At 41.0% G+C, this 57,671-nt stretch carries 46 protein-coding genes, 2 tRNA genes, 1 pseudogene and 1 other annotated feature (1 of these 50 running past the window's edge); of the genes and pseudogenes, 25 read left to right on the forward strand and 24 right to left on the reverse strand.

Features of this window, described 5'->3' with window-relative positions:
* Nucleotides 1–259: 259 nt before the first annotated feature.
* From BA1DRAFT_RS06075 to BA1DRAFT_RS06090, 4 genes are all read right to left on the reverse strand, one after another.
* On the reverse strand, nt 260–2,128 hold the full coding sequence (locus BA1DRAFT_RS06075) for a glycoside hydrolase family 18 protein (RefSeq protein WP_036777102.1): 1,869 nt from the start codon (nt 2,126–2,128) through the stop codon (nt 260–262).
* A gap of 124 nt (nt 2,129–2,252) precedes the next feature.
* Nucleotides 2,253–6,347 (reverse strand): Tc toxin subunit A-related protein, encoded by a 4,095-nt coding sequence (locus tag BA1DRAFT_RS23480; protein ID WP_036777104.1) that lies wholly within the window; start codon nt 6,345–6,347, stop codon nt 2,253–2,255.
* Nucleotides 6,340–9,879: a Tc toxin subunit A gene (locus tag BA1DRAFT_RS06085; RefSeq protein WP_036777106.1), complete on the reverse strand. Its 3,540-nt coding sequence runs from the start codon at nt 9,877–9,879 to the stop codon at nt 6,340–6,342. Before BA1DRAFT_RS06085 ends, BA1DRAFT_RS23480 begins: the two co-directional genes overlap by 8 nt.
* Nucleotides 9,880–9,976: 97 nt before the next feature.
* Complete coding sequence (locus tag BA1DRAFT_RS06090) at nt 9,977–11,617, reverse strand: glycoside hydrolase family 18 protein (protein ID WP_036777107.1); 1,641 nt, start codon at nt 11,615–11,617, stop codon at nt 9,977–9,979.
* 672 nt (nt 11,618–12,289) lie between these two features.
* Nucleotides 12,290–12,390 (forward strand) — a sequence feature (Trp leader region).
* Nucleotides 12,391–12,418: 28 nt separating this feature from the next.
* On the opposite strand from BA1DRAFT_RS06090, the gene BA1DRAFT_RS06095 reads away from it, so the two are divergent.
* From BA1DRAFT_RS06095 to trpA, 6 genes are read left to right on the forward strand one after another with little or no spacing between them, the layout of a single operon-like run.
* Entirely contained in the window at nt 12,419–13,999 is a 1,581-nt protein-coding gene (locus BA1DRAFT_RS06095; protein ID WP_036777109.1) for an anthranilate synthase component 1, read from the forward strand.
* On the forward strand, nt 13,999–14,577 hold the full coding sequence (locus BA1DRAFT_RS06100; protein WP_036777111.1) for a glutamine amidotransferase-related protein: 579 nt from the start codon (nt 13,999–14,001) through the stop codon (nt 14,575–14,577). The genes BA1DRAFT_RS06095 and BA1DRAFT_RS06100 overlap by 1 nt, the downstream gene beginning before the upstream one ends.
* 13 nt (nt 14,578–14,590) lie before the next feature.
* On the forward strand, nt 14,591–15,589 hold the full coding sequence (gene trpD / locus BA1DRAFT_RS06105; protein ID WP_036777113.1) for an anthranilate phosphoribosyltransferase: 999 nt from the start codon (nt 14,591–14,593) through the stop codon (nt 15,587–15,589).
* Nucleotides 15,590–15,591: 2 nt separating this feature from the next.
* The gene (gene trpCF / locus BA1DRAFT_RS06110; RefSeq protein WP_036777114.1) at nt 15,592–16,956 is read left to right on the forward strand and encodes a bifunctional indole-3-glycerol-phosphate synthase TrpC/phosphoribosylanthranilate isomerase TrpF; all 1,365 of its coding nucleotides are present in this window, start codon (nt 15,592–15,594) and stop codon (nt 16,954–16,956) included.
* A gap of 40 nt (nt 16,957–16,996) precedes the next feature.
* Nucleotides 16,997–18,187 (forward strand): tryptophan synthase subunit beta, encoded by a 1,191-nt coding sequence (trpB, locus tag BA1DRAFT_RS06115; protein WP_036777116.1) that lies wholly within the window; start codon nt 16,997–16,999, stop codon nt 18,185–18,187.
* Nucleotides 18,187–18,993 carry a tryptophan synthase subunit alpha gene (gene trpA, locus BA1DRAFT_RS06120; protein WP_036777118.1) on the forward strand — a complete coding sequence of 269 codons (807 nt, stop codon included), beginning with the start codon at nt 18,187–18,189 and terminating at the stop codon, nt 18,991–18,993. Before trpB ends, trpA begins: the two co-directional genes overlap by 1 nt.
* A 36-nt stretch (nt 18,994–19,029) precedes the next feature.
* Here trpA and ompW read toward each other — a convergent pair whose 3' ends face one another.
* Complete coding sequence (ompW, locus tag BA1DRAFT_RS06125; RefSeq protein ID WP_036777119.1) at nt 19,030–19,671, reverse strand: outer membrane protein OmpW; 642 nt, start codon at nt 19,669–19,671, stop codon at nt 19,030–19,032.
* Nucleotides 19,672–20,111: 440 nt separating this feature from the next.
* On the opposite strand from ompW, the gene BA1DRAFT_RS06130 reads away from it, so the two are divergent.
* Nucleotides 20,112–20,882 carry a YciC family protein gene (locus BA1DRAFT_RS06130; RefSeq protein ID WP_036777121.1) on the forward strand — a complete coding sequence of 257 codons (771 nt, stop codon included), beginning with the start codon at nt 20,112–20,114 and terminating at the stop codon, nt 20,880–20,882.
* Between the two features lie 160 nt (nt 20,883–21,042).
* On the opposite strand, the gene BA1DRAFT_RS06135 is transcribed toward BA1DRAFT_RS06130, so the two are convergent.
* The 4 genes from BA1DRAFT_RS06135 to BA1DRAFT_RS06150 all read right to left on the reverse strand — a co-directional run bounded on the left by BA1DRAFT_RS06135 (nt 21,043) and on the right by BA1DRAFT_RS06150 (nt 25,483).
* Nucleotides 21,043–21,591 carry an Ail/Lom family outer membrane beta-barrel protein gene (locus tag BA1DRAFT_RS06135; protein ID WP_036777123.1) on the reverse strand — a complete coding sequence of 183 codons (549 nt, stop codon included), beginning with the start codon at nt 21,589–21,591 and terminating at the stop codon, nt 21,043–21,045.
* A gap of 577 nt (nt 21,592–22,168) precedes the next feature.
* The gene (locus tag BA1DRAFT_RS06140) at nt 22,169–22,726 is read right to left on the reverse strand and encodes an Ail/Lom family outer membrane beta-barrel protein (RefSeq protein ID WP_036777124.1); all 558 of its coding nucleotides are present in this window, start codon (nt 22,724–22,726) and stop codon (nt 22,169–22,171) included.
* A gap of 400 nt (nt 22,727–23,126) precedes the next feature.
* Entirely contained in the window at nt 23,127–23,528 is a 402-nt protein-coding gene (locus BA1DRAFT_RS06145) for an HVO_A0114 family putative DNA-binding protein (RefSeq protein WP_036777240.1), read from the reverse strand.
* 224 nt (nt 23,529–23,752) lie between these two features.
* A complete protein-coding gene (locus BA1DRAFT_RS06150; protein ID WP_036777125.1) occupies nt 23,753–25,483 on the reverse strand; it encodes a SulP family inorganic anion transporter in 1,731 nt (576 codons plus the stop codon).
* Nucleotides 25,484–25,707: 224 nt separating this feature from the next.
* On the opposite strand from BA1DRAFT_RS06150, the gene BA1DRAFT_RS06155 reads away from it, so the two are divergent.
* The gene (locus BA1DRAFT_RS06155; RefSeq protein ID WP_036777126.1) at nt 25,708–26,244 is read left to right on the forward strand and encodes a septation protein A; all 537 of its coding nucleotides are present in this window, start codon (nt 25,708–25,710) and stop codon (nt 26,242–26,244) included.
* 77 nt (nt 26,245–26,321) lie between these two features.
* On the forward strand, nt 26,322–26,753 hold the full coding sequence (gene yciA, locus BA1DRAFT_RS06160) for an acyl-CoA thioester hydrolase YciA (RefSeq protein WP_036777127.1): 432 nt from the start codon (nt 26,322–26,324) through the stop codon (nt 26,751–26,753).
* 192 nt (nt 26,754–26,945) lie between these two features.
* On the opposite strand, the gene tonB is transcribed toward yciA, so the two are convergent.
* Nucleotides 26,946–27,626: a TonB system transport protein TonB gene (gene tonB / locus BA1DRAFT_RS06165; protein ID WP_051560681.1), complete on the reverse strand. Its 681-nt coding sequence runs from the start codon at nt 27,624–27,626 to the stop codon at nt 26,946–26,948.
* A 102-nt stretch (nt 27,627–27,728) separates the two neighbouring features.
* The gene (locus BA1DRAFT_RS06170) at nt 27,729–27,911 is read right to left on the reverse strand and encodes a YciY family protein (RefSeq protein ID WP_036777128.1); all 183 of its coding nucleotides are present in this window, start codon (nt 27,909–27,911) and stop codon (nt 27,729–27,731) included.
* A 247-nt stretch (nt 27,912–28,158) separates the two neighbouring features.
* Between BA1DRAFT_RS06170 and cls the strand changes: the two genes are divergently transcribed.
* Both cls and BA1DRAFT_RS06180 read left to right on the forward strand, forming a co-directional pair.
* On the forward strand, nt 28,159–29,619 hold the full coding sequence (gene cls / locus BA1DRAFT_RS06175; RefSeq protein ID WP_036777130.1) for a cardiolipin synthase: 1,461 nt from the start codon (nt 28,159–28,161) through the stop codon (nt 29,617–29,619).
* A 111-nt stretch (nt 29,620–29,730) separates the two neighbouring features.
* The gene (locus BA1DRAFT_RS06180; protein ID WP_036777132.1) at nt 29,731–30,060 is read left to right on the forward strand and encodes an HI1450 family dsDNA-mimic protein; all 330 of its coding nucleotides are present in this window, start codon (nt 29,731–29,733) and stop codon (nt 30,058–30,060) included.
* 197 nt (nt 30,061–30,257) lie between these two features.
* On the opposite strand, the gene oppF is transcribed toward BA1DRAFT_RS06180, so the two are convergent.
* The 7 genes from oppF to BA1DRAFT_RS06215 form a co-directional block, all read right to left on the reverse strand.
* Nucleotides 30,258–31,259, reverse strand: coding sequence for a murein tripeptide/oligopeptide ABC transporter ATP binding protein OppF (gene oppF / locus BA1DRAFT_RS06185; RefSeq protein ID WP_036777134.1), 1,002 nt, complete (start codon nt 31,257–31,259; stop codon nt 30,258–30,260).
* A complete protein-coding gene (oppD, locus tag BA1DRAFT_RS06190; protein ID WP_036777136.1) occupies nt 31,256–32,254 on the reverse strand; it encodes an ABC transporter ATP-binding protein in 999 nt (332 codons plus the stop codon). The genes oppF and oppD overlap by 4 nt, the downstream gene beginning before the upstream one ends.
* Before the next feature lie 9 nt (nt 32,255–32,263).
* Nucleotides 32,264–33,172, reverse strand: coding sequence for an oligopeptide ABC transporter permease OppC (gene oppC, locus BA1DRAFT_RS06195; protein WP_036777138.1), 909 nt, complete (start codon nt 33,170–33,172; stop codon nt 32,264–32,266).
* A gap of 14 nt (nt 33,173–33,186) precedes the next feature.
* The gene (gene oppB / locus BA1DRAFT_RS06200) at nt 33,187–34,107 is read right to left on the reverse strand and encodes an oligopeptide ABC transporter permease OppB (protein WP_036777141.1); all 921 of its coding nucleotides are present in this window, start codon (nt 34,105–34,107) and stop codon (nt 33,187–33,189) included.
* A gap of 85 nt (nt 34,108–34,192) precedes the next feature.
* Nucleotides 34,193–35,833 (reverse strand): oligopeptide ABC transporter substrate-binding protein OppA, encoded by a 1,641-nt coding sequence (gene oppA / locus BA1DRAFT_RS06205; protein ID WP_036777144.1) that lies wholly within the window; start codon nt 35,831–35,833, stop codon nt 34,193–34,195.
* Between the two features lie 131 nt (nt 35,834–35,964).
* A complete protein-coding gene (locus tag BA1DRAFT_RS06210; protein ID WP_036777145.1) occupies nt 35,965–37,608 on the reverse strand; it encodes an ABC transporter substrate-binding protein in 1,644 nt (547 codons plus the stop codon).
* 555 nt (nt 37,609–38,163) lie between these two features.
* Nucleotides 38,164–38,808 carry a YchE family NAAT transporter gene (locus BA1DRAFT_RS06215; RefSeq protein WP_036777147.1) on the reverse strand — a complete coding sequence of 215 codons (645 nt, stop codon included), beginning with the start codon at nt 38,806–38,808 and terminating at the stop codon, nt 38,164–38,166.
* A gap of 441 nt (nt 38,809–39,249) precedes the next feature.
* On the opposite strand from BA1DRAFT_RS06215, the pseudogene BA1DRAFT_RS24605 reads away from it, so the two are divergent.
* Nucleotides 39,250–39,369 (forward strand): annotated as a pseudogene (locus tag BA1DRAFT_RS24605) (aldehyde dehydrogenase family protein); the annotation flags it as partial.
* A gap of 116 nt (nt 39,370–39,485) precedes the next feature.
* On the opposite strand, the gene BA1DRAFT_RS06225 reads toward BA1DRAFT_RS24605, so the two are convergent.
* Complete coding sequence (locus BA1DRAFT_RS06225) at nt 39,486–40,085, reverse strand: thymidine kinase (protein ID WP_036777151.1); 600 nt, start codon at nt 40,083–40,085, stop codon at nt 39,486–39,488.
* Between the two features lie 644 nt (nt 40,086–40,729).
* Here BA1DRAFT_RS06225 and hns point away from each other — a divergent pair.
* Nucleotides 40,730–41,134 (forward strand): histone-like nucleoid-structuring protein H-NS, encoded by a 405-nt coding sequence (gene hns, locus BA1DRAFT_RS06230; protein ID WP_036777152.1) that lies wholly within the window; start codon nt 40,730–40,732, stop codon nt 41,132–41,134.
* A gap of 297 nt (nt 41,135–41,431) precedes the next feature.
* Here the strand turns inward: hns and BA1DRAFT_RS06235 are convergent, their stop codons facing one another.
* The 4 genes from BA1DRAFT_RS06235 to rssB all read right to left on the reverse strand — a co-directional run bounded on the left by BA1DRAFT_RS06235 (nt 41,432) and on the right by rssB (nt 46,144).
* Nucleotides 41,432–42,445: an NAD-dependent epimerase gene (locus BA1DRAFT_RS06235; RefSeq protein WP_036777153.1), complete on the reverse strand. Its 1,014-nt coding sequence runs from the start codon at nt 42,443–42,445 to the stop codon at nt 41,432–41,434.
* Between the two features lie 8 nt (nt 42,446–42,453).
* Complete coding sequence (locus BA1DRAFT_RS06240) at nt 42,454–43,797, reverse strand: UDP-glucose dehydrogenase family protein (protein ID WP_036777154.1); 1,344 nt, start codon at nt 43,795–43,797, stop codon at nt 42,454–42,456.
* A gap of 23 nt (nt 43,798–43,820) precedes the next feature.
* Complete coding sequence (gene galU / locus BA1DRAFT_RS06245; RefSeq protein WP_036777156.1) at nt 43,821–44,738, reverse strand: UTP--glucose-1-phosphate uridylyltransferase GalU; 918 nt, start codon at nt 44,736–44,738, stop codon at nt 43,821–43,823.
* Nucleotides 44,739–45,118: 380 nt separating this feature from the next.
* Nucleotides 45,119–46,144, reverse strand: a complete 1,026-nt coding sequence (gene rssB / locus BA1DRAFT_RS06250) for a two-component system response regulator RssB (RefSeq protein WP_036777158.1) — start codon at nt 46,142–46,144, stop codon at nt 45,119–45,121.
* Nucleotides 46,145–46,301: 157 nt separating this feature from the next.
* On the opposite strand from rssB, the gene BA1DRAFT_RS06255 reads away from it, so the two are divergent.
* The 11 genes from BA1DRAFT_RS06255 to BA1DRAFT_RS06305 all read left to right on the forward strand — a co-directional run bounded on the left by BA1DRAFT_RS06255 (nt 46,302) and on the right by BA1DRAFT_RS06305 (nt 55,677).
* Complete coding sequence (locus BA1DRAFT_RS06255; RefSeq protein WP_036777160.1) at nt 46,302–46,799, forward strand: YchJ family protein; 498 nt, start codon at nt 46,302–46,304, stop codon at nt 46,797–46,799.
* A 45-nt stretch (nt 46,800–46,844) separates the two neighbouring features.
* Nucleotides 46,845–47,693 carry a formyltetrahydrofolate deformylase gene (gene purU / locus BA1DRAFT_RS06260; RefSeq protein ID WP_036777162.1) on the forward strand — a complete coding sequence of 283 codons (849 nt, stop codon included), beginning with the start codon at nt 46,845–46,847 and terminating at the stop codon, nt 47,691–47,693.
* Nucleotides 47,694–47,991: 298 nt separating this feature from the next.
* A tRNA-Tyr gene (locus BA1DRAFT_RS21785) sits at nt 47,992–48,147 on the forward strand.
* A 152-nt stretch (nt 48,148–48,299) separates the two neighbouring features.
* Nucleotides 48,300–48,384, forward strand: a tRNA-Tyr gene (locus BA1DRAFT_RS06270).
* Between the two features lie 374 nt (nt 48,385–48,758).
* Complete coding sequence (ltnD, locus tag BA1DRAFT_RS06275) at nt 48,759–49,664, forward strand: L-threonate dehydrogenase (RefSeq protein ID WP_036777167.1); 906 nt, start codon at nt 48,759–48,761, stop codon at nt 49,662–49,664.
* Nucleotides 49,664–50,941 (forward strand): 3-oxo-tetronate kinase, encoded by a 1,278-nt coding sequence (otnK, locus tag BA1DRAFT_RS06280; protein WP_036777169.1) that lies wholly within the window; start codon nt 49,664–49,666, stop codon nt 50,939–50,941. The genes ltnD and otnK overlap by 1 nt, the downstream gene beginning before the upstream one ends.
* A complete protein-coding gene (gene otnC, locus BA1DRAFT_RS06285) occupies nt 50,934–51,572 on the forward strand; it encodes a 3-oxo-tetronate 4-phosphate decarboxylase (RefSeq protein ID WP_036777171.1) in 639 nt (212 codons plus the stop codon). The genes otnK and otnC overlap by 8 nt, the downstream gene beginning before the upstream one ends.
* Nucleotides 51,573–51,594: 22 nt before the next feature.
* A complete protein-coding gene (otnI, locus tag BA1DRAFT_RS06290; protein ID WP_036777173.1) occupies nt 51,595–52,371 on the forward strand; it encodes a 2-oxo-tetronate isomerase in 777 nt (258 codons plus the stop codon).
* 12 nt (nt 52,372–52,383) lie between these two features.
* Nucleotides 52,384–53,151 (forward strand): DeoR/GlpR family DNA-binding transcription regulator, encoded by a 768-nt coding sequence (locus tag BA1DRAFT_RS06295; protein WP_036777176.1) that lies wholly within the window; start codon nt 52,384–52,386, stop codon nt 53,149–53,151.
* A 172-nt stretch (nt 53,152–53,323) separates the two neighbouring features.
* Complete coding sequence (gene denD / locus BA1DRAFT_RS06300; RefSeq protein WP_036777177.1) at nt 53,324–54,289, forward strand: D-erythronate dehydrogenase; 966 nt, start codon at nt 53,324–53,326, stop codon at nt 54,287–54,289.
* Nucleotides 54,290–54,291: 2 nt separating this feature from the next.
* Nucleotides 54,292–55,677, forward strand: a complete 1,386-nt coding sequence (locus tag BA1DRAFT_RS06305; RefSeq protein WP_036777179.1) for a GntP family permease — start codon at nt 54,292–54,294, stop codon at nt 55,675–55,677.
* Between the two features lie 190 nt (nt 55,678–55,867).
* Here the strand turns inward: BA1DRAFT_RS06305 and BA1DRAFT_RS06310 are convergent, their stop codons facing one another.
* A complete protein-coding gene (locus tag BA1DRAFT_RS06310) occupies nt 55,868–56,215 on the reverse strand; it encodes a type II toxin-antitoxin system HicB family antitoxin (protein ID WP_036777181.1) in 348 nt (115 codons plus the stop codon).
* Between the two features lie 683 nt (nt 56,216–56,898).
* Between BA1DRAFT_RS06310 and BA1DRAFT_RS06320 the strand changes: the two genes are divergently transcribed.
* Nucleotides 56,899–57,671 carry the 5' portion of a S1 family peptidase gene (locus BA1DRAFT_RS06320; RefSeq protein WP_036777182.1) on the forward strand. The gene runs 64 nt beyond the window's last position, so the window shows 773 of its 837 coding nt (coding positions 1–773); its start codon is at nt 56,899–56,901; the stop codon falls past the right edge of the window.

Below are 57,671 nucleotides of genomic sequence, written 5' to 3' on the forward strand. Positions count from 1 at the left end.
CATAGCCTGTTCCTCCCCGGAGCTGTTTCGGCGTGCACCAAAACATTGCTCCTGGAACAGGCTTCATGTCAATTTCTTATCCAGAATTCGGGTTAGGTATAGCTTAGCGATAAACGGTGACATTTTACAGAATAGAGCTCTATTCAGCCCTAAAATATCGGGCTGAATATGATCATTTTAAGAGTGAAGAAATTTCCTTATGAGAAATGCAATATCCCTTGTTATTGACAGAGAAGAATTAATCAACTTTTTTCTTCATCTAGCCAATAGATTTCAAATAATAGGGCTTACCCGGATTATAGAGTGGCCCCATGTCGATGGTCTCATCATTAGATTTAGCAACATAACCCATTCCTTCTCTGGCCGCGTTCGCCAATAAACCACAATCCTGATCGCCTGACCAAGAAAATATACCGCCCAGTTTATTCTTAGCGACATACTCCGCTTTCTGTTTCACCGTGCGTGGTGTATCTAATGAGATAAAGTGTCCTGCTGTTTCACTAAACAAGAAATCGGCATCAGCATTGGTATCCGTCATTAGCACAAAGCCATTTTTCCCGGTCGCGAGGGTATGTTCGCTATCCAGATAATTATTAACAATATCAAAGAATTCAGGTGAGCCTTTTTCCATTGTTCCTAACGCATCGCCAGTTTTATTATATTCACGGGTTTCAAGCTTTGCTCCTTTGCCTGCACGACCATAGTTAGCATAACCTAAATGAATTTTCTCCAAAGGTATGCCAAGATCCTGATGTAAGTAATTGATAGCAACTTCCGCAGATAAATCAGACGCCCCTGATGGATCAGGATCTTTTGGCGAATAGAGATTAGTATGATGGCCGATATAAGGCGCCCATCCGGTACCAAAATAGTCGTAACTCATTAAATAAATATTATCCAGACCATTCTTGACTAATTCGGCAATATTGGATGTCTCTAATTTCGTTTTTACACCACTACAAGCAATGGAGATCTCTTTTCTGTCCTCTCGCCCAAATCGGCTATCCAAAGACTCACGTAATTCTTTAATTAACAGAGCGTAATGTTCCCCATCTTTCGGATCGTAAACATTGCCATCTTCACCTGGGCTTCCGGGATATTCCCAGTCAATATCGACACAACTGAACATAGGAAAGCGCTCAAAAAAATCAACAATACTGTCAACAAAAACGCCACGTTTTGTTTCATCAGCCGCCATCACAGAGAAATAACCGGACATACTCCAGCCACCAATACTAAAAGCCAGTTCAAGTTTATGACCCGCTAAACGCGCCGTTTTTTGTAATTCGCGTAATCCACCTAATAAACCAGACGCTTTCTTTTGTTGATAAAAAGGCAGAAATGTTCCTGCGTTAATTTCAGTATTAGCACTTTCCTTAGGTAATCCCACATTACGGGCAGTCCCTAAATCACCATAAGGATCAAGAGGAACAATATGGCCTTCGGTAATTTTGATTTCACTCTGGCTATTCCAACCATCAGCAACTTCTGTAATCTTCTTCCCTTTTACACCAGTATCACCATAAATACCCAAGAAGCTGAATATTAATTTATCATAGGCAGTCACATTGATAGTGCTTAAATCAAATCCTCTTCCCCGCTGATCAGCGTCTTCATCTTTACCATCTAAGCGTGCATCATATTGGCACCAATCAGTAATATAAGCAGAAAGTTTTGGTCTGGATTTATCGCTTTCATATTCATTATACATCGGGCGACAAACACGGGTCGCAGTATAAGAAAGGTTGCCCGCTGAACCATCAGGTTTAAAATTAACATCCGGCCGTTGATAGGTTTGTTCTGTAATAGCATCCGGTTGTAAAACCGGTGAAGGAATATCTTCTGTCGGATCAACGCGCCCATCGGTAGGATTTCCGTGCTCTTTTATCTCTTCTTCCGTCGCTTGACGAATATATTTCCAGGCGTTGTGCGGTGTTCCCTCTTTAGCCGCAGGATCAGGAATATGCCAGCGCTCAACCCAATAGGTATTGGTATAAACACCACTATTAAAAATAACATTATAAACTTGGCCGCCTGCCTGATTTTTCCATGCAGTTAATGGTTCACCAATAATATCACTTATGTCGGACATGGATTTCGATGAGGTATAAGTATATTTGTTTACCATTTATAAACTCCAATGCGATTTATATTTAGCCTCCACATGGATAGAAGAGGCTAATTTGAATGTTAATGATAACAAGTAAGAATTTTAAATTCAGATAACTGATTCATTTAATTCTTAATTCCCGTCATGACAAATCTGGATTTTCCTTGCTCAATAACGCTTTAACAGCCGAGCCAAATGATGCAGATCCTTCTTGTGCGGTATATCGAATATGAAGAATCACATCGTTCAAACTTTCCAAATCCTGCGATGTATTGGTAAATTGGAAATTCCAACTCGATCCTACCCCGACTCCCTCAAAGGGTAAGAAACGCTCATCATCGAAATTAAGCGTAAACAGTCCGCTGTCATTAATACCCGTAGATAAAGCGATTTGTTGATTAGGTTGTATGCTGCGGGCCGTATAAGGCGTTTCCGCACGAGTTCCTTCTTTTAACATCTTTTCAACCGTTTTCAGATCTGCTTTGGTCGTATAACTGCTAACACCCGACAAACTTAATTTGGCGCAGATATCTTCATAAGGCCCAATTAACATAGGCAGCGTCACTGAAACTGATTTAATCCGCCGATTAAATAAACCCGTATAATCTGGAACAAAATGTCTGGTTTCATCCAAATTAAATGTAATTTGGTTATGCGATTTCAAGGCTTGAAGTTTTGTATCCCACTCCTCACCCAATAAAGATTTAAGCGAAATTGTTTTGATAATTTCTAATTTACGTGAATTTTGCTCAACATAAGTGCGTTCCATACGTTGCAACGCTAATTTCAGATTTTCACCGACCAACAGCCCTTGATAGAGATCATTCCAACTCGCGCCATCAATAAAATTCTGCTCGCCTAGTCCAAGTTCATATTGTAAAGAGGCTTGTGCGGATAAACACAACGATGAAACAGCATCATAAGCCTGCAAATAGAGACTTGAGATCTGACTAATCATCCAAGTATATAAACTTTCATTAGTAAAACGGCTGGAGAAATACGCCAACAACGCCTGAGATTGTTGTTGTTGTGCTTCAACTTGCGCCAAACGCTTACGTGCGGCACTGACCTGCAACTGCTGAATATTAATTTGCTGATCAATAGACTTTACTTCCCATTCAGCCTGTTTATATTGCAGTTCCCATTCTTGCCGACGACGGCGATAAGATTCAGAAACACTGAGGCTATCAGCTTTAGTACTATCAGACTGATGTTTCAAGGTTGCTATTTCAGCAACAGCATTTAAAGCAGCTCCCCAATGTGAACCCCCAACTGCCAAACCATAAATATTGGGAACTAAATCCAGCGCCGCCGCTGCCGTTCTGGATACTTGTGAAGCTAACAAGGCAGAAGATGCCTGAGCCTGTAATTCAATAACCTGCTGTTCCGTTGACGAAATATTTTCATCATAAAGACTTTTATAGTGTTCGTACCGCTCCTGAGCAGATTGTTTACTCACCTGCAACGCATCAAGACTGGCCTGATTAATATTAATATCTTGTTGCTGGAGGTCAACAGCAAAACGGTAGAGATCATTATTCTGAACCATCTGGAATGATTCAAAACTTAAATTATCTTTCCGTTCCAATAGGCTCAACAACGTGTTACCAAATTGTATCAACGTATCGACACCCGATTTCGCCCGCGCCAACATCGGTTCAAAACGATAATTTGGTACTCTAAAATTCATTCTGCTGGCATTTCTGGCAGCAACAACCCGCTGATAACGCTGATCCATTAATCCACGAGGAGAAATTTTCGAATCATAAAGATCCATAGAAATTTCTTTACCATCCAGCGTTAAATTATGCCGTAAATTGTAAATCCGGTTTTCTATTTTATCCCACAGGGCCGTTAACTCTTCATTAATCGGTTTCATAAAGAGATCATTATCCAGCGCACGAATAGTTTTATCATGAACCACCGGGGCATAAGGCAAAGGATAACTTATCATCTCCAATGCACGTACTGCGCTACTCTTCTTATATGATGCATCCTCAAGAGTTATTGGCTGCCAGGAACTGGCTAATTGGAGATCAGGACGCGCGCCTAATAATGAACTTGCCGTTGCATAGCTCAGACGTGCCACCGTTCTGGCAGTAGGCTGTAACTTGCGATATTCCATATCACCTTGATCGATAATATTCTTAACGTAGAAGTTAAAGATAGCCTTACGATAATGAATAGGTTCACTGGCAGAAATTGCATCAGGATCAGCCGGTTCTATCAAACTACGCAATCTTTTAGGCTCGTCAATAATCGGACGACTATTCCAATAACGCGGCTTATCCTGTTCCAACGCCGGTTCGTCATTGCTTTCAAAAGGATTAAAAATAAACTTAATCCAGCGGCTGGCTTCTTCATAACGCTGTTCGACATTAAACCGCCAGGCCACCATAAATGGCATATGGAAGAATAATTCCCAGAAATAAATACCATTTGCTCCTTTAAGGTCGATAGGTTTTGAAACATTGCCGGTAATCGGCTCTTCAGGAGTATTTTGCGTTTCCCAACTGAGAACTTTATCCAGTTTTTGACTCGCCTTACTAATTAACTCTTTTGCAAACAGGGTATTTAAACGAATCGCCTTGTCAGAATACCAACTTTCTAATGGTTCCTCTGGTTGCTCTTCTTTTGGAAATTGCAAATACTGAGTTTGTTTAGTCTGCTTAATTTGGATCTTGTCACGAAGCAATTTACCTACACTGAGTTTAGTTTTAATTTTACCAGCAACATCTCCCGTTTCTGACGGCAAACTAAAACCCGTAACAACTGTTACATCATTTCTATCACAACGGTTCAATGTGACACTCAGCGTTGGATCATAATTTTCTGGGGTAAGCACTTTATAATTCAACCAACAGCGTTCACCCTTGCTATCTTCCAACCAAATACAATAAAGGATATTTTTACTTCTGCTAAAATCATATTTATACGTTGAAGTGGACGTCAGATACATATTTAATGTCCCGTCAACATAAGTCGCATCCAGTTTGAAATCGTCTATTGTACCCAGTTGACCTTCAAATGTTGGTGGTTCGGCAATCGGCCATTTCATATTATTATTAACCGGATAAAGCACCAATTGCTTATATTCGTCCGGCCCGCCATTTGAGGGCTCCCGGAAATAGAACCAAACTAAAGCAGCGCCATATGCATCCAGATCGGATAGTGTTGAAGTGGATTTAGGCAAATCCGTTGCTTCCATTAATAAGTTGTCACAAACGTAGGTGAAAACTTCATCATAATCATAAGGTCCTGTTTTATCATCTATACCTTTCAAGCGCACAAATGCGACCAAAGCTAAGCGTTCAACGTCTCCGGTACGATCGAGAACCGCAATCAATTCTTTCATGGCGTGGTCAAGTAAATCTTCACGAACGGTAGTGCCCGTACTCCAGGTACCATCAAACGCTAAATGAGCCAAATTAAGCTTGGTACGATATTTAATACTATTATCTTTATCTTGTTTTTCTTCAGAAATTTCAAACCAACTAATATATAACCGGCTATTTAGGATAATTGGACGAACAATACCGTTATACGCATTTTCTAAAGGAACATTAATCAACTTCCACTCACTCCAGGCGGTAGGATAGAGTTCGTCAGTCTGATTATTACGCTGCTTGGCATCTAAAGTTCGCCAAAAATAACGGTAAGGTTGAGTTCGTGTTTTAGCAATGAAATAGGTTTTATCATCGGCAATATCAATACCATCTTCGTAGCCGGCAATAACCTCTAAATTACTGACCTCTTCGAAGTTATTCAAATAGCCTAATATCGCTTTCTGAGCAACATCATCGGTGAGCTTACCTTGATTAAGCGCGCTTTCAAGTTGAAAGAAGAATTCTGTTTTGGTTAAACGTAGTGTGGGATCAATATAAACTTCCGGGTAAATAGCCAGTTGTTGATTTGCCGCCCAATAACCATAACGATTAGCAAACTCCTGCCAATTATCTGCTTCTTCCTGAGTCATCGATAAACCTGACTCTAAATTCAAAACAATACGGTTAATATATTGTTGTACCGATTGGGTAACATGTGCGACACGGGCGGTTTTTACTTTAGAAGAAACTTGAGTGTCTAACAATAGAAAATCATACAAGTCATCAACATTTTGAATTCTTTCACGCAAAGATTGAAAAGCAGTATCATGCGGAACAATCTGACCAAGATAATAATCAACTAATGCATCACGCAAATTTTCCTGTAATTTTGCTTCAATTAAATTAGACATTCTCATCATCTCCTTGCGCTTTTAATGCAGCCATTACCGCTTCCCCGATACTTTGGAAAGCTTCAAAATCTGAATTAACATCAAGTGCGCCAGCACCTAATAAAGGCTCAACGGACAAATTAGTTTTCACAGAAAATTGTTGCAATCGTCGTATCCAATCTATTTGGGATAAGGTCATTGCACGTTCTTTCTCTAATCCTCCTTTCTTACAAGCAAGAGAAATTTCATCAGGGTCCCAATCTAAAATCTCAGCCAGTAATTGCGCACATTTATAATTGTCATTATCTTCTTCTGTTGTCTTCGGTGAAGTTTCACTGTTAGCAAAAGTAAAATATTCTTGAATTTTATCTTCATTTTGTTTCGCATTTTCCAGTAAATCCTGATAGCGACTTAGCAGGAAAATTTCATCTAATGATAATGATATTTCCGTTGTTTCATCTATGTTTAGCCCAAGCCATTTAGGATTTGTTAAGCGCAACAACAATAGATTATTACCTATGTTCAACCCATTAATTAATTGGGTATAAACTAACAGGCTATAAGTCAAGTCCAGAAACTCTTGTTTAATATCTTCAACTTTTTCTGGCGTATTATCCAATACCAATTTCAGTACTGAATAGACACTACTGCCTAACCAACGCAATTGTAATGGCACAATATCCCTTGATACCCCATATTCGCCCGCAATAGCGCTAGATAATAGACTCTCTTGCGCGGTTTTAGCTTGCAATATGATCTGCACAACAATATTAATTTGATTATTATCTGGATTTATCCCTTTCTCCTTTACAATATCTTCAATCTCTTTCCTTAGAGATTCTTCATCTGTTTTTCCCCATACCAATGGAATATCTTTGATTAAGCCGTTATCTTTATCGAAAACGCCATTTTCATCTGACAGAACGCTCCACCAATCTATATTATTTATTTCTTGCCGATTAAAATCAGATTCTTGTAAACGTACATTATCAGTTAAACCATCAGAAATTCCCTTATAAAAGGTTAACATACCACTGGTTGGCACCACGGGAAGCTGAGTTTTACCTAATAATAAGGAAAGTTTGATCGGTGTCAGTTTTGTTTTAGTCAACCAAGAAGTCAGAACTTCCATTTGAGCAATAACACTGAGGATGTCATTTTTCTCTCCTAAAGCCGGTATATTTGCCAGATATTCATTTTTATCTGTTAAAATATCCGCCAGAATTAACCCATCTTCCGCAGAAAAACCAAATAATCGTGGAATAGTGACCAGGCGATAAAGTCTGGAGACAACATCAAGATTACGTACCAATTTGCCAGAAGAGAGTTTCAGCGCTTTCTCAACGATAGGCGCAATCACTTGAAATGTGGATAACGAAATGGCTAATCCAGCACACAATTGTTTAACTGTTTTCGCGCCTTCTCCTTGATTTTCTGCATAGTTAAACTCTTTCCCATCCAGAATTAAAGGTTGGTCGAAAAGTTTAGATTGATTAAAAACTTGATCAAAAAATGGAATATTATTACTGATAGCAAATGGCGTAATTTTATATATCCACCCAGAAAATGTTTCCGGTAATACTTTATATTTTGTCGATAAATGGCGGAATAGACCTAATGATCTTAAGGTATTATTAGAGATAGCCAAATCGCTATTATTGGGTTCAGCTTTTATTGCTGAAGTTACCAGTAAATCAAGTTGATGATAAGGCAACTCCAACCAACGCTGTAAACGAATAAAACGATTCATTCGATCATAACGAAAATCAGAAACTGCATCTATTTGGCGTCCAGAGTCCGTTCTCACAATGCTTAATGCATCTAATTGCCCGGCATTTATATAAACACCACCATAGTGATAAGGTGCTGGAAAGTGTTCCGGTGTTTGTCCACTATCGAAAATAGGGTTAGAGAATAGCACATTTGGCGAAACTAAAGGCCGGAAATCACCACTACTAAACAAATGTTCGAGATCTGTCACTTTCGATCCTGTTTGTTGACCAAAAGATAGAATTTCTTTTAATTTCACACTGTCATCTGCGGAAAGGCCATAATTATCCTGGAAGAATTGTTCGGCTTCCGGCAATAATTCTGCTTGCGTAGTGCCTTGTTTAGCAATCGCGAAGCGGTAAGTCATGGTCAGGAAGTTAATACCTTCAATATTTACCGAAATACTATTTGTGCTCTCTTTTGGTATCGCAGCATAAACTGTCATTGCACCAAAAAAAGGACCATTATCTAAATTACCAATTTCACTATTATCGCCTTCTACATAGGTTAACTTTAATTGCCGACTAAATGGAGATGAATTATTAAATGGTTCCATCCTCGCTTTTACACGATTATAAGTCAGAATATTTTCACCACGAAGTTTAACTTTGATCGTCTCTTTCGCTTTATTTTCGCAAGTAATAATAATCTCGTCATAAGCTTTATCCACATTATTACTTAACAATGTCGGACCAGTAACATTACCATCAGCAAGAATAATATAAGCATGTTTTGAAATATCACGTTCAGGCAAGATTTCGGTTGTGCTGGTGCTGAAATAACTCTTAATAAGTTGTTCACGTGATAAAAAATTTTGCGCAAATGGGCTTTTCTCTGTCAGTAAAGTCATTTGCTCCTTACTCAATTGAGTATAAGCGAGCAAAGCCTGATCACGCTTTTCAGTTAATATATGCCAGGGAAATTGCTGATCCACTTGCTGAATAATCGTGCCTAATTCCGTCTCTTCTTCGGCCAAGCCTTTATTTATCTGTTGGGAAGGTAAACTATAAGGTAGTGTAAATGGAAAACGAGTCTCTCCCAAAACCTGATTAACCGGTTTATCCGCATGGCCCGTCTGATCAATATATTCCCTGGCACTTTTCGACAAAACATCATTCACAATAGAGATTGCTGTAACCTCTTTGTAAAGATTATCACTATTAAGTAATAAATCAGGAATATCAGCACGCCTTTGCTCCAATCCCACAGCACTATTGGAACCATCCAACTCTATTTGTTGTACAAATTTATAAAGATCAAGCAGGTAATTTACCGGACTATCAAGGGCCTCAATAGCGTCTGGCTGACAGAAATCATCCCAAGGTTCAGGAAATAAGTTGCTATAATCAGGCAATTTTTCTTTTTCGTTGGTATTGTCACCACTATAAAAAGAATATCTTGCCTGATGACTCGCTTCTGTCAATGATGCGCTATCGTAATCTCTCAATTGTCTTTGCCGATAACTTTGTACCAATTGATTAGCCGCACTCACTGCTTTATCAAAAATTGCCTCGGCATGACCTGATAAAGATTCGTTATGGCGTTTAATAAAACGCTGTTTTGATACTTCAATAATATCAAAAATTGAGTGATACCCTAGGCGTTGGAGTGTATTAAGTAGCGTGACAGTAGAATGGTCTTCCTTCTGTTCTGAATTTGCCAACATATAAGGTGTAGACAATATTGGCGATGCTGATGATTTTATTTCTGCCACCGCAACTAATAATGGTGATACTTTTGTTATATCCTGTTTTTCACGATAAATGCTTTTATATTTATCCATTGTATTATTCCCAACCTAATTAATCGGAAACACCTGAATAGCACAGTTATAGAGACTATAACCACTTTAAATAATGAGATTTTTTTAACGCATAAATTCAATTTAATTTACATGCTTCACACTGTTTCTCTTTCGGTTTATCGTAAGAAGGAAGATCACCTTCAAAATAGAATGGGTCCATTTTGATAACTTCTTTAATTGCTTTACGACCCAATCCTTCATGAGCAGCATTTGTTAATAATCCATTATCTTGATCACCAGTCCAAATAAATAAGCCACCTAGCCCTTTTTCTTTAACATAGCGACCTTTTTCTCTGACTGAGCGTGGCGTATCTAATGACATAAATACTTTTAGATCTTTATTGTAAAGATAATCAGCTTTGGCAATCGGATCATGGAAAACCGTATAGCCATTACGACCTATTTGATTTTCATAATCAATATAGTTATAGATAATATCTGTCCATTCAATTACGCTGTATTCGAAACTCCCTACTGTGGATGTTCCGTCAGTATATTTCCCAACTAGCTGTTCATTATCCTGACTCTCTAACTCCGCAGTTCTGGCATTACGAGTATAACCAGAATAACCGATATAGATAAATTTCTTATTAATACCTAAAGAGATAAGATAGTTAACTGCATCATCGACTGAATATTTAGAATATTGGTCATCCTTATTGCGATAAAGATTAGTATGGTGAGAAAGTTTTCCGTCACCCAATGTAAAGAAATCATAAGTCATTAAGTTGATTTCATTAACACCAGCGGCGATCAATTCTGGAATATGTGCTGCTTTAATTTTTTCTACATCAGCAGAAGCGGCAATACTAATTCCTTGCAAATTACTGATATTTGCATTTTTTAAATCCTTAATAAGCTCAGCAAAATACTTATAATCATCTTCATCAAATTGATTACTTTCCCCCGCAGAGCCAGGATATTCCCAGTCAAGATCAATGTGGGTTAGCATGGGAAATCTGGTGTATAAATCTTTAACCCCCTCAACAAACCGTTGGCGCAGTTTCTCATCACGACAAACTTTATAAAAAGCACCACTCATTGACCAACCGCCAACACTGACAGAAATTTCCAGATCTGGATTTTCTTCTTTAAGTAAACGCAACCCTCCTAATACCCCTTGGGCTTTATCTTGCTGATATAAGTCTACAGGATTGCCTGCCCACTGAGTAAAACCACAATTAAGATAAGCTGCAACATCTGCCCAAGGATCAATTGGAATAGGTTTGCCTTCGTGATTCTCTAAAATATCTTGTTCGGCATCCCCCATTTGCCATCCATCTTTGCCCGCAGCAGCAATGATAGTTGCTCTCTTCTCTCCGGTATCACCGATAATACCTGCAAAACTAAAGATAATTCTTTTAAACGGCTTTCCTTTGTCTTTATCGCCCTTAAGGCGCATTAAATTAGCGCCTCTGCCACCATACTTTTTAAAATCATCTTCGCTTGCTGTGTCAATAAAACGTGCATCATAGATCGACCAATCAGTTAAATAACAGAAAACACCAAAATCATCTTTCTCCTCGTAAGTATTAAAAACAGTTTTAGCAAGCCTTGTCGGTGTATACGATAATAATCCATCGGTTGTCTTAGGATCAAAGCCATTTAACCGATAAGTTTTTTGCGCCGCACCCTCTTCCGAATCCTTAACCTTGTATGGATCAGTTTCATACACCAATTGGCTATCTGCTTTTGGTTCATTTTCACTTTCACTCATATCTCACTCCACTAGCGATACAATTGTTTAAACATCAGAGAGTTAAATCATGGCAACCTACGCCAGAATTAAGTAGATTCCTATAAATATTCAGATTAGAAACCATTCACCAAGAATACCTATAAAGTATTGAATACAAAGAATTACATAGCTTTAACTTATAAAGATCTAAATTCTAAATAACACGATATGTTAGAGACCTGAATACTACTTCTCACAGTAATATTAGCTAAACCTCTTTTTTTCATATACAGATATAAAAATTAACAATCTCTTTTTTCCTCCGGCCTATTGACTCAAATAAAATCCAGCCAATTCTGCCTCTTAACCAAAATCTACTTTCGCTAATATTCTTTTTTCATAAAACATGATTTATATATTTAACATTACTAAATATATATTATGACTATATTATAAAATGATAATATGCGTTATTTGTGACAATAAAATAATAGTTTTATTAAAATTAAGAATCCTATCATTATCCGGTTTCTAACTATTTTTTGTTACACCGTAATGAATGTGCGCACCAATTAACCTTTGCAAAAAATACTTGACACACCAATTTCGTTCCAGTTTACTAGTACACGAGTGAGCGAGACTGATATTACCTTGTATACCACCTATATCAATACTAAAGAGGCACTGAAAATGGCTGTATTTATGACGTCTATCCGTTGGTGGCATAACTTCCCAGTAAGGGCGGTATGGTCACGCACATAAATCAACAGTGCCAAATTACCAAAACCCGCCTGAACAGCGGGTTTTTTTATATGCGTAACTTATTAACAGGACGAGAAAATGACGGATAAACAACCAAAAATCACAGTAATCGAGCAGGAAACCGCTTATCAACCCGATCCTACTCTGCTATTCAATCAACTCTGCGGTGAGCGACCTGCAACTTTATTGCTGGAATCTGCGGAAATTAACAGCAAAAAAAATTTAAAAAGTCTGCTGATTATCGATAGTGCCTTACGTATCAGCGCCAACGGCAATCAGGTTACTTTCGACGCGTTGACCGAAAATGGCCGGAATTTATTACCCATTTTGGCCAACAAATTTTCCAGTAACATCCAATCTAAAATGACACATGATGCTCTTCAAGTTACCTTCCCGACAATCAATCACAATATAGATGAAGATAATCGTCTGAAAGCGGTATCCGTATTTGATGCATTGCGTGCCCTGCTTTCTCTGGCGGAAGAACCATCACCACACAATTCATTTCCATACAATACAGACGCAATATTTGTTGGCGGTCTTTTTTCCTACGATCTGGTGGCCGGATTTGAGCCATTACCAACCGTAAAAACCGTTCAACGCTGTCCTGATTTCTGTTTTTATCTCGCAGAAACGTTATTGGTGATCGACCATCAGAATAAAAATGCACGTTTGCAAATCTCCCTTTTCAGTGATTCTCAAGCAGAAGAGCAACGCCTTAAACAACGATTGAAAACATTAGCGGCACTTATTACCGAACCTATTGAGCCGGTAAAGCAAATCTCTCTGCCAACCATGAAAGTTTCATACAATCGGGATGATAAAGCCTATGCAGAAATGGTGGCACAATTGCAGCAATACATCCGTCAGGGAGATATTTTTCAGGTGGTGCCATCAAGACGCTTCTTTCTGCCCTGCCCGGCACCGCTTCATGCTTATCAAAAACTTAAGTACTGCAATCCCAGTCCCTACATGTTTTTCATGCAGGACAAAGATTTCTGTCTGTTCGGCGCTTCTCCTGAAAGCGCACTTAAATATGATGCATCCAATCGCCAGATTGAAATTTACCCGATCGCCGGCACCCGCCCCCGTGGGCGCAATGCTGCCGGCGAGCTGGATGCCGATCTGGACAGCCGAACCGAACTAGAGATGCGCACAGATGATAAAGAATTAGCCGAACACCTGATGCTGGTTGATTTGGCCCGTAATGACCTGGCTCGCATTTGTGAACCGGGAAGCCGCTATGTCTCTGACCTGACAAAAGTTGATCGCTACTCCTTTGTTATGCATCTGGTTTCCCGCGTAGTGGGAACATTACGCCATGATTTGGACATCTTTCATGCTTATCAAGCTTGTATGAATATGGGCACCCTTACTGGCGCGCCGAAAGTACGCGCAATGCAACTTATCGCTCACTATGAAAGTGAACGCCGGGGCAGCTATGGCGGTGCGGTCGGTTATTTCACCGGCAAAGGGGATATGGATAATTGTATCGTTATTCGCTCTGCCTATGTGGAAGATGGTATGGCGACGATTCAGGTTGGCGCCGGTATCGTGCTGGATTCCGAACCTTTAGCCGAATCCGAAGAGACTCGTAACAAAGCAAAAGCCGTCATTCGAGCAATTATTGAGGCTCATCAGGCCGAGGAGATTTTCTAATGGCAAATATTCTTCTACTCGACAACGTGGATTCATTTACCTATAACCTCGTCGATCAATTACGTAATCATGGTCATCAGGTGGTTATCTACCGCAATACTGTTGCAACTGAAATGATTATGCAGCGATTAAACATGCTCTCTTCTCCGTTATTGATGCTTTCACCGGGGCCGGGTAAACCATCTGACGCAGGTTGTATGCCTCAATTACTGCAACAAATCATCGGCAAAATCCCAGTAATCGGCATCTGCCTTGGGCATCAGGCCATTATTGAAGCCTATGGTGGGGAAATTTCCGCTGCTGATGAAATCCTACATGGCAAAGCTTCTCTGGCAGAACACGATAATCAGGCTATGTTCGCTAATTTGACAAATCCTCTACCGGTTGCCCGTTATCACTCTCTCGCAGGTAACAAAATTCCATCCGAACTAACTATTTCTGCCCGTTGTGGCGATACTGTTATGGCGGTTCGCCATAACGAACATAAGGTTTGTGGATTTCAATTCCACCCAGAATCAATTCTCACAACTCAGGGCGCTAAATTGCTTGAACAAACTCTGGTCTGGGCACTAAATTAAAGGGGAGATGAAAATGCAGACTATTTTCAATAAATTGTTTAATGCGCAGACACTGACACAGCAAGAAAGCCAGCAACTATTTGCAGCCATTATTCAAGGAGAATTAAGTGAATCACAACTCGCTGCTGTACTTATCAGCATGAAATTACGCGGTGAACAACCTCAGGAGATTGCCGGCGCAGCCCAAGCATTACTGGCAAATGCCCTGCCATTTCCACGGCCGGATTACACTTTCTGCGATATCGTCGGAACAGGCGGTGATGGCGCGAACAGCATCAATATTTCAACCGCCAGTGCCTTTGTCGCCGCGACTTGTCAGATTAAAGTCGCCAAACATGGTAATCGCAGTGTTTCCAGTCGATCAGGTTCTTCTGATTTGCTGGCAGCGTTTGGTATCACTCTTGATGTCAGCGCGGAATGTGCCCGTAGCGCACTCGATGAAATCGGCATCTGTTTCCTATTCGCACCGCAGTATCATCTTGGATTCCGTCATGCAATGCCGGTACGTCAACAACTGAAAACCCGAACGCTATTCAATATACTAGGTCCTCTAATTAACCCAGCCCGCCCGCCACTGGCTTTAATTGGCGTTTACAGCCCTGAGCTCGTTGAGCCGATTGCCCGCACTTTACAGGTTCTCGGCTATCAGCGGGCAGCGGTTGTTCACAGCGGCGGCATGGATGAAGTCGCACTACATGCACCGACGCAAGTTGCAGAACTTAATAATGGAGAAATTATCCATTATCAATTAAACGCTGAAGATTTTGGTTTACAACATCATCCAATATCCGCTTTAAAAGGAGGTTCTCCAGAAGATAATCGTGAAATGCTCAGTTTATTGTTACAAGGACGAGGCAAGAAGGCTCATGCTGATGCCGTTGCGGCTAACGTTGCCCTGTTAATGAAAATTCATGGACAGGAAAATTTACGTCATAACACCCAACAAGCTCTCGAAGCCATTCACAGTGGTCGAGCTTATGAACGAGTCATAGCACTTGCAACAAGGAGTTAATCATGCAAGCCACTATTTTACAGAAAATAGTTAATGATAAAGCCGAATACCTTATTAATCGCAAACAGCAACAACCATTGGAAAGTTTTATCGATGCCGTTGTTGCCAGCAATCGTCATTTTTATCAAGCGCTAAGCAGTCAACAGACGGTTTTTATTCTGGAATGCAAAAAAGCCTCTCCTTCTAAAGGCGTTATTCGTCAGGATTTTGATCCTGTTCAAATAGCGAAAATTTATCAGCCTTATGCTGCCGCCATCTCTGTATTAACTGATGAAAAATATTTTCAGGGTAGCTATGAATTTCTTCGTTTAGTCAGTGATGCCGTTCACCAGCCGGTATTGTGCAAAGATTTTATTATCGATCCTTATCAAATTTATCTTGCTCGTTATTATCAAGCCGATGCAATTTTACTGATGCTTTCTATCCTTGATGATCAGCAATATATTGCGCTGTCTGAACTTGCGCATAGTCTGAATATGGGCGTACTGACGGAAGTCAGTTCAGAGGAAGAGCGAGCCAGAGCAGTGGCGCTAAAAGCTAAAGTGATAGGTATCAATAACCGTGATCTGAGAGATCTTTCTATCGATTTAAACCGTACCAAGCAACTTGCGCCACAGTTACCAAAAGAAACAATTGTTATCAGCGAATCTGGCATCCACCAGCATCAACAAATTCGTGATCTTAGTCATTATGCTAATGGCTTTCTCATTGGCAGTGCTTTAATGGCCCAATCCAATCTGGACTTAGCATTACGTCAATTGATTTTGGGTGAAAATAAAGTCTGTGGGTTAACGCGTCCACAAGATGCTAAAGCAGCATTACAGGCAGGTGCTGTTTATGGTGGTTTGATATTTGCTGAACATTCACCACGTAATATTAATATTCAACAAGCCCAACAAATTATCAATGCAGCAAATCTCAAATATGTAGGGGTATTTCAAAATCAATCATCTGCATTCATCAGTCATATCGCCCGTACCCTTTCTCTGGCTGCGGTGCAATTACATGGCGCAGAAGGCGAAATTTATATTGCGGAACTGCGAAAAACACTGCCTGAAAATTGTCAAATCTGGAAAGCAATTGATATGTCGGGAGATGCCTTTCACGCCAAAACCGAAAATGTTGACCGTTATTTACTTGATAACGGCAACGGTGGAACCGGCCAAAGTTTCGATTGGCAATTACTTGAAAAGCAATCACTCGCCAATATCATGCTAGCCGGTGGGTTAAATGAAGAAAATTGCCAACAAGCGGCAAAATATGGCTGTTGCGGACTTGATTTTAATTCTGGCGTCGAAAGCGCCCCCGGCATTAAAAGCAGTCATAAACTAAATAAGGTGTTTCAGCTTCTACGCTGTTACCAATAAGTAACAATTTTCCAATTCATATAAATGGACGAGTAGAACAATGAGTAAACTTAACCCCTATTTTGGTGATTTCGGTGGACAATTTGTACCACAGATCCTTATTCCAGCCCTTGAACAATTAGAAGCCGCATTTATTGCCGCTCAGCAAGATCCCGAATTCCAGCAAGAATTTCAGGATCTACTGAAAAATTATGCAGGCAGACCAACAGCATTAACGTTATGCCGTAATCTGACGAAAGGCACCAAAACCCGACTTTATCTGAAACGTGAAGATCTATTACACGGCGGCGCTCATAAAACCAATCAGGTACTTGGTCAAGCATTATTGGCGAAACGCATGGGCAAAAACGAAATTATTGCAGAAACCGGCGCTGGTCAACATGGTGTGGCAACCGCCCTCACCTGTGCACTTTTAAATATGAAATGCCGCATTTATATGGGCGCTAAAGATGTGGAGCGCCAATCCCCTAATGTTTTCCGTATGCGTCTGATGGGAGCCGAAGTGATTCCGGTTCACAGTGGTTCTGCTACTTTAAAAGATGCCTGCAATGAAGCATTACGTGATTGGTCTGGCAGCTACGACAAAGCCCACTACTTATTAGGGACTGCCGCTGGACCCCACCCGTATCCGACGATGGTTCGAGAGTTCCAGCGTATGATCGGCGAAGAAGCCAAATCCCAAATTCTGGCAAAAGAGGGACGCCTGCCCGATGCCGTGTTGGCCTGTGTTGGTGGAGGTTCCAATGCCATTGGCATGTTTGCCGAATTTATTCCTGAAACATCAGTCCGCCTCATTGGTATTGAACCTGCCGGGCTCGGCATTGAAACCGGTAAACATGGCGCTCCACTGAAACATGGCAAATTGGGTATCTATTTTGGTATGAAATCGCCAATGATGCAGACAGATGAAGGCCAGATTGAAGAATCTTATTCTATTTCCGCCGGTCTGGATTTCCCTTCCGTTGGCCCTCAACATGCCTATCTGAACAATATTGGACGGGCTGATTATGTTTCTATCACCGATGATGAAGCATTAGAAGCATTCAAAACCCTTTCCCGCGAGGAAGGCATTATTCCAGCCCTCGAATCCTCTCATGCGCTGGCTTATGCTCTGAAAATGATCCATCAAGCTCCTGATAAAGAGCAATTACTGATCGTTAATCTATCCGGTCGCGGTGATAAAGACATATTTACTGTCCACGATATTTTAAAATCCAGAGGGGAAATCTAATGGAACGTTACGAGCAGCTATTTAAACAACTGGAAAGTCGTAAACAAGGTGCTTTTGTCCCCTTTGTCACATTAGGCGATCCAACCCCGGAATTATCACTGGAGATTATTGATACTCTAATTGCAAGTGGTGCTGACGCTCTTGAGTTAAGTATTCCTTTTTCTGATCCGCTGGCTGACGGCCCAACCATTCAGAACGCTAATTTGCGCGCCTTCTCCTCAAATGTGACTCCCACGGTCTGTTTTGAACTATTAACAAAAATTCGGGCAAAATATCCTGATATTCCTATCGGTTTATTAATGTATGCCAACCTGGTTTTTCATCATGGAATAGACGAGTTCTACCGTCGTTGTAAAGATGCAGAGGTCGATTCGGTTCTCGTTGCAGATGTTCCTATATCAGAATCACGGCCATTCCGTACCGCAGCCATGAAACATGGTATTGCCCCTATTTTTATTTGCCCACCCAACGCGGAAGATGAACTATTACGTGAAATTTCTTCTTATGGCCGCGGATATACCTATTTATTATCAAGAGCAGGAGTGACCGGTACAGAAAGACGAGGTGAAAAACCGTTAAATCATTTAGTCAATAAACTACGAGAATATCATGCGGCACCACCGTTACAGGGATTTGGGATTTCAGAACCTGAGCAGGTCAAAGAAACATTAACGAGTGGCGCAGCGGGAGCCATTTCCGGATCTGCCGTCGTTAAAATTATCGAAGAAAATCTTTCTCAGCCAGAAATAATGCTGAAAAAACTGGCTGAATTTGTATCAAAAATGAAATCTGCCACTCAACTTTAATACAAAAAACGGGGCAAAATCTGCCCCATTTTTTTATTAAAAGTGATAACCAACCCCAAACATAAATACCCACGGATCTAGCCGGGTATCAATTTTATATTGCTGATCACCTGCTTTAAATTTCACATCCGTTTCAATGTTTACCCACCATACAGAGGCGTTCAACATCCAATTCTGATCTAACTCATAATCCAGACCAACCTGCCCGGCAACACCCCAAGAATCCTTCAAGTCCAGACTATGTAAGTTACTATCTTTAACAGCCGAATTACCATTGAATTTTTCGTTAAAGAAAGTGGTATAGTTCAAACCAACACCAACATAAGGGCGGAAACTACTTTCTTTAGAACCGAAATAGTACTGCGCCATTAATGTCGGCGGTAGATGTTTTACTTTAGCAATATCACCAACACCCGGTAAACTTACCCGATGCTGGAAGGGTGTCCCTGCCAGTAATTCAAAACCAATATTATCGGTAATCATATAACTGAAGGTTAAACCCATCTGGGTATTATTATCCGCACTCAAAGAGCCCACCCCTAATACATTATCAGAACCCGTATTAGGTCTTACGGTTGCAGTACCTGTGCGGAAAATAAAATCACCTGCTTCATGCGCAAAAGCAAATGATGGTGCTAAAGTTGCCGCTGCTAATACAAATGCAGAAATTTTTTTCATTATTCATCCCATTCCTGTGATTTAAAGTCAATTAAAATATACTCATATATTAAAAATCATGATCCAAGGTAGATCACATCTTTTAAAGAATTTCAGTAAAAACGCATATTTACAATATTATTATTTCAATTAAGAATTATTTTAAATTGATCCAAATCAAAGTTTATTTATTATTAATCAGTTAGAAATCCTTTATTTATATATTCATTCCGATGTTTTATCTTTCCTTATCATTAATATTTCCATTATGTTTTAATAAGGTTAATTTTATGTTTATTTTTATCTTAAGAATATAATGTGAAGAACTTTTTTCTACCATCAACAATCACAGTTAACCATTAATTTATCCGTATCATCTCGTTTCTACTATCCACATTTCCCCATAACAAGGTACAATCAGCCCTTATGCATTGTTGTTTAACCTGATAGGAGCTGTCTTCATGCCAATCACGGCGAATACCCTGTACCGTGACAGTTTTAACTTTTTCAAAAATCAACTGTTAAGTACCCTGACCCTGGCCGTTCTGGCGGCTCTGGTTACCACCTTATTGGGGCACCTGTTTATTCCTGACAGCGAACAGATGAAGTTGCTGACAGAAGCAGAATTCACGTTTGCCACTTCAGGCAAGGCCGGTATTCAGGAGCTGGTGTCTCAAATGACCCCAGAGCAACAGTCAATGATCATGCGGGCGGGAATCGGGACCATTTTCTCAAGTATGATTGGCAGCGTGCTGCTGGTCGGTGGTGTACTGACGCTGGTCGCGGCAGTTTCAGCGGGAAACCGTATTTCTTCATTACAGGCAATTGGTTTGTCAGCAAACCAATTGCCGAAACTGTTCCTATTACTGCTTATCTGCACCCTGCTAATTCAATTGGGCTTGATGCTGATGCTAGTACCCGGCATTATTTTGTCGATCGCACTGGCTTTATCACCCGTTATTATGACTGCCGAGCGTTGCGGCGTTTTTGCTGCTATAAAAATAAGCTGGAAACTGGCATTTGCTAATATTCGTCTGTTGGTTCCGGCAATTCTTTTATGGCTGACCGCAAGGCTCTTGCTGGTATTTATTATTGACCGCCTAACATTCATTCACAGCGAGATGGCAGGGATTATTCTTGGTGTATTCAATAACCTCATTTCAGCTATTTTGCTGATTTATCTGTTCCGGTTGTATATGCTAATTGCCTCTCCACAACAAAAATCAATATAAAGTAGCTATTCAAACAAAACCCCATAGTGATAAAACTATGGGGATAAACAGAACAAGCTGTTATATCTGGATTGATCTAAAATGCAAAAAAATTCCCTGTTTTTCAACAGGGAATTCTATAGCAAAGAGAGCTAATTAAATACTAATTAGCGAATTTAGGTTAGAACCGATAACCAACACCAACTACCCAAGTGCCTATTTTAATGTCATTCAGTTTTGAATATTCATAGGATGTATCAATAGTCCAATTTGGCATAGGGTTAAACTGTAATCCTAGACCATAAGCCACTGATGTTTTACTCCCTTTATAGTCAGGAATTTCATAACCTGAAACAAAAGCTTCACTCTTTGCCTTTCCACGTGCAGCACCAACCATACCGTATGCACTAACATAGTCATTAAAACGATATGTAGGACCCGCCATCAGAGAATAATAATCTATATCAGCTTTACCTACTTTTCGGCCACCGTTATAAAACTCGTACCCCAAATATGTATATGTAAATGAGCTGATAACGCCCCAATTATTATCCAATTCGTAGCGGTATTTTAAGTTGAGGCCCTTTGGATGATCGTCAATCTTACTATCTTTAAACTTCATATGACTCTGAGCATAACCACCCGAAATCGTGCTTTCACCCGCATTTGCCGCAAATGCGAATACAGATAAACCTGCTGCTACCACTGAAGCTATCAATGCTCTTTTCATTGAAAATCCCTAATATTGTATAAAATATAGTAAATATTAATTACGGACCGCAATTATTTATCAGCAACCAATAGAAAACAACTCAATCCCGTTTTTTGTTAAGTTTCCGTTTAACAAGATAAGGCAATGACTGCTTTTCATCCTGAGCAAGATAATTTTTCCAGTTTAATCAGATTTTTTTGTACTTATTAACATTTCATCACTTCACTGCTGAGATAAAAACAAAAAAATTCCCTGTTTTACAACAGGGAATTTTGTCTAGAATAATAGTGATAACTAATAAAGGAATAATCTTCAGATTATATGGCTAAACATGGACTAACAATTTCAACTAAATAGATATATGGACACTAAACCAGTAGTCAAAAACATATATCCGGTTTCAATAATCCCTGATGAAAATCCGTACTCTCTATCTTCATTATTTCGACAGCCTTGATGAATAAACTATCTAATAAGCTAACAGAGAGTTGGTGCTAGCATTAATTTATTATCTTCAGTCACTTAATGAGATTGCACAGATCGCAATAGCTGGACTGAATTCCCTTTAAAGGAACGACTACACTGGAAACACTATTTAAAATCGATAACCCGCACCAATTACCCAAGTGCCTACTTTAAAATCACCCAGTTTTGAATATTCATAAGATGCATCAATAACCCAATTTGGCATAGGGTTAAATTGCAATCCTAGACCATAAGCAGCAGAGGTCTTACTTTCTTTATAGTCAAAGTCATAATCATTAGCAACACCCAACGCAGAAGTTTCACCTTTTACTTTCCGGTGTGCTGCACCAACCAGACCGTATACACTCACATACTCATTAAAGCGGTATGTAGGGCCAACCATCAGAGAATAATAATCTAAATCAGTCGTACCCACTTTGCCGCCATAATCGTAGAAATCATAACCCTGATGTGTCAGCGTGAATGAACTAATAACACCCCAATTATTATCCAGCTCGTAGCGATATTTCAGGTTAAAACCTTTTGGGTTTTCATCAAGCTTTTCACCATCAACTTTCACATGACTCTGAGCATAACCACCCGAAATCGTGTGTTCACCAGCATTTGCTGCAAATGAGAATACAGATAAACCAACTGCCACTGCTGAGGCTATCAATGCCTTTTTCATTGGAACGTCCTAAATAGTTATTTTACAAGTAATAATGATTTGCTTTGTTAAAATATACTTATCGAAAAACAGAATGTAACGTGGTATTAAATACTTAATGCTTCAATCATATTGTTTTTTAACAAGAAATCTTAAAATAATACAGGTATTCAGGATCTGATATCTCAGTTAATAGAATATCGACGGTCAATAATCATACGTTCGGGAATTAAGAACTATTTTCCTCAATTATAATTATCAATATGATTATTTTATTTCTCGCATTTATTGTTTGATCTCAATAACGCGCTATTATAGCTGAATAATCGTTCAATCAGACCTCACAGTGATAAAACTATGAGGCTGAAAGTTATAAACAAGTTTACGTTGTATTCATTTACATGGTGTTAAATTTACTATTTCAAGCTGCTATATTTTTAGCCCCACAAGATGACATCACCCTTTCACTGATTTCCTGCTCAATTTTTATTTCAAAGTCAGTAAACAGCGCCTTTGGTTTTACACTTTTATTACTTTTTTCAAGCGTGACAAAACCATGTCGGCTAAGTGTCTTTAATGTGACTGACAAGTTGCTTGGTTTCCTTCCTGATAGATTAGCCAGTTCTGCGATTGTCTCTGGTTTGTGCTCATCGATAAGACGCAGAAGCGCGATATTATCACTGCTAAGTACTTGAGCAAGCGCAATCATGGAAGTAAACCAAATCTTAGGCTCATCAGGTTGAACAATATATTCACCCTTAATAATAGCCAATGTGCGCTTGCGTATAAGTTCTTCATTCATCACGCCAATGAGTGCTTTCATCGTGTTACCCTCTTTTTTCGCGTTCAGCGATAATTTCATCAATTTTAGTAAAGAAATCCTCAATTAACTGATATGCAGAAGTAAATTCATACGGAACACCTTTATCAACCCAAGCAAGACGTCCAAACCTGAATCCGATTGCATTACTAAAACCTCCTTGTTGTTATGATCTAATCATATGTCTTTGCTTAATGAAATTCAAGCTAGCAAACAACTGTAAATTATTATCTTTTAGCGTAATTAGAGTACCATTCAGGCTTACTTTGAATCATTCGTACCGCAAAATAGAGATCAGGCGCCACAATCAGATCGTCATCACTACTTTGCAGCTTATTCTGTTTTATCCAACGGGTAAGTTCTGTCCGGCGTCCGGCGAGCACCAATGTGATATCTCTTACTTTCAATTCATTAATCAACTCATCAATGGCGGCAAATACACTGACATCATCATGGGTAAAACTCACAGCCGCATCGACAACCAGCCAACCCGGACGTTTTTGCGTTTTGTTAAGTTTTTGAATCCTGTCAACATGCTGCAACACCCGCTTTTTAAAATAGCTGACATTGAAGTAAGTCAATGGTGAATTAAATCGATACATCATTACGCCATCTATTGGTTTAATATCATTGCCATGATTAATTGAATGAATCATTCCTTGGTCATTCACCCCTAAGAGCTGATCTGTCGGGCGGAATATAGTTCGCAAAAACTGTAATAAACCAAGCAAAACGGCGAAACCAACACCGTTAATCAAGCCAACCACCAGCACGGCAATTAATGTAAATAGTGATAAAGTAAATGCCTGATGATTTCGTTTCCTCAGTGACCAAATCCGTCGTAAATCCAACAGTGACGACGCCGAATAAATCAGCACCACACCAAGCGATGACAACGGGATATAAGCCAGGAAACTTGTCATAAATAACAAAACCAGCAAAATAATAGTCGCCGCGATAACAGAAACCAATTGCGTTTTCCCACCAATCGCATCATTAACCGCAGTACGACTACTGGCAGCACTGACAGCAAATCCTTGTGATAAAGCAGAAGCGATATTTGCAATGCCTAAAGCTCTAAGTTCACAATCTGCATCAATCTGATAACCGTTCTTACTGGCAAAGCTACGGGCCGTCATCATAAAACTGACAAAACTGATAACAGCAAGGTTCAAAGATGGAATAACTAGCTCACGCATAATGCCTGGCTGGAAATCGGGCATTGGCACAACAGGTAATCCCCCACCGCTGACACCACCAACAATCTGAATGCCATATTTCTCCAGACCAAATTGCCAGCTTACATACGTCGTTAATACCATTGCCAACAAAGGCCCCGGCCAAGTCGGACGCAAGAAACGCACAATAAGCAAAATCAACACCGTAGCAACAGACATTGCTAGCGTCGGTAAATGTGTACTCATGAGCTTGGCAGGTAATGCGATCACCCGTTCAATCAATCCCGCCGGGACGCCAGCAAAACCAAAGACTTTAGCTAACTGATCCACAATGATTGTCAATGCAACACCGTTCATTAATCCTTTCAGGATCGGTTTGGAAAGAAAATCAGCAAACGCGCCTAATCGGAAGTGACTGGCGAGAACACACCATATTCCGGTCATTAAGGTCATTACGATCGTAAGCTGCCAACGGACATCTTCATTATCAAACACCAATGGCGCGACAGCCGCGGCAATAACGGCACACGTTGCTGCATCTGGCCCGACAATCAATTGTCTTGAGGTACCAAATAATGCATAAGCAAACATGGGCAAAATACATGCATAAAGACCGATAATTGCACTTATTCCCATCAATTCGGCATAAGCAATAGCAACCGGCAGAGCAACCGCGGCGACAGAAAGCCCGGCTCTTAAATCATGACTAAACCATTCCTTGCGATAATGAGAAAAATTGCCCAACCCTGGCATCCAACGCTGTAGTTTTTTCCACTGCATCTGGTTTATGCCCTCTTATTTTTCAACGGGTTTTAGCTATAATGCTGCGTTATATGCCCACTGACAACCGGAAGTTAATTACTCCGCTCTTTATGATAGAATTATGCGAAACCGATCGATAAAAACCTTTTTTATTGAGAGATAAGACCATACTGTTGCTGCTAGTTCATTCAATGACTAAAGTCGGATGACAATTAAACGCCGGAATTACAATAGGTTCAAATATGAAACAACTTTTAGACTTTCTACCTTTAGTCGTCTTTTTTGTCGTATACAAGATGTATGATATTTTCTACGCTTCTGGAGCGCTGATCGCCGCCACCGGTTTAGCTGTCGCTATTACTTATTTCATCTACCGGAAAGTAGAGAAATCCTCTCTGATTACTTTTATCATGGTGGCTGTTTTCGGTACTCTAACTTTAGCTTTCCACAGTGATCTCTTTATCAAATGGAAAGTGACAGTGATCTATGCATTATTCGCACTAGCCCTGCTAGGCAGCCAATGGTTTATGAAAAAACCTCTGATTCAGAAAATGCTAGGAAAAGAGTTAGTTTTACCCGATTTTGTTTGGAACAAACTCAATATGGCATGGGCTCTGTTTTTTACCGCCTGTGCACTGGCTAATATTTATGTCGCATTCTGGTTGCCACAAGATGTCTGGGTTAATTTTAAAGTATTTGGTCTGACTGCCCTGACTCTAGTTTTCACCGTGCTCAGTGTAGTATATATTTACCGTCACCTGCCACGCGAACAGAAGTAACCCCATTCAAATGGATACCTGCCTGCTATCGTCTGTAGGCAGGTATTGTTTTTTCATCAAATAAAGTAAAGTTTTCAATGACACAACAACAATTACCTAACGGAGAGTTAGTCCTCCGCACACTGGCTATGCCCGCTGATACCAACGCCAATGGAGATATTTTTGGTGGATGGTTAATGTCACAAATGGATATTGGTGGTGCAATTCTGGCAAAAGAAATTGCGGAAGGCCGTGTTGTCACTGTCAGAGTAGATGGTATTACTTTCCTCAAACCTGTCGCCGTTGGTGATGTCGTCTGCTGCTATGCACATTGTCTCAAAACCGGTAACAGTTCGATTACCATCAACATCGAAGTCTGGGTGAAGAAAGTCTCCTCTGAACCTGTCGGTCAACGCTATCGTGCAACCGAAGCAGTATTCACTTATGTTGCGGTTAATGAAGATAATACCTCTCGTCGATTGCCAGAAGGCAAAACCCACTTTCAACTCGCCAGCAGCACTAGCGAATAAGGCTATACCCTATGGATTTCAAGATGCATCGCGACGGCAAGGGAGAGAATCCCCGGGAGCATAGAGAACTATGTGACCGGGGTGAGCGAGTGAAGCCAACAAAGAGGCAACTTGAAAGATAACGGGTATAATTATTAATGGAAAAAGGAGCGTGTTAATCAGGCTCCTTTTTTATTTCCATTTCCCCGACAATCAGGATTGAGATATACCCGTAATTTTGAATTCGACGGTTGTGATATAACCAACCGCAGGTATTTTTTCATAGCGCCATTTTCTCATCGCTTTTTTCACCTCCCTTTCAAAAACATTGGGTGGATTAGCGCCAATGACTTCTATATTTTTTACCCGTCCATCTTCATCAATATCATATTTGACTTTTACATAGCCTTCGGTACCCAATGCTGAAGCTCTGGATGGGTAGACAGGTAACGCTTTACTTAATGCCCTTGGCCCATTCTGCGGTTTAACCACCGGTTTATTCTGATTATTATCAGTACGGTTAGCCAACGCATTCTGATTAAACTGCGGTTTTTCCGGTTGTTCAGCTCTCTTTTCAACGGGTTCAGATTGCTTTTTAACAACCTTCTTCTTCACTTCTGGTTTCGGTTTCTTCACCTCTGGTTTTGGAATTACCGGCTCCGGAACAGGTTCCGGTTCCTCCGGCTCTGATTCAGGCTCAGGCGCTGCCGGCTCCGAAACAGGAGCTTCTTCAGCCGCTAACTGAATCATAGCGACAGACATAAGTGCAACATCAGACTGTTTTTCCGGCATTGCAGAACAAAAAAGGGCGGCAGCAATAGAAATGTGCAAACAAACTGATAACAATATTGGCCAACGTATCCAGCGCATAAGGGAATTCTTGATTAGCAGCATAATAGTCAATCCTCGAATGACTGCTAGTTTAAATGCAAATAGCAATCATATTCAATAAAGATTGTAGGTGAGCGTGAATATAAGGCCAAAAATATTATTTTTTCAATGTATCCATTCGCCATGCTGAACAAACAATAAAGCCCGACGCTGTTTATAACCATTTAATTTACGTAGTGAATAAATGCGTAAATTACGTCTTGATTGCCCTTCCAGCCAACGGCGCCGACGGTTAGAATTCTGGCGTAACATCCGCCACCGCCCTACTTCATTCCGACTACGTTTCATAAAGTCATACCTATAAAAATATCACGCTCATTATAAGCCTTTAAAAAAGATATCCAAGGCGTATCTGGATAGTACTTTTTATATCAATAATGCGAAATGACCAATATCAAGTATGATGCTTGCAGTATATTTGCCGATTTTTTGGTAAATTCATCGGGTTAATTAGATCGTTTATATCCCGTGTCTTGAGGAAACCGTGTCAAACGCCACCAAAGATATCTGAACAAAACAGGATTGATTGCCGAATATGACAACCTTTTATTCCGTCCTAAGTTGGCTTGCTATTTTCTTTTATTGGCTGATTGTTGCCAGTATCACCTTACGCATTCTGATAAAGCGTCGGCCGGTCACCTCCGCTATGACCTGGCTGTTGATTATTTATATTCTTCCCTTAGTTGGAATCATCGCTTACCTGTCGTTCGGTGAGCTGCATTTGGGAAAACGCAGAGTTGAACAAGCAAAAGCCATGTGGCCTTCAACAACCGTATGGCTTGAAGAACTACGTAAATCTCGTCATATCTTCGCCACGGAAAATAGCGAAGTCGCGACACCTTTATTCCAGCTTTGCGAACGACGGCAAGGGCTTGAAGGCGTTAAAGGCAATAAGATCCAATTGCTGACAACCTATGACCATTCACTGAAAACCATTATCAAAGATATTGAGAATGCCAAACACAGCATTGATATGGTGTTTTACATCTGGCAATCCGGCGGCTTAGTTGAACAAGTGACTGATGCTCTTATGGCCGCAGCACACCGAGGCGTCAGATGCCGTATTATGGTGGATTCAGCCGGTAGCTGGTTATATTGCCGTAGCCAATACCCGGATATCATGCGCCAGGCGGGAATTGAATTTGTTGAAGCTTTGCCGGTCAACATATTCCGCCTATTTCTACGCCGAATGGATTTGCGCCAGCATCGTAAAATTATCTTGATAGATGATTATATTTCTTATGCCGGCAGTATGAATATGGTCGATCCGCGCTTCTTTAAACAAGATGCCGGCGTAGGGCAATGGATCGATATCATGGTGCGCATGGAAGGACCAGTCACCACGACTATGGGGGTTATTTACGCTTGTGACTGGGAAATGGAAACAGGTCAACGTATTTTTCCGCCATCACCGGATAGCAATATTATGCCATTTGAACAGGCCAGTGGGCACACAACTCAGGTTATTGCATCCGGCCCTGGATTCCCCGAGGAATTGATTCAACAATCTTTAATGACGGCTATTTTCTCTGCCCGTAAGCAACTGATTTTAACTACCCCTTATTTTGTTCCCAGTGATGACCTGATAAATGCTATTTGCACCGCAGCCTTACGAGGGGTTGAAGTTATTATTATCGTTCCACGCAGAAATAATTTCTTCTTAGTTCGTTGGGCAAGCCGTGCATTTTTTGCTGAATTGTTAAATGCCGGTGTTAAGATTTACCAGTTTGAAGATGGCTTGCTACATACCAAAAGCGTTTTAGTTGATGGTCAACTCAGCATGGTGGGTTCAGTGAATCTCGATATGCGTAGCCTGTGGCTAAATTTCGAAATTACCGTGGTTATTGATGATGAAAACTTTGGTAATGATCTGACACTGGTGCAATATGATTATATCGCCCATTCTACATTGCTGGAAACCAAGGAGTGGGAACAGCGCCCTTTGTGGCATCGTATAATTGAACGTATTTGTTACTTTTTTAGCCCACTACTGTGACCAACACCCTCGTCTTGTAAAGACGGGGGTACCAATCAACGCTGCAACATGTTTTAATTCTTCATCATGACCTACAAATAAATCAATATGGACAACAGATCCTCACAAACTATGGATTTAGACCTCAATAACCGAATGACAGAAGATGAAACCCTTGAGAAAGCCTATGACATCTTTCTTGAACTGGCTTCATCTAACCTCGATCCCGCGGATATTCTACTGTTTAGTTTACAATTCGAAGTACGTGGCGGCGCAGAATTACTGCCCCCTTCTGATGAGTGGCTTGGACTCGTGGATTTTTATCCGAATCCTGATTTTTTTGCCGAAGTGATTATCGGGCTAGCAGAATCTGAAGATGCCGAGATCAACGATGTTTTCGCTCGCATCCTTATTTGCCGGGAAAAATCTCACCCGATTTACCATATTTTGTGGAAAGATTGAAAAATTTAAGGTCAGTGATTTTATCTGCTATTTTTTTATTCAAAGAGTGAGAGCTACCCGTTTTGATGCAGGTCTGAATCCCAACACAAAACCCAAAAAGTAACTCTCACATTTAATGCCTTACAATATTCTTCAATAACTACAATATTCCTCAGTAACTACAATATTCCTCAGTAACTACAATCGATTAACCTTAACTACAATGGATCAACCTTTAAACAAGACACCGCATGGCGGAAACTTCCTTCCATCAATGGCCGTGTTTTAGCACATTCAGGATCTGCCATTGGACAACGAGTACGGAAAACACATCCTGATGGCGGATTGATGGGTGACGGCAATTCACCTTCCAACAATTCAATGTGTTTATTTCGTTCTTTATCTGGATCAGGTACCGGCACTGCTGACATCAACGCTTTGGTATAAGGATGCTGTGGATTATGGTAAACCTCATCATAAGTGCCCAATTCCACCGCATGCCCAAGATACATCACCAATACGCGATCAGATATATGCTTAACCACCGCCAAATCATGGGCGATAAAAATTAGCGACAGCCCCATTTCCCGTTGTAATTCCTGCAACAGGTTCACTACCTGAGCCTGAATGGATACATCAAGTGCGGATACCGGCTCATCACAAATCACCAACTTAGGTTCAAGAATAAGCGCACGAGCAATCCCGATACGTTGACACTGACCCCCAGAGAATTCATGCGGATAACGGTTAATCAGATTCGGCAGTAATCCAACTTTCATCATCATTGTTTTTACCCGCTCTTTCATTTCCGGCTCTTTCATCTTTGGATGATAAGTGCGCAGTGGCTCAGCGATAATATCACCAATCGTCATTCGTGGGTTTAAGGATGCTAATGGGTCCTGGAATATCATCTGGATATCACTGCGAATCTCCCGCCACTGTTTATCATCCATATCCAGCAGGCTTTTTCCCAACCAAGTTACTGAACCACCAGAAGACTTGACCAATCCGATAATTGCACGAGCAAAAGTCGATTTACCGCAACCGGATTCACCAACCACACCAAGAGTTTCCCCTTCATATAACCTTAATGTAACGCCATCAACCGCTTTCAAGGATTTTGTTGGTTGCCAGAACCACTGTTTGCCATCTTTGATGTCAAAGTAAACTTTTAGATCTGCTACTTCCAGCAGCACACGTCTTTCTTCAATCTGGCTCATGCCAATTCCTCCGGTGCCTTAAAGCAAGCTCGCAAACGCCCGTTGCCAAATGTCTCTAACCCCGGTTCACAATCTACACAACGGCCTACTGAAAACTGACAGCGTGGCTGAAACGGACACCCTTTCGGCAATCGTAATAAATTAGGCGGATTTCCGGGAATAGTCGTCAACGATGCTTCATCACCATCAAGACGAGGAACAGCACTAAGCAGACCTATAGAATAAGGATGGGTTGGTTGATAAAACACTTCACGAGCTGAGCCATATTCCATCGTTCTCCCCGCATACATCACCAACACTTTGTCACAAATACCGGCAACCACCCCCAAATCGTGAGTAATCATAATAATCGCGGTATTAAATTCCCGTTTCAGCTCATTCAGTAGGGTCATAATCTGAGCCTGAACTGTGACATCAAGTGCGGTTGTCGGTTCGTCAGCAATCAATAATTTTGGTCGACATAACAACGCCATCGCGATCATCACACGCTGACGCATTCCACCGGAAAATTCATGCGGATACATTCGCATTCGCTTAAGCGCTTCTGGCATTTTGACGGCATCCAGCATCCGAAGCGATTCAAGGTATGCCTCACTTTTACTCATATGCTTATGCAACATCAATACTTCTGTCAGTTGATCGCCGATACGCATATAGGGATTGAGAGATGTCATTGGGTCCTGAAATATCATTGATATCTCTTCCGCTCTCATGCGGTTAAGCTGTTTTTCTTCAAGGTTAAGAATTTCCCTGCCATTAAAAATAGCGGAACCGCCAATCTTACCGTTTCTGGCAAGTAGCCCCATCAAAGCGAAAGCAGTTTGTGATTTGCCAGAACCGGACTCCCCTACAATTCCTAATGTTTCCCCTGCGCGTAAATCAAAATTTAGCTTGTTCACCGCTGTAACATCGCCATCTGGGGTACTAAAAGTCACGTCCAATTCTTTAACAATTAACAACGGTTCAGAACTTTTCTGGTTTTTAACGCTGTCCATGTTACCTCCTTAACGATCTTTCGGATCGAGGGCATCACGCAAGCCATCGCCGATAAAGTTAAAACAAAACAGTGTCACCACCAGAAAACCGGCAGGAAACAACAGCAACCACGGGGAAACCTCCATCGAATTCGCACCATCGCTTAATAATGCACCCCAACTACTTAACGGTTCTTGAGTTCCCAATCCCAGAAAGCTAAGAAACGATTCAAACAGAATCATACTCGGCACTAATAAAGATGCATAAACCACCACCACTCCCAATACATTAGGGACAATATGACGCAGCACAATATGACGGGTTGATACACCACACACCAGCGCCGCCTCAATAAATTCCTTACGTTTTAGGCTCAATGTCTGACCACGGACAATACGCGCCATATCCAGCCATGACACCATACCGATAGCGACAAATATCAAAAAAATATTCTGTCCGAAGAAGGTCACCAACAGAATCACAAAGAACATGAATGGAAATGAGTTCAAAATTTCCAGCAGACGCATCATTACTGAGTCTATTTTTCCACCCAAATAACCAGATAATGATCCATATAAGGTTCCGACGACTACCGCCACCAAAGCGGCTGCAATCCCAACCATCAACGAAATGCGTCCTCCAATGGCAACACGCACCAGCAAATCACGTCCAGAAGAATCTGTACCAAAATAGTGACCTGACTCAGAATCAGGTGGCATCGACATCATGGCCCAATCAGTATCGTCATATGTGAATTGAGCTAACATCGGCGCCAGGATCACAAACAAGGTAATCAAAGATAGCAGACACAAACTGGCAATCGCTGCCCGATTGTGAATAAAACGACGTCGTGCATCCTGCCACAAACTACGCCCTTCAATTTCTAATTGCTCAGAGAAATTTTCCAGAGCTTCGCTGTTTTGTTTATTAACTATCATTGCGTGCTCCAGTCTTAATAACGAATCTTCGGATCGATAACAGCGTACAACACATCAACAATCGCATTGAAAAAAATAGTCAAACTACCAACTAAAATAGTCAGACTTAACACTAACGAATAATCACGGTTCAATGCGCCATTAACAAACAACTGCCCTATTCCCGGCAACCCGAAGATCGTTTCAATCACCATCGAACCGGTAATAATGCCGACAAAAGCAGGCCCCATATAAGAGATAACCGGTAACAATGCGGGCTTTAAAGCATGGCGGAAAATGATGACACGTAATGGTAAACCCTTGGCACGCGCAGTACGGATAAAGTTAGAGTGCAACACTTCTATCATCGAACTACGGGTAATACGGGAGATACTGGCGATATAGGCCAAAGAGAGTGCTACCATCGGTAAAATCATATATTTTGGCGCACCGCCATTCCAACCTCCTCCCGGCAACCATTTAAGATGAATAGCAAACCCCAGTACTAACAACGGCGCTACAACAAAACCTGGGATAACAACCCCCGTCATGGCGAATCCCATCACCGTATAATCCCACTTGGTATTTTGGTTAAGTGCAGCAATAACCCCGGCGCTGACCCCCAAGACAACCGCCATGATAAATGCCGAAGCCCCTAATTTAGCCGATACTGGAAACGCTGTTGCGACGAGATCGTTAACCGAGTAGTCCTTATATTTAAAAGAAGGCCCGAAATCTCCTTTAGTGAGTTGAATTAAGTAATCAAAATATTGTTTATAAATTGGGTCATTCAAATGATATTTCGCTTCAATGTTTGCCATCACTTCTGGCGGCAATTTCCGCTCGCCGGTAAATGGGCTGCCTGGCGCCAGCCGCATCATGAAAAACGAAATAGTGATAAGAATAAAAAGTGTCGGGATCGCCTCTAAACAACGGCGTAAAATAAACTTAAGCATCGCCCGTTCCTATGTGTTGGCCCTTAACCCTGGCCTTAAAATAATTTGGCACTAAAGCAGCCCTTTCCGGGCTGCTTTACAACGATTAGTGTTTGATAATATAAAAATCTTTGGTGTGTAAATTATCCAAAGGATCTTTCCCTGTATAGCCACCAACATAGGGCTTCACTAACCGGGTATTCACATAGTAATAAAGGGGGACAATAGCAGAATCTTTATCTAACTGCGCTTCTGCTTGCTGGTAAACAGCAGCACGTTCATCATCTGTTGCTACTTTCAGAGATTCTTTCATCAGTTTATCAAACTCATCACTCTTATAATGAGCCGTGTTATTACTACTATAAGAAAGCATTGAATTCAGGAATGAAGAAGGTTCGTTGTAATCGGCACACCAGCCAGCACGGGCCACGTCATAATTCCCTTGATGTCGAGTATCAAGGAAAGTTTTCCACTCTTGGTTTTCTAAACGAACATCAGCACCTAAATTTTTCTTCCAAATAGAAGCTACCGCGATGGCAATTTTCTTATGCAGATCGGAAGTGTTATAAAGCAAGTTAAATTTCAGTGGGTTATCTTTATTATAACCTGCTTCCGCCAGTAATTTTTTGGCCTCCTGGTTGCGCTGTTCCTGACTCCAACCAGTAAACCACACCGGTTTCATCTCTTTCATACCATCAGTAACCGGCGGTGTATAACCGGAAGCAGGGATATCACCCTGTGCTTTTACTTTATTGGTCACAATATCGCGATCCATAGACAATTTCAGTGCAGTACGGACGCGGGGATCATTAAATGGGGGTTTTTCGTTATTAATTTCGTAATAATAAGTACATAATTGTGGGTTAATGTGCAACTCGTTCGGGATCTCCTTTTTCAGCTTCTGGAACAGTTCAATCGGTAAATTGGTATAAGTCATATCAATTTCGCCACTGCGATAACGGTTGACATCCGTAACCTCTGACGAAATTGGCAGGAAAGTCACCTGATCAATAACAGTATTTTTGTTATCCCAGTATGTCGGGCTACGTTCCATTACAATACGTTCGTTGACTATCCAATTTTTCAGTTTATAAGCCCCATTACCGACAAAGTTCTGTGGCTGAGTCCATTTTTCGCCATATTTTTCTACCGTAGCTTTATGCACCGGCGCCATCGAAGAGTGAGCCAAAAGCCTTGGTAAATAAGGAACCGCTTCGCTCAATGTAAGCTGCAATGTATAGTCATCCAGCGCCTTTACTCCCAGAGCATCTGGTTTCTTTTTGCCACCGATAATGTCGTCAATATTGGTGATATGGGCATACTGGAGGTAACTTTCATAGGGAGAAGCAGTATTAGGATCGGCCAGACGTTGCCAACTATAAACAAAATCATGGGCCGTGACAGGATCGCCATTAGACCACTTAGAATCTTTACGCATATGGAATGTCCAGACGGTAAAGTCTTTATTTTCCCAACTGGTCGCAGAACCTGGCAAAATTTCGCCATTCGGGCCAACGATGACAACACCTTCAAACAGATCGCGAGCCAAATGTGATTCTGGCACTCCTTCAATCTTATGTGGATCTAACGATTGCGGTTCAGAGCCGTTATTACGGACTAAAACCTGTTTATCAGCTAATTGAACACCATCAGGCACTTTTGCAGCAAAGACCTGACTTGCCATTACCATACTCAGTGCAGCGCTGATGCTGACAGTAAGTAGTCTCTTTTTCGTTGTGTTTATCATCTTTTTCTACTCCAATTTTATACCGTCAGATTTGTTATCAGCCGACGGCCCAGAAATAAGGGGTGGATTACTACCCGCATACAAAAGGAACGATTTTGTTTGCAGGATCTCAGTAACTCTTTTGAATAAAGCTACTGTTTAATTTTTTTCATATACAGTCGCTTAATATCCATATAATCCAATGGGTCTTTCCCTGAAAACCCTCCCACTGATGGGCTAACAAGCCGTACACTCACCCGGTAATAAACGGGAATCAGCACCGAGTCTTTATCCAGTTGAGACTCAGCTTGTTGGTATAGTTTCTTACGCTCAATAGCGTCCTTAGCGATTAATGCCTGCTCCAGATAGCTATCAAAATTTTTATTCTGATAGAAAGTTGTGTTATTACTGCTGTCTGACAGCAACATGTTTAAAAACGCTGTAGGTTCATTGTAATCCGCGCACCAGGTTGCTCTGGTCACCTCGTAATTCCCCTGATGGCGGCTTTCAAGAGAAGTTTTCCATTCCTGATTCTGCAAAATCACATCCGCTCCCAGATTCTTTTTCCACATGGAAGCGGCGGCAATAGCCTGCTGTTTGTTTTGCTCAGAGGTGTTGTATAACAATGTGAACTTCAATGGATTCGTCTGATTAAAGCCGGCCTGAGCCAACAATTCTCTCGCTCGTTTATTACGCTGCTCCTGTGTCCAGTTAGCCCATTCTGGCTTAACAAAATCGCCGCCACCAATAAATGTTGGCGTAAAACCATAAGCTGGTATTTGCCCCTGCCCCATAATTTTCCCCGCAATAATCTCCCTGTCGAGACTTAACTTGGCGGCTTCACGGACTCTGACATCAGTAAACGGCGGTTTTTTATTGTTAATTTCGTAATAAAACGTACAAAGGTAAGGGCTGACGCGAACCTGATCGGGGATATCTTTTTTCATTTTCTGATACAGAGTCGGCGGAATGGCGCTATTGGTGATATTTACCTCTCCACTACGATAGCGGTTAATATCACTGGTTTCAGATTGAAGGGGTAAGAGAGTCGCTTGACCAATAACTGTTTTTGCATTATTCCAATATCGAGGATTGCGTTCGATCACTATCCGCTCATTGACCACCCACTCTTTCAACGAATACGCCCCATTACCGACATAGTTTTCTGGCAGCGTCCATTTATTGCCTAACTTTTCGACCACATCCTTTTTGACGGGTTTCATTGCCGTATGACTGAGCATACTTACGAAATAAGGCACGGGGTGCGTCAGAGTCACCTGCAAACGATGATCATCCAGCGCTTTTACCCCCAACTGATCAGGCGATTTTTTACCCTTTAGAACATCACTAATATTTTCAACGTAAGCATATTGAAGATAGCTGGCATAAGGTGAACCCACTTTTGGATCAGCTAATCGCTGCCAGCTATAAACAAAATCGTGGGCAGTGACCGGCGCTCCATCACTCCATTTAGCATTATCACGCAGATAAAACGTCCATACCTTGTAATCCTGATTTTCCCAACGGGTGGCAACACCTGGCACGATTTCTCCCTCAGGGCCGGTACTCACTAGCCCTTCCAAGAGATTAAGAATAATGTTGGTTTCTGGTACACCTTCAACTTTATGTGGATCAAGCGAAGCAACTTCCGCGCCATTATTAATAATAATTTGCTGTTTATCCGCAAGTTTCACACCATCTGGAAGTTCAACGGCAGACACGGCTGTAACAAGAAACGCTGATAATAAAAATATACAGGAAATAAACTTATATAATTTTAATTGTTTGATCTTCATTTTTTCCCCTCCAGTTTGATGGGCTTGCTCATTCCACATATCCCATCAAGGCCGGGATCTTCACATTATTTAGCCCAAAGTAACGGATTAAATATTAAAGCGGACTTATCATATCAGTCGTTAAAATATCGCTCTCATATTGCAAAAATCATCCTTACAAACAACTTAGTGTGACCTATTACATTAATTGATAAAACACGCCAATAACCATTATAACTAATTGATATGTATAAAATTACCAATTTTAAACTTAACTAAAATAGTAAACAAAGCTAGACCAAAGATGAAAATAAACATAATTTTAACAAATTGCAATCAATACAAATTAAAAACCTACATTCATCACAAAACAATGGTGGAAGCAACCAGTTACACATAGAGCTAATAGGGAAGAATAATTTAGAAAAATATTAGGTTATTTGTATAAAATTCAGGGAGTACCGGCAAAAGAAGCAGGAAAAGCCTATGATATAAGCTTTATAATAAAAATGATAAGAATATTATAATTTGTAATTTCACCAGAAAGAAAACTAACATCTTTTATCGTCAATCGTATCAAAGCAATCCTGGGAATAGTGCTTTGATCCCTGTCACAATCAGTTCAATCCCCAAAGACATCAACAGTAGCCCCATAATTCGAGTGATAACGTTAATGCCCGTTTGACCAAGGTATTTGACGACTAAAGGTGCAGATCGAAATAATAACCAGCAGCAAAAAGCGAACAATGCACTAGTAAGCGCCAATCCAATAAAATTCTGCCATCCCTGATAACGAGAACTCCAAACAATACAAGAACTGATTGCACCGGGACCTGCCATTAACGGCAATGCCAGCGGCACAACCCCAACACTTTCTCTAATGGCGGTTTCTGATTTTTCCTGCTTATTCTGTTTGTCCTCTCCGAGCTTACCGTTAATCATCGACATCGCGATGGTCACCACCAAAATCCCACCAGCAATACGAAAAGAGTCAATGGAAATGCCGAACATACGTAGTATTGAGTCACCTAACAGTAAAGCTGTCCATAAAATGATGGCAACAGAAGTATTGGCAATCAAGTTAGTTCTATTACGAGCCGACTGGGCTTGGTAGTGAGTCATACTGATAAAAACCGGCAAAATACCAACAGGATTGACCAGTGCAAACAACCCAACAAAAAACTTAATGTAGCCAGAAAGATCCAGCAGTAAGTCACCCACAAATAACCTCTATAAAGTTACACAGTGTTATTAAAAATATTCTCATGATCGCTTACCCAAGAATCATAGAAAACTTAATTTTTTCTTCACTTTATACTGGTAAAGCTCTATTTTCATCGCCCGCAACGCATTTTCCAATTTAAAATATCTTATATAACAAGTTGTTAACCCAATATTTTCATTAGATTAAAAATTCAACCTTTTAACTCTATTTACACCCATCCAATAATCATCATCACTGACCTAAGCCGAAAGGAATCAGCTTGGAATTTATGTGATTAAGATCAATATATATTAATGCCAAATGGTAACTTGTAGCTACCAAAAAATCACCAGGCTAAACAGCAGAATTGGTTCTACACACTGCGGTTGCGGCTGGTGCGCCAAAAGATATTATTGGCTGAATTGATGAACCCTCTGTTGAACTTACCAATGTATTGTAAACAATTTTTTACACATGGCGGTTATCTATTACAAGGAGGTGAACAGAAAGCCATTCAAAATATCATCCTTGAAAACGGTTCTCTAAATGCGGAGATTGTAGGTCAACCTGCAACAAAAGAAAGCCGGTAAAAAACAAATTTATTAACTAATTAAATACCACTTAAGGATGCCGATATCAGCACCCTCTAACTCATCTCTACCCTATTAGCAGGACATCTGACCGTTTCACAGAATTACATATTGCTGCTTTTTTTCACCTCACAGACAGCATCCATATAGTGCTTACGGCAAACAGAAACATATTTTTCATTGCCGCCGATATCAACTTGTTCGCCATCACAAATGACCACACCTTCGCTATCCAAACGTAATGTACGGTTTGCCTTGCGTCCACAGTGACAAATCGTTTTCAACTCAACTAACTTATCAGCCCACGCCAAAAGATATTGGCTACCGCTAAAAAGCTCGCCTCTAAAATCAGTTCTCAGTCCATAACAAAGAACCGGAATATCATCATAATCAGTCACCTTACATAGCTGTTCAATCTGTACTTTCGTGAGAAAATGGCACTCATCAATCAGCACACAATGCACTTTTGCCTGATTATTTTCATTTCTGATCAGCTCCCCAATATCTGTCTGCTGACTAAACAGGAGTGCATCAGCAGATAATCCAATCCGAGACTTGACTTTTCCCTTTTCAAACCGGGTGTCAATTTCTGCGGTAAACACCAGCGTTCTCATCCCTCTTTCATTATAGTTATAAGAGGATTGCAACAGGGATGTCGATTTCCCAGCATTCATTGCGGAGTAATAAAAATAAAGTTGAGCCATCAGCCCTACCCCTTAACAAAATTTATAAAGCCATATAGTCAGATGAGTTTACCATAAACTTTCGTCGTGATTATCCATCCCAGTAAGCTACACCGGTTGATATAGCGAAATATTTAGCTTAGTGATGTCTTAATGATTCATGACCACCATCACACCAGCCAAGTAATAAAGCGCATTTGAATGACAAATGTTCATGTTTAAATTAAGAAACGAAAGCCAGACTGATTTGTTGCATATCGTATGCAAATTAATAATGTGCGTGATTGACTTCCAGAAAACGGTAACAGTAAATCAGCGATAACTCATGGATTAGTCATAAGTTTTTTTTAACTTAGTATTATTCTGCTTTAGCAGGTATGATAAGAAACAGTTAAAATTACTTACCGATTTAGTATATACCTGGTTTATAAATTAGAGAGATTATCATGTCCCCCCTTTGTTAAAGGTACCCTGAACATGTTATTGGGGAATGACAATCGAAATAGCTGTATAAAAAGCGCTATATAACTTTTGTAAAGAAATTACGTTTAAAAAAAAGAGCCATTTTATCCGAATATGATAAATTGACTATTGCAGAAAATAAAATAGCATTCTATTATTATATCCACATCAGCCATCATCATTAATAATTTGAGACCAGGACAATGAGCGATTTAAAAACCCTAAATAACATCCGTACTTTACGAGCTCAAGCAAGAGAATGCCAACTTGAGTTCTTGGATGAAATACTTGAAAAACTGACCGTCGTTGTTGAAGAGCGTCGTGAAGAAGAAAGTCAGGTACAAGCTGAATTAGAAGAACGTACACGTAAATTGGAAGAAGTTCGTAAAATGATTCTTGACCAAGGAATTGATCCAAGCGAATTACTTCAGACAATGAGCGCCGGCAAATCTGCTGGTAAAACGAAACGTCCTGCTCGTCCAGCTAAATACCAATATGTTGATACAAACGGTGAAACTAAAACTTGGACTGGCCAAGGACGTACACCTGCTGTTATCAAAAAAGCAATTGAAGAAGAAGGAAGAACTCTGGAAAGTTTCTTACTCTAATTCATTGTTTTTAAAGTTAATTTAATTAAAAACACCCTTTTAAAATAGAAGGGTGTTTTTATTATTAAACAGCTTAGATAACAAAAGAATTAATGTCTCTCGAATGAGCGTGTATAAGTATCCTTGGGAAGGATTTAGTCGGATTGCACGTTTTTCTATCATTTCTTTACGATAAAGCAGGCTAGTTACTCGTTTAGCCAATGCCTAGGTAAATTAATAATCAAACAGGCGCAACTATTTACTTCCCTCTGGTCACTGTCGTTGATTCAATAGAAAAGGAGCCAATGGCTCCTTATCTTATTTAGACTTATGATAGAAACTCAAATACCACTCTACAAACTGCTTCACACCCTGCTTCACAGGTGTATTTGGGGCAAACCCTATTTTTTGAAAAATGTCACTTGAATCAGCACAGGTCGACAGAACATCACCATCTTGCATGGGCATAAAATTTCTCTTAGCCTGAATGCCTAATGATTCTTCTATTGCCTCAATAAAATCACCTAGTCTAGTTGGTTGACCATTACCAATATTATAAATACAGTAAGGGGCAGAGCTGGCAGATATTTGTCCATCTTCAACCGTCCAGCTCTCATTTGGTACGGGAATGATGTCCTGCAATCTGATTATTGATTCAACGATATCATCTATATAAGTAAAATCTCTAACCATATTGCCGTGGTTATAAACATCAATAGGCTGCCCTGATAACATCGCCTTGGTGAACTTAAATAAAGCCATATCAGGACGTCCCCACGGGCCATATACGGTAAAAAAACGCAAGCCGGTCGTTGGCAACTGATAAAGATGAGAGTAACTATGAGACATTAATTCATCTGACTTTTTCGTTGCTGCATATAGAGAAACTGGATGATCAACTGAATCGTTTGTAGAAAACGGTTGCTTTCTATTTAATCCATAAACAGAACTAGAAGAAGAATATAATAAATGCTCAACATTATTGTGACGGCAACCTTCCAGGATATTGATATGCCCTATTATATTCGAATCAATGTAAGCCATTGGGTTTTGCAACGAATAGCGAACACCCGCCTGAGCTCCTAGATGGATAACCCGTTGGAATTGGTGTCGGGAAAAAAGATCAGGAATGGCTATTCTGTCAGCCAAATCCAGCTTTTCAAATTTAAAACCTGGCTTATCAAATAATAGATCTAACCGTGCTTGTTTGAGACTCACATCATAATAGTCATTAAGGTTGTCGATACCCACAACCTCATGCCCCATTTGCAATAATCTCTGGCTCACATGAAAGCCAATAAAACCAGCAGCACCTGTGACTAAGAATTTCATTGTATTACTCAGATAACCGGATTAATGGATGCACCACGACCAATCCCATAATAAATAAAACCCCGGGATTGCAGGCGCTCAGGATCATAGAGATTTCGGCCATCAAAGATAACCGGCGTCTTGAGAGACTCTTTTATGACATCAAAATCTGGCGCACGAAAACTTTTCCATTCAGTACAAATGATCAAGGCATCGGCCCCTTTCAGCGCCGCTTCTTTAGTCCCCATCAATAATAAATCATCGCGCTGACCATAAATACGCTGAGCTTCCTGCATCGCCTCCGGATCGTAAGCCTGTATTTTGGCTCCCGCCTGCCATAATGCTTCCATCAAAACACGGCTTGATGCTTCACGCATATCATCAGTATTCGGTTTGAACGATAATCCCCAGACAGAAAATGTCTTACCGGATAAATCTTCACCGAAATGGCGCGTGACAAAAGAGGGCAATTTATGCTTTTGCAGTTCGTTCACTTGCTCTACGGCACGAAGAATTTTAGGCTGATAACCAATTTGCTCTGCGGTACGAATCAACGCCTGAACATCTTTTGGGAAACATGAGCCACCATAACCACAGCCCGGATAGATAAAATGATAGCCAATACGGGAATCAGAACCAATTCCTTGACGAACATGCTCAATATCAGCGCCAAGCATTTCTGCTAAATTAGATATCTCATTCATAAAACTGATTTTCGTTGCCAACATACAATTAGCAGCATACTTCGTCAGTTCTGCGCTACGGATATCCATCACAATCATACGATCATGATTACGATTAAACGGTTCGTACAATTCATGCATCAGGTCAACAACTCTTTCATTGTCACACCCAATAATAATCCGCTCAGGGCGCATACAATCTGCAACGGCCGCTCCTTCTTTAAGGAACTCAGGGTTAGAAACCACATCAAATGGAATATCAATATTACGTTGACGCAAAGTCTCATTAACAACAGCATTAACTTTATCCGCGGTACCAACAGGAACCGTAGACTTATCAATAATGACCTTATAGCTCTCCATATATTCCGCAATAGTACGAGCCACCGCTGTCACATACTTTAAATCTGCTGAACCATCTTCATCAGGAGGCGTGCCGACAGCAATAAATTGTAATTTACCGTGCGCAACACCGGCCTTTGCATCCGTACTAAAATTCAGGCGGCCTTCTTCATAATTTTTTTTAACCAGTGGAGCTAAACCAGGTTCAAAAATGGGAATTTGACCATTTTTCAAATTTTCGACTTTATTTGCATCTATATCAATACAAAGAACATCATGACCGACTTCAGCTAAAACCGCCGCCTGAACTAAGCCAACATAACCGATACCAAATACCGTAACTTTCATATAATACCTAAATTTCCGTAAAATTATTCTTTAACCTGATCCTGCAAAGCCATTAACCAATCAGTAAACTCTTTGCCCAAAGTATGATGTTTCATACCATACCGGACAAATGCTTGCATATAACCAAGTTTATTGCCGCAATCATGGCTTACACCCTGCAAGTGATAGGCTTCCACAGACTCCTTTTCTATTAACATCGCAATTGCATCAGTAAGTTGAATTTCATCACCGGCACCGGGTGCTGTTTTTGCTAATAATGGCCAAATTTTCTCGGACAACACATAACGGCCAACAATAGAAAGATTTGATGGCGCTTCTTTCGGTTTAGGTTTTTCAACTACACGCTTAATTGGTTTGCTGTCACCGGGTTGCAGATTTTCTCCCTGGCAATCGACAATACCATAACTAGAAACCTCTTCATGAGGTACAGGTTCTACTAATATTTGGCTAGCACCGGTTTCATTATACCGAGCCAACATTTCGCTCAGATTATATTTAGTCAGATCTGTACTAAACTCATCAAGAATAACATCAGGGAGTATCACAGCAAAAGGTTCATCACCAATTAAAGGCTTGGCACACAACACCGCATGCCCTAATCCTTTAGCAATTCCCTGACGAGTTTGCATAATGGTGACATGACTTGGACAAATAGATTGAACCTCATCCAATAACTGACGCTTTACCCTTTTCTCAAGGATAGCTTCTAACTCAAAACTAGTATCAAAATGATTTTCAATTGAATTTTTTGATGAATGAGTCACCAAGATAATTTCATTAATACCAGCGGCAATACATTCATTAACGACATACTGAATAAGAGGCTTATCCACTAAAGGCAACATCTCTTTAGGAATTGCTTTCGTAGCTGGCAACATCCTCGTTCCCAAACCCGCTACAGGAATAACGGCTTTCTTTACGATTTTGTTTACTGATGGCATTAATCTTTCTCCCGATGTTTTTTGGCTGAAACAAATCCGTCTTCAACTCAAAATCAGTGCCGATTCTTTAATAAGGCACTATTATTACTGATTATTTTGTGTCAATAAACCGCGCACAGAAACCGATGCATACACATAGTTCACTGTTTCGTTTACCTCTCTGACTACTCAAAAAGTTATCACTTTTACCTGAGCAGCGCTAAACCCGCTCTTTGTACTAAAGAGCGGCAAATAAAATAGCCTGATTAGATAGACTTCAAGCATAATAGGCGGAGTATACCAGCTAACTCTCCCTGATAAACAGCGCCATTCTGTTTAATTACATTACCGTGACCTAATGTTTAAAATCCATTTTAAACAAAATTCCACCTTGGTAATATTCACCCAGAATACATTGAAGAAAGCATCAAATTTATTTGACTATTTGTATTCCAAATCCGGCATTGCCATTCAGCACTATGAGAACAAACTTGATTCGAACAAATCGTTCTCAACGTTCCAAGAGGAACGCCACTATCTAATTGGATTTGACGATTACCCGACTTAATACTGGCATGTAACCCTGCGGAAGTGAGCAGAACCGTTTTATTGATTGTATGATAATACCCAAGCAGCAATGGAAACTGCCCTTGCAACCCTGCACCTGCCAACAAGTTATTAATTCTATTTAGAATACCTGCCATACTGGGTAAACGCCGGGAATGGTGAACGATATGCTCTTGCAACAAACTGTTAAATACGACTCTAAGTAATAATGCCGAAATCACACCATACTCTTTTGAGCGGCTAATATCTAGACAATAAAAAGCCAATTCATTGTCAGATAACGCCGCCATATCGAGAATCAACCCTGGTTTATCAATCATATTCAATTTTCGGTAATTCACTTTACAGTGAGCGATAACTTGAGACACTGGAGGTTGTAACTGCTTAAGCATATTTAATGCTTCATCTGAATTATGCTTTAGCGTTAACCAATCCTTATTCAAGTTATTCTGCTCAATCGCGCCAGACATAAAGACCGTAGGATGTAAATAGGCCAACACCGATTTTTTTATCTCATTAAGATCTGAAACAGGTTTTAATAAAACATCTTTTGCTCCCAAACGAAGCACCTCATCAATTTCGGCCATCTTGTTAGTTGCTGAAATAATAATAACTGGAATACTAATACCCTCACTCGTCAATTTCGCAATAAATTCAATGCCATTCATAACCGGCATATCCAAATCACATAAAATAAGTTCAATATGAGCTTCGCGTCCTAGCACCTGTAGTGCAACAGCCCCATTAGATGCGACTAATACCTTAGCGCCCAACGTTTGCAAATACCCTGCCAGCAAAGAACAAAAAACGGGTTCGTCCTCCACAATCAGAATTTTTTTGCCTGCCAATGCCTTTTCCATAAATGCGCTCCCTTACCTTAATATTGCGACCTTCACCTTTTCTTAGGTACTATCACTCATATTAGTTCAATTAAGTGACTATCATTTGTTCTCTTACGTTTCTTTGCAATAGAAAACCCATAAAAATGGTATTTCACCCTTTACAATTGGAGTTATTTTGACAGAGCGATGTCCTTGTGGTAGTGGAATAGATTTTGCGGATTGCTGTTCCCCTTATCTCCAAAACATAAAATTTGCGCCGACTGCCGAATCACTGATGCGTTCTCGATACAGTGCCTATGTAAAGCACAACGCCGATTATCTTATTACCAGTTGGCATCCTGACTGCCAGGCTGAAAAGTGGCGTTTAGATCTAGAACAGAGTTTTATTGTTACCCAATGGCTCGGACTAAATGTTATTACAACTGAAAAAGGCAAAAATGATAACGAAGCCTATGTTGAATTTTCAGCTTGCTTTCTTGATCAGAAATCCCAAGATAAGCAACTTATTCATGAGCGTTCACGTTTTCTTCGTATAGACCAGCGTTGGTACTATATTGATGGTGTAAAACCTATTGATGGTATAAAACCTATTGATGGCGTAAAACCTCAAATTGGCCGTAATAGCCCCTGCCCATGTGGTTCAGGTAAAAAATACAAAAAATGTTGTGGTTAAGATCCACAAACAGAAAACGCAAAATATTTAAGGACAATCCCATTCATGCAACATCAACATATACAAAAGAAAATTCTACGCACCATTTGCCCTGATGCCAAAGGACTGATCGCCAAAATTACGAATATTTGCTACAAACACCAACTGAATATAGTTCAGAATAATGAATTCGTCGATCATCGCACCGGCCGCTTTTTTATGCGTACTGAGCTTGAAGGAATTTTCAATGATGAGACATTTCTTGCTGATTTAGATGATGCACTTCCGATGGGTTCTCAACGGGAATTAAATAGTGCGGGGCGTCGGCGTATTGTCATTATGGTGACAAAAGAAGCGCATTGTCTTGGGGATTTGCTCATGAAAAGCGCTTATGATGGGCTTGACGTTGAAATTGCTGCGGTTATCGGCAACCACGCAACATTACAATCGTTGGTTGAGCAATTTGGCATTCCTTTCCACTTGATTAGTCATGAAGGTTTAACCCGTGAACAACATGATGAAAAACTGATTGCCCAGATTGACCAATACAAACCTGACTATGTGGTATTAGCTAAATACATGCGAGTACTGACGCCAGAATTTGTCCAGCATTATCCAAATCAGATTATTAACATTCACCACTCCTTTTTACCTGCATTTATCGGGGCGCGTCCTTATCATCAGGCTTACGAGAGAGGGGTAAAAATCATCGGAGCAACCGCGCATTATGTGAATAATAACCTGGATGAAGGTCCAATTATTACTCAGAAGGTCATTAACATAGACCATACATACACTGCTGAAGATATGATGAGAGCGGGCCGGGATGTTGAAAAAAATGCTCTTAGCCATGCTCTATATTGGGTTCTTGCTCAGCGGGTTTTTGTTTACGGCAACCGTACTGTAATTCTTTAAAACTGAATTAATTAGGCCCAAAAGCAGCACACAGTAGCTTCTTTTCAAGCATATGCTTTACAGCGGCGATTGATTTAATGTGATCCTAGCCGCTGTAAGCAGTAGTGGTGACTTTTCAAAAGTGGCAAGTCATCCTTCCCCCGCCACTAGCAAACAAACCACTTATTTGCTCACAACAAGATCAATAAGGCTGGAAAATCAGCATATCGTCACTTATTTTTCAATATATGTTTTACAGTAGCGGTTCATCTGACGTGATTCCGGCCGCTGTTAACAACAGCGATACTTCTCAAAATCGGGTGGGGTTCCCGAGCGGCCAAAGGGAGCAGACTGTAAATCTTCCGTCACAGACTTTGAAGGTTCGAGTTGAGCGCAGCGAAACAACAATGCGGCGCTTGCGACGCGTTGGCCCGCAGGGCGAGGAACGCAGTGACGAGTAATCCTTCCCCCGCCACTAGCAAACAAACCACTTATTTGCTCACAACAAGATCAATAAGGCTGGAAAATCAGCATATAGTCACTTATTTTTCAATATATGCTTTACAGCAGCGGTTCATCTGATATGATTCCGTCCGCTGTCAACAACAGTGATACATTTCAAAATCTGGTGGGGTTCCCGAGCGGCCAAAGGGAGCAGACTGTAAATCTGCCGTCACAGACTTCGAAGGTTCGAATCCTTCCCCCACCACCACAAACATCCTTCAAGCCTTACAAACAAGCCCAATAAGAACGCATTCCTCATTTGGGGAAAAGTCGAGAACCTTCGTCAAGGTTCAAATCGTCATCCACAGCCCCAGACTAACTAACTAACACCTCTAAAAGAACTCAACTAAACGCGCTTACCCACCTTAGTGTGCTCTCACAACCCTATTTTCTATCACACCATTATGTGAAACCTAACATTCCACAATAACCCAACATAAACCATATAAATCAAATAATTAAAATAAAAGTCATCTTCAAACAGCAGGCATTCGAATGTGATAACCATCGTGTATTTGTGAAATTTCGTGTGAAATAATTATAAAAAATAACAAATTATAACAACAACACCAGGGAACCATCATGAACCAATCAACACAAAAAATAGGAATTATAGGATTGGGGGCTATGGGGATGGGAATTGCCCGCGCGTTAATACGCGCGGGTATTCCCACATATGGATTTGATTTAAATCCAAAAGCCTGTGACCAGCTTCTGCAAGCAGGCGCTAAAGTAGCAACAAACAACGCAGCAAACTGGGCATCAGAGCTGGATGCTATCCTACTCGTCGTCGTCAATGGCGCTCAAATAGAAAGCATACTGTTCGAAGGCGAAACACCGCTAGTCAACCAACTAAAAGCCGGTACAATCATTGTGCTTCACAGTACCGTTGCCGCAGGACAAGCTAAAGATTTTGCCCATCGTCTTAACCAATACAATCTCAACATGCTGGACGCACCTATTTCAGGTGGCGCACTAAAAGCCGAACAAGGCCAACTTACTGTTATGGCTTCTGGTGAGCCAGCATTATTTGAACAACTAAAACCCGTATTTGATGCCACCACCGAACGCCTCTACCATGTCGGAAATGAAATTGGTCAAGGATCTACCGTTAAAACAATCCATCAATTACTTGCAGGTATACATATTGCAGCCGCCGCAGAAAGTATGGCATTGGCAGCCAAAGCCGGTATTTCCCTAGAATTGATGTACGATATTGTAACCCACGCTGCCGGTAACTCTTGGATGTTTGAAAACCGCGTTCCCCATATTCTGGCGGGAGATTACACTGCCAAATCCTCTGTCGATATTTTTGTCAAAGATCTGGGATTAGCATTAGAAACAGGTAAGGATCTGAAATTCCCATTACCATTATCAGCCGCTGCCCATCAAATGTTCCTTGCCGCCAGTAACGAAGGTTTCGGCCAATGGGATGACAGCGCGGTGATCAAAACATTTAAAGGTATCACTTTGCCGGAGAAAAAGTAATGACCATTAAATTGGGCGTTATCGCCGATGACTTTACTGGCGCAACCGATATCGCTGGTTTTATGGTACAAAGCGGCTGGCAAGTCGTCCAGCTACTGGATACGCCTGATGAAAATACCGCCATTCCACAGAACATTGATGCTATTGTTATCAGCCTGAAAAGCCGTTCCTGCCCGATAGACGAAGCGGTAAATAACGCGGTGGAATCCTGCCGTTGGTTACGTCAGAAAGCCGGTTGTCAACAAATATTCTTCAAGTACTGCTCAACTTTTGACTCCACCAGTAAAGGCAATATTGGACCGGTCACCGATGCCCTGATGGATGAACTGAAAACAGACATCACGCTGATCTCTCCTGCCCTCCCGGTTAACGGGCGAACAGTTGTACATGGACATCTATTTGTTAATGGTCAACTACTTAATGAAAGTGGCATGCAGCACCATCCCGTAACACCCATGACAGATGCCAATCTGCTACGTCTAATGGAACAACAGGCTCAGGGGAAAGCAGATCTGGTGGATTTGGCATGTGTACACCAGGGAGAACAGGCAATCCGCGAACGAATAAATCATTTACAGCAACAAAACATACGTTACGCGGTAACAGACACTCTCTCCATGAATGACTTACTGCCTATTGCCAGAGCGGCATCAGAACTGAAATTAATCACTGGGGGTTCCGGCCTTGGCGCTGCCCTTGCCAGCACCGACACCGGTAAGCCATTGATGCCATGCCAACCAGCAGGGGCAACCCCACCCGCCGAGAATAGACGCACTGTGATCCTTTCTGGCAGTTGTTCCGTCATGACCAACAAACAAGTTGCCCTGTACCAGAAACTGGCCCCTGCTAAGGCCCTGAATATTGATTCATGCATCAAAGATCCACAATATGCCGAAAAACTAGTTGCGTGGATTATTCAGCAATCCCAAAACCATCTGGCACCCATGCTATACGCAACTCAACCCCCAGAAACATTACAGAAAATCCAACAACAATACGGTGCCGCCACTGCCAGTGAAGCAATAGAAAACACCTTCGCCAAGGTTGTAAAAAGCCTGTGTCAGCTCGGATTCAACACCTTTATTGTTGCAGGCGGCGAAACCGCCGGTAAGATAGTACAAAGTCTAGACATTCAACAATTTAGTATCGGTGCACCAATCGCCCCGGGCGTACCCTGGGTACACGATCGACAACACAACTATTGGCTGGCATTAAAATCAGGCAACTTCGGCAATATTGATTTCTTCCTGCATGTACAGGAGATGTTTCATGAGTGAACAAGCACTACGGATAGAATTAGTCGAATGGGCTCGCTCAATGTTCTACCGGGGTTATAGCAGCGGCGGCGCAGGTAACATCAGTGCCAAACTGGAAGATGGCGCGATCATCATCACACCGACCAACTCCAGTTTTGGCGACTTGCAAGCCAATCGCCTGAGTAAGCTGGATGCAGAAGGTAACTGGCTATCCGGTGACAAACCCACCAAAGAAGTTTCCATGCACTTGGCAATGTATCGCAACCGTCCCGAATGCCATGCGGTGGTCCATCTACATTCCCCTTGGTTAACCGCCCTTTCCTGCCTACCCAATCTGGATAAAAGTAACTGTCTGCCACCCATTACGCCCTACTATGTGATGCGAGTTGGAAAACTGCCCTTGGTCAAATACCTACCACCAGGAGATGAAAGAATCGGCGAGGAAATTGCGAAGCTGGCCGCAAAACACAACGCAATCCTCCTGTCCAACCACGGACCTGTTGTCGGCGGCAAAACTTTACGGCAAGCTTTTTTCAATGCAGAAGAATTGGAAGATACCGCACGGCTCTATTTAACATTACTGCCACATGGCTTCACCACATTAAATGAAGAGCAAGTACAAGAACTTGAAACTCGTTACCCCAAGAACTGAGTAAACAAACAAGGAATTCATCATGGCTAAATTTGCGGCAAACTTGAGCATGATGTTCAACGACGTACCTTTCACAGAACGTTTTGCCCGTGCAGCTAAAGCTGGATTTAAAGGCGTTGAATACCTGTTTCCTTATGAAGTGGCAGCGGAAGAACTGGCTGCCCTATTAAAACAGCATCAATTAACCCAAGTTCTGTTCAACATGCCCGCCGGAAACTGGGCCGCGGGAGAAAGGGGGATCGCCTCTATTCCTGGTCGTGAAAAAGAATTTGTCGAAGGTGTACAAACCGCGCTGAAATATGCACTGGCGCTGAACTGCAAGCAAGTTCATGCGATGGCGGGAAAACTGGATGCCCAATTTCTGATACAACAACGCGAGTGTTATATCAGCAACATTCAACATGCCGCTGATGTGATGGCAGAACATAACATCAACGTATTAATTGAACCGATTAATACTCGTGATATGCCAGGTTACTTTCTGACGACTCAACATCAGGCTGAAACATTACTTAAAGCCATTGACCGTCAAAATGTTTTTATCCAGCTAGATCTTTATCACTGCCAGATTATGGAAGGAGATTTGCTCCGCACCATTGAGCGTCTATGGGGTAAATTCAGTCACATCCAGATTGCCTCCGTACCCGAACGCCACGAACCCGATAGCGGAGAAGTAAACTATCCGTGGCTATTTAATAAACTAGATGAAATGGGCTATCAAGGGTGGTTTGGCTGTGAATATCACCCCGCTGGTCACACAGAAGATGGTCTGAATTGGTTGACCAAAGTACAGAAATAATCAGGAGAAAATATGCTTCCATCAGAGCGTAGAGACTTTATTTATCGTTACGTACATGAATATCAGACGATTTCCATCAGTGCACTGGTTAAACTGATGAATGTCTCACATATGACAGTACGGCGGGATATTCACACTCTGGAGGAGGAAGGAAAGGTCGTTAGCGTCAGTGGCGGCGTGCAACTTAGTGATGTTTTACGTCAGGAGTTGCCCTGGAATGAAAAAGCCCGGCTTAATCATCGTCATAAGCGGGAAATTGGTCACTATGCGGTATCGATGGTTGAAGATGGACAAGTGGTCTATCTTGACGCCGGCACCACCACGTTTGAAATTGCCAGGGTTCTGGCTGAGCGTTTTAACCTCACTATCATCACGAACGATTTTTCCATTACCCAATACCTGATGAACAAACCCCAATTAAATCTGTTCCATACCGGGGGACAGGTAGATAAGAGAAATCATTCCTGTGTTGGCCCTATCGCCGCTATGTTGCTTCGCAACTTAAATGTGGATATTGCCTTTATTAGCACCAGCTCATGGGATCTGGAGCATGGAGTCTCCACGCCGCATGAAGAAAAAGTTTTAGTCAAACAAACAGTATTGGAAATCGCCCGCCGACGTGTTTTGGTGTCTGATAGCAGTAAATATGGCAAATACGGCATGTTTCGCGTCTGCCCGCTTTCAAGTTTGGATGATATTGTCTGTGACAGCCAGCTTCCACCGAAAGTGCAGCAACAATTACGAGAACACAATCTGATATTGCATACCGTCAGCGTATAAGGATATACCCTATGGATTTCAAGATGCATCGCGACGGCAAGGGAGCGAATCCCCGGGAACATGGATAACTATGTGACCGGGGTGAGTGAGTGCAGCCAACAAAGAGCCAACTTGCAGGATAACGGGTATAAGAACCCTATATAACCAAAGCTATTAAACAAGGAGAGTCGCAATGAAAGTAATCATCACTGGTGGAGCCGGTTTTCTGGGTCAGCAACTAGCCAGCGCTTTACTAAACAACCATCAAACATTAAATTTCGACCAACTCATATTGACCGATATTCAATGTCCTGTATCACCGGTTAACGATCCCCGCGTCCAATGTCTGGCACTGGATTTAACTCAATCAGGAGCCGCGGAAAAGCTGATCGATGAAAACAGTGCGGTACTATTCCATCTCGCCGCCATTGTCAGTAGCCACGCTGAAAGCGATTTTGATCTCGGTTTGCAAGTTAACTTTGATGCTACTCGCAACTTATTAAACGTTGCACGGGTCAAAAATCCACAATTGAAATTTATTTTCACCAGCTCTTTGGCTGTATTTGGCGGAGAATTACCCGCAACCATTACCGAACAGTGTGCGGTTAATCCTCAATCATCCTATGGCGCACAGAAAGCCATGTGTGAATTGATGATTAACGACTACTCCCGCAAAGGATATGTCGATGGCCGAGTTCTCCGTCTACCGACAATCAGTATCCGTCCCGGGAAACCAAATAAAGCAGCCTCCTCTTTTGCCAGTGGTATCATCCGTGAACCTCTGCACGGAGAAAGCAGCATCTGCCCAGTTTCCCGCGATCTTACTTTATGGCTTTCCAGCCCTGAAACCGTGATCCGCAACTTTATCCATGCGGTTCAAATTCCGGCGGAAAAATTTGGTCTTTCCCGTACAGTTAATTTACCGGGTATGAGTATCACGGTTCAGGGCATGATTGACGCACTGGCAGAAGTTGCCGGGCAGAAAACAGTGGAACTCATCCGCTTCGAACCAGACGAAAACATTAACCGTATTGTTGCCAGTTGGCCGGGTCACTTCGATATCAGCCGTGGCTTATCATTGGGTTTCCATGCTGATAATACTTTCAGTGATGCAATCCGTGCTTTTATCATCAATAACCTGTCCCAAACTGGAGGCTAATTATGGAACACTACATTCCGGTCATTGGTCTGGGTGTAGCCGTATTTACGTTGATCTTTCTGGTGCTACGTACCCGTGTTCATGCTTTATTAGCAATGCTCATCGCAGCGGCGATCGCCGGGCTATCTGGTGGCTTAACCGCAGCAAATACCATTGATGTTATGACTAAAGGTTTTGGCTCCACACTAGGCAGTATCGGCATTGTTATCGGTCTGGGGGTCATGATGGGACGAGTGCTGGAAGTTTCCGGCGCCGCGGAACAGATAGCCTACAGCTTTATCAAATGGTTAGGTAAAAAACGCGAAGAGTGGGCATTAGCGATCACCGGCTATATTGTCAGTATTCCGATTTTTGTCGACTCAGCCTTTGTTATTCTCTACCCACTGGCAAAGGCACTCGCGAAAAAGGGAAAACGTCATCTTCTAACACTTGGCGTGGCGCTGGCCGGAGGATTGGTTGTTACCCACCACACTGTTCCGCCAACACCGGGGCCACTGGGGGTTGCCGGCATTTTTGGTGTAGATGTCGGCGCCATGATGTTAACCGGTATGGTTCTGGCAGTGCCTTGCGTTATTGGCATTGTATTTTATGCCAAATGGTTAGCAGTAAAATATCCTGAATTTCAACCCATTGATGAAGCAGAAGAAGCGCAAGATCTACAAACAATCCACCAACGCTACATGGAAGAAAAGGCGAACAAACCGCTACCGAGCCTATTTTTCTCCCTGTTGCCGATTATCGTTCCTATCGCTTTAATCTTCATTAAAGCCATTAATGGCCTGTTATTAAACACTGAAACTTTTACTGGACAAGAAAACAACTTCTATTTCCAAGCATTTGATTTCCTTGGCGCACCGGTTATTGCCTTAGCCATCAGTGTATTGTTGGCGGTTTATACCTTGATGCCAAAAGTCAATAAACATGAAGTGATTGATCGTCTGGAAGAAGGTTTACAGGCTGCCGGTATTATTTTGTTGGTGACAGGAGCGGGCGGCGCGTTAGGTGCGGTACTGCGTGAAAGTGGTACCGGCACCATTCTGGCGCAATATATAGCCAATCTCCCCCTAACACCGGTATTGATTCCATTTATCATTGCGACACTGGTTCGCTTAATTCAAGGTTCCGGCACTGTGGCAATGATTACCGCTGCTTCTATTTCCGCGCCAATTATTAGTCAAATTCCGGGGATCAACATGCTGGTTGCCGCACAAGCAGCAACAATGGGCTCGTTATTCTTCGGTTATTTTAATGACAGCCTATTCTGGGTCGTTAACCGTATGATGGGAATCAAAGATGCCAAACAACAGATGATAGTTTGGTCAATACCAACCACTATTGCATGGGCAATTGGCTTATGTGGCGTCATCATTCTGGATCTGGTGTTATAAACACCAAATCATTAGCTAAATTACCATTTAGCCTCTTTAAAAATAAGAGGCTAAATTAATACATTGATCATACTATAACCTATTATAAAATTTCATTTATCAATTATCGAGGCATCCATTTTCCAGTGCTTCTATTAGATCAAAGACCTAAGCCGATGGCTAAACCTTTGTCATTAATCCGATAAGGTTATTAAGATCCTACATGATGTTTACTGACTTCATTTTCTAGCGCTTGATTCACGAAAGCATTAACCGTCACATCTTCTTCAAGTGCTAGTTCTGCAATTTTTCTATGCAATTCTGGATTAACTCTAACATTAAAAATCCCTTTGTATGACACATCAGGATTCTTGTTTAATTCCTTGCAGTCTTGCAAATACAAATCAATTGAGATCTTAAATTCATTTTCCAATTCTACAATTGTTTTGGCTTCATAAGTCACTAAATCACGGATATATTCCAATTTACCAAAAAGAGTATTGTTTTCCAGATCAAATTCAATTGTACCTGAATAACCTTTATATTTTAAATATTTCATATCAACCCCACTTCTTTTAGAATCTGTTTCACCGCTTTTAATGTGCTACCTTTAATGTAATTTTCAGGATGAGGGCGGTGCATTAAAATTGTGTGAATCAATGATTGATTGAAGAATCGTACCTTTGAACCTTGCTTTTCTTGTTTCTCATAATTTAATAGACTTAATAACACAACAAGTTTAGACCATTCAAAAATTTTTTGGCTATTAAGAAACTTTTTTATCAGTTTCTCCGCTTTACTTATATATTCGTCCTTTTTCTCAAGGATGTAACTAATGATAGTTACATAAATCAAGTTTCTTGTGCAACAAAATGGCGTTAATATCATTCAATAAAATTGCAATATAATATTATATATTTAATATTTTTCTATTCTTCTTGACACTATTAATTTCAATAATATTTTTAATTACCAAAAATAAATCATGCATTTAATACAATCCAATTAAACAATAAGATTACCCACACTTGCTTGTTAATAATATTAAAATAACCTTACCCATATTGTAAAACCCCAAGTCACTCAATAACAAACATTTATTTAATTCGATTTTAAATAATAAAAACCCATTAACTATAAATGAGGTATAAATATGCACATAATTGTTATTCTGCCAGGCCGTATTGATATAGCATATGATGGAATTTTATCTCTATCATCATATTATACAAGGATTATATTATGAAAGAAAAATTGCTTTTCATTATGGCTTTTATCAGCACGCTCTCATTCTCATCGATGGCATATAGCGCCGAAGAAATAGAGATAATAAACGGTGAGCCTGCCGCATCGAATGAATTCCCATTCTATTCGGCACTTAATACAAAAGATGGAAACATTGAAGGGCATCATTGTGGCTCTATATTAATCAATAAACGTTGGGTTTTAACAGCAGCTCACTGTGTTGAAGATGATAATATTAAATCCACAATCTATGTAGGATTAGAAAGGTATAAACCGACACCAATATATAAAGATAAAGTTGATATTGATAAAATAATTATTCATCCAAACTGGTTTACATCGCCAGAGAATATTCAGCATAAAACGGGAACAAAAAAAGAAGCACGAAAACGAGGACAATATGATATAGCGCTAATCAAGCTCAACCGAGATACTCATAGTAACGCATTTGCAAAACTCAATGGAATAAACGAAAACATTGAACTACCCGTTGGTACAGAATTAACGGTTATTGGTTTTGGCAGGACGGAAAGCGTATTAACTCCAGATATATTAATGAAAACCAATGAACATATTCTTGATGATAAGAAATGTATCGAAGTTCCGCCAGGATATCCTGATACAAATTATGATCCCAAGATAAATATTTGTTCTGGCAATCCAAATGGCGGTGTCGGCGGCGGAGATTCAGGCGGGCCATTAATGGTTAGAACAAATAACAACGACTATTTGGTTTCTGGGTTAGTCTCTCGTTCACTGTTAAAGCCAGC

The sequence above is a fragment of the Photorhabdus aegyptia genome, from assembly GCF_000612035.1.
In the GTDB taxonomy this organism is placed as follows: Bacteria; Pseudomonadota; Gammaproteobacteria; order Enterobacterales; family Enterobacteriaceae; genus Photorhabdus; species Photorhabdus akhurstii.

Excerpts from the sequence above, each read along its gene's own strand:
- BA1DRAFT_RS06075 (WP_036777102.1), bottom strand. The coding sequence starts at position 2,128 with ATGGTAAACAAATATACTTATACCTCATCGAAATCCATGTCCGACATA.
- BA1DRAFT_RS23480 (WP_036777104.1), bottom strand. The coding sequence starts at position 6,347 with ATGTCTAATTTAATTGAAGCAAAATTACAGGAAAATTTGCGTGATGCA.
- BA1DRAFT_RS06085 (WP_036777106.1), bottom strand. The coding sequence starts at position 9,879 with ATGGATAAATATAAAAGCATTTATCGTGAAAAACAGGATATAACAAAA.
- BA1DRAFT_RS06090 (WP_036777107.1), bottom strand. The coding sequence starts at position 11,617 with ATGAGTGAAAGTGAAAATGAACCAAAAGCAGATAGCCAATTGGTGTAT.
- BA1DRAFT_RS06095 (WP_036777109.1), top strand. The coding sequence starts at position 12,419 with ATGACGGATAAACAACCAAAAATCACAGTAATCGAGCAGGAAACCGCT.
- BA1DRAFT_RS06100 (WP_036777111.1), top strand. The coding sequence starts at position 13,999 with ATGGCAAATATTCTTCTACTCGACAACGTGGATTCATTTACCTATAAC.
- trpD (WP_036777113.1), top strand. The coding sequence starts at position 14,591 with ATGCAGACTATTTTCAATAAATTGTTTAATGCGCAGACACTGACACAG.
- trpCF (WP_036777114.1), top strand. The coding sequence starts at position 15,592 with ATGCAAGCCACTATTTTACAGAAAATAGTTAATGATAAAGCCGAATAC.
- trpB (WP_036777116.1), top strand. The coding sequence starts at position 16,997 with ATGAGTAAACTTAACCCCTATTTTGGTGATTTCGGTGGACAATTTGTA.
- trpA (WP_036777118.1), top strand. The coding sequence starts at position 18,187 with ATGGAACGTTACGAGCAGCTATTTAAACAACTGGAAAGTCGTAAACAA.
- ompW (WP_036777119.1), bottom strand. The coding sequence starts at position 19,671 with ATGAAAAAAATTTCTGCATTTGTATTAGCAGCGGCAACTTTAGCACCA.
- BA1DRAFT_RS06130 (WP_036777121.1), top strand. The coding sequence starts at position 20,112 with ATGCCAATCACGGCGAATACCCTGTACCGTGACAGTTTTAACTTTTTC.
- BA1DRAFT_RS06135 (WP_036777123.1), bottom strand. The coding sequence starts at position 21,591 with ATGAAAAGAGCATTGATAGCTTCAGTGGTAGCAGCAGGTTTATCTGTA.
- BA1DRAFT_RS06140 (WP_036777124.1), bottom strand. The coding sequence starts at position 22,726 with ATGAAAAAGGCATTGATAGCCTCAGCAGTGGCAGTTGGTTTATCTGTA.
- BA1DRAFT_RS06145 (WP_036777240.1), bottom strand. The coding sequence starts at position 23,528 with ATGAAAGCACTCATTGGCGTGATGAATGAAGAACTTATACGCAAGCGC.
- BA1DRAFT_RS06150 (WP_036777125.1), bottom strand. The coding sequence starts at position 25,483 with ATGCAGTGGAAAAAACTACAGCGTTGGATGCCAGGGTTGGGCAATTTT.
- BA1DRAFT_RS06155 (WP_036777126.1), top strand. The coding sequence starts at position 25,708 with ATGAAACAACTTTTAGACTTTCTACCTTTAGTCGTCTTTTTTGTCGTA.
- yciA (WP_036777127.1), top strand. The coding sequence starts at position 26,322 with ATGACACAACAACAATTACCTAACGGAGAGTTAGTCCTCCGCACACTG.
- tonB (WP_051560681.1), bottom strand. The coding sequence starts at position 27,626 with ATGCTGCTAATCAAGAATTCCCTTATGCGCTGGATACGTTGGCCAATA.
- BA1DRAFT_RS06170 (WP_036777128.1), bottom strand. The coding sequence starts at position 27,911 with ATGAAACGTAGTCGGAATGAAGTAGGGCGGTGGCGGATGTTACGCCAG.
- cls (WP_036777130.1), top strand. The coding sequence starts at position 28,159 with ATGACAACCTTTTATTCCGTCCTAAGTTGGCTTGCTATTTTCTTTTAT.
- BA1DRAFT_RS06180 (WP_036777132.1), top strand. The coding sequence starts at position 29,731 with ATGGATTTAGACCTCAATAACCGAATGACAGAAGATGAAACCCTTGAG.
- oppF (WP_036777134.1), bottom strand. The coding sequence starts at position 31,259 with ATGAGCCAGATTGAAGAAAGACGTGTGCTGCTGGAAGTAGCAGATCTA.
- oppD (WP_036777136.1), bottom strand. The coding sequence starts at position 32,254 with ATGGACAGCGTTAAAAACCAGAAAAGTTCTGAACCGTTGTTAATTGTT.
- oppC (WP_036777138.1), bottom strand. The coding sequence starts at position 33,172 with ATGATAGTTAATAAACAAAACAGCGAAGCTCTGGAAAATTTCTCTGAG.
- oppB (WP_036777141.1), bottom strand. The coding sequence starts at position 34,107 with ATGCTTAAGTTTATTTTACGCCGTTGTTTAGAGGCGATCCCGACACTT.
- oppA (WP_036777144.1), bottom strand. The coding sequence starts at position 35,833 with ATGATAAACACAACGAAAAAGAGACTACTTACTGTCAGCATCAGCGCT.
- BA1DRAFT_RS06210 (WP_036777145.1), bottom strand. The coding sequence starts at position 37,608 with ATGAAGATCAAACAATTAAAATTATATAAGTTTATTTCCTGTATATTT.
- BA1DRAFT_RS06225 (WP_036777151.1), bottom strand. The coding sequence starts at position 40,085 with ATGGCTCAACTTTATTTTTATTACTCCGCAATGAATGCTGGGAAATCG.
- hns (WP_036777152.1), top strand. The coding sequence starts at position 40,730 with ATGAGCGATTTAAAAACCCTAAATAACATCCGTACTTTACGAGCTCAA.
- BA1DRAFT_RS06235 (WP_036777153.1), bottom strand. The coding sequence starts at position 42,445 with ATGAAATTCTTAGTCACAGGTGCTGCTGGTTTTATTGGCTTTCATGTG.
- BA1DRAFT_RS06240 (WP_036777154.1), bottom strand. The coding sequence starts at position 43,797 with ATGAAAGTTACGGTATTTGGTATCGGTTATGTTGGCTTAGTTCAGGCG.
- galU (WP_036777156.1), bottom strand. The coding sequence starts at position 44,738 with ATGCCATCAGTAAACAAAATCGTAAAGAAAGCCGTTATTCCTGTAGCG.
- rssB (WP_036777158.1), bottom strand. The coding sequence starts at position 46,144 with ATGGAAAAGGCATTGGCAGGCAAAAAAATTCTGATTGTGGAGGACGAA.
- purU (WP_036777162.1), top strand. The coding sequence starts at position 46,845 with ATGCAACATCAACATATACAAAAGAAAATTCTACGCACCATTTGCCCT.
- ltnD (WP_036777167.1), top strand. The coding sequence starts at position 48,759 with ATGAACCAATCAACACAAAAAATAGGAATTATAGGATTGGGGGCTATG.
- otnK (WP_036777169.1), top strand. The coding sequence starts at position 49,664 with ATGACCATTAAATTGGGCGTTATCGCCGATGACTTTACTGGCGCAACC.
- otnC (WP_036777171.1), top strand. The coding sequence starts at position 50,934 with ATGAGTGAACAAGCACTACGGATAGAATTAGTCGAATGGGCTCGCTCA.
- otnI (WP_036777173.1), top strand. The coding sequence starts at position 51,595 with ATGGCTAAATTTGCGGCAAACTTGAGCATGATGTTCAACGACGTACCT.
- BA1DRAFT_RS06295 (WP_036777176.1), top strand. The coding sequence starts at position 52,384 with ATGCTTCCATCAGAGCGTAGAGACTTTATTTATCGTTACGTACATGAA.
- denD (WP_036777177.1), top strand. The coding sequence starts at position 53,324 with ATGAAAGTAATCATCACTGGTGGAGCCGGTTTTCTGGGTCAGCAACTA.
- BA1DRAFT_RS06305 (WP_036777179.1), top strand. The coding sequence starts at position 54,292 with ATGGAACACTACATTCCGGTCATTGGTCTGGGTGTAGCCGTATTTACG.
- BA1DRAFT_RS06310 (WP_036777181.1), bottom strand. The coding sequence starts at position 56,215 with ATGAAATATTTAAAATATAAAGGTTATTCAGGTACAATTGAATTTGAT.